At 53.9% G+C, this 45,221-nt stretch carries 47 protein-coding genes and 4 pseudogenes (1 of these 51 cut by a window edge); 23 read left to right on the forward strand and 28 right to left on the reverse strand.

Annotation, left to right across the window (positions count from 1 at the left end):
* The 5 genes and pseudogenes from ACR0AO_RS13845 to ACR0AO_RS13865 form a co-directional block, all read right to left on the reverse strand.
* Nucleotides 1-192, reverse strand: partial view of a hypothetical protein gene (locus ACR0AO_RS13845; protein WP_480604484.1) — the beginning only. Its footprint begins 729 nt before the window's first position; 192 of the gene's 921 nt are visible here — the first part of the coding sequence; its start codon is at nt 190-192; its stop codon lies beyond the left edge, outside the window.
* Nucleotides 193-354: 162 nt separating this feature from the next.
* Nucleotides 355-663 (reverse strand): hypothetical protein, encoded by a 309-nt coding sequence (locus ACR0AO_RS13850; RefSeq protein WP_480604486.1) that lies wholly within the window; start codon nt 661-663, stop codon nt 355-357.
* 80 nt (nt 664-743) lie between these two features.
* Nucleotides 744-2,762, reverse strand: a complete 2,019-nt coding sequence (locus tag ACR0AO_RS13855) for a hypothetical protein (protein WP_480604488.1) — start codon at nt 2,760-2,762, stop codon at nt 744-746.
* 172 nt (nt 2,763-2,934) lie between these two features.
* Nucleotides 2,935-3,237: pseudogene (locus ACR0AO_RS13860) on the reverse strand (IS6 family transposase); the annotation flags it as partial.
* A 405-nt stretch (nt 3,238-3,642) separates the two neighbouring features.
* A complete protein-coding gene (locus ACR0AO_RS13865) occupies nt 3,643-4,020 on the reverse strand; it encodes a winged helix-turn-helix transcriptional regulator (RefSeq protein ID WP_480604490.1) in 378 nt (125 codons plus the stop codon).
* A 181-nt stretch (nt 4,021-4,201) separates the two neighbouring features.
* Between ACR0AO_RS13865 and ACR0AO_RS13870 the strand changes: the two genes are divergently transcribed.
* Complete coding sequence (locus ACR0AO_RS13870) at nt 4,202-4,966, forward strand: nuclear transport factor 2 family protein (protein ID WP_480604492.1); 765 nt, start codon at nt 4,202-4,204, stop codon at nt 4,964-4,966.
* 278 nt (nt 4,967-5,244) lie between these two features.
* Here the strand turns inward: ACR0AO_RS13870 and ACR0AO_RS13875 are convergent, their stop codons facing one another.
* A complete protein-coding gene (locus tag ACR0AO_RS13875) occupies nt 5,245-6,201 on the reverse strand; it encodes an agmatinase (protein WP_480604495.1) in 957 nt (318 codons plus the stop codon).
* Between the two features lie 380 nt (nt 6,202-6,581).
* Between ACR0AO_RS13875 and ACR0AO_RS13880 the strand changes: the two genes are divergently transcribed.
* Nucleotides 6,582-6,806, forward strand: coding sequence for a hypothetical protein (locus ACR0AO_RS13880; protein WP_480604498.1), 225 nt, complete (start codon nt 6,582-6,584; stop codon nt 6,804-6,806).
* Nucleotides 6,807-6,928: 122 nt separating this feature from the next.
* Here ACR0AO_RS13880 and ACR0AO_RS13885 read toward each other — a convergent pair whose 3' ends face one another.
* Nucleotides 6,929-7,852: a LysR family transcriptional regulator gene (locus ACR0AO_RS13885; RefSeq protein WP_480604502.1), complete on the reverse strand. Its 924-nt coding sequence runs from the start codon at nt 7,850-7,852 to the stop codon at nt 6,929-6,931.
* A 112-nt stretch (nt 7,853-7,964) separates the two neighbouring features.
* Between ACR0AO_RS13885 and ACR0AO_RS13890 the strand changes: the two genes are divergently transcribed.
* From ACR0AO_RS13890 to ACR0AO_RS13900, 3 genes are read left to right on the forward strand one after another with little or no spacing between them, the layout of a single operon-like run.
* Nucleotides 7,965-8,915 (forward strand): glutathione S-transferase C-terminal domain-containing protein, encoded by a 951-nt coding sequence (locus ACR0AO_RS13890; RefSeq protein WP_480604504.1) that lies wholly within the window; start codon nt 7,965-7,967, stop codon nt 8,913-8,915.
* Nucleotides 8,915-9,907: a DMT family transporter gene (locus tag ACR0AO_RS13895; protein ID WP_480604506.1), complete on the forward strand. Its 993-nt coding sequence runs from the start codon at nt 8,915-8,917 to the stop codon at nt 9,905-9,907. The genes ACR0AO_RS13890 and ACR0AO_RS13895 overlap by 1 nt, the downstream gene beginning before the upstream one ends.
* A complete protein-coding gene (locus ACR0AO_RS13900; RefSeq protein ID WP_480604508.1) occupies nt 9,891-10,268 on the forward strand; it encodes a nuclear transport factor 2 family protein in 378 nt (125 codons plus the stop codon). Before ACR0AO_RS13895 ends, ACR0AO_RS13900 begins: the two co-directional genes overlap by 17 nt.
* A gap of 161 nt (nt 10,269-10,429) precedes the next feature.
* Here ACR0AO_RS13900 and ACR0AO_RS13905 read toward each other — a convergent pair whose 3' ends face one another.
* Nucleotides 10,430-11,317, reverse strand: coding sequence for a LysR family transcriptional regulator (locus tag ACR0AO_RS13905; RefSeq protein ID WP_480604510.1), 888 nt, complete (start codon nt 11,315-11,317; stop codon nt 10,430-10,432).
* 98 nt (nt 11,318-11,415) lie between these two features.
* Here ACR0AO_RS13905 and ACR0AO_RS13910 point away from each other — a divergent pair, with 98 nt between their 5' ends.
* Nucleotides 11,416-11,775 carry a VOC family protein gene (locus ACR0AO_RS13910; RefSeq protein WP_480604512.1) on the forward strand — a complete coding sequence of 120 codons (360 nt, stop codon included), beginning with the start codon at nt 11,416-11,418 and terminating at the stop codon, nt 11,773-11,775.
* Complete coding sequence (locus tag ACR0AO_RS13915) at nt 11,772-12,062, forward strand: NmrA family NAD(P)-binding protein (RefSeq protein WP_480604514.1); 291 nt, start codon at nt 11,772-11,774, stop codon at nt 12,060-12,062. Before ACR0AO_RS13910 ends, ACR0AO_RS13915 begins: the two co-directional genes overlap by 4 nt.
* Nucleotides 12,063-12,167: 105 nt before the next feature.
* Here ACR0AO_RS13915 and ACR0AO_RS13920 read toward each other — a convergent pair whose 3' ends face one another.
* From ACR0AO_RS13920 to ACR0AO_RS13930, 3 genes are all read right to left on the reverse strand, one after another.
* Nucleotides 12,168-12,923: an SDR family oxidoreductase gene (locus tag ACR0AO_RS13920; protein WP_480604515.1), complete on the reverse strand. Its 756-nt coding sequence runs from the start codon at nt 12,921-12,923 to the stop codon at nt 12,168-12,170.
* A 289-nt stretch (nt 12,924-13,212) separates the two neighbouring features.
* Nucleotides 13,213-13,401, reverse strand: a complete 189-nt coding sequence (locus ACR0AO_RS13925) for a methyltransferase domain-containing protein (RefSeq protein ID WP_480604586.1) — start codon at nt 13,399-13,401, stop codon at nt 13,213-13,215.
* Between the two features lie 38 nt (nt 13,402-13,439).
* On the reverse strand, nt 13,440-14,591 hold the full coding sequence (locus tag ACR0AO_RS13930; RefSeq protein ID WP_480604516.1) for a glutathione S-transferase N-terminal domain-containing protein: 1,152 nt from the start codon (nt 14,589-14,591) through the stop codon (nt 13,440-13,442).
* A gap of 301 nt (nt 14,592-14,892) precedes the next feature.
* Here ACR0AO_RS13930 and ACR0AO_RS13935 point away from each other — a divergent pair, with 301 nt between their 5' ends.
* Nucleotides 14,893-15,252, forward strand: coding sequence for a winged helix-turn-helix transcriptional regulator (locus ACR0AO_RS13935; RefSeq protein ID WP_480604518.1), 360 nt, complete (start codon nt 14,893-14,895; stop codon nt 15,250-15,252).
* 154 nt (nt 15,253-15,406) lie between these two features.
* On the opposite strand, the gene ACR0AO_RS13940 is transcribed toward ACR0AO_RS13935, so the two are convergent.
* On the reverse strand, nt 15,407-16,396 hold the full coding sequence (locus tag ACR0AO_RS13940; RefSeq protein WP_480604520.1) for an aldo/keto reductase: 990 nt from the start codon (nt 16,394-16,396) through the stop codon (nt 15,407-15,409).
* An 82-nt stretch (nt 16,397-16,478) separates the two neighbouring features.
* Between ACR0AO_RS13940 and ACR0AO_RS13945 the strand changes: the two genes are divergently transcribed.
* The 7 genes from ACR0AO_RS13945 (at nt 16,479) to ACR0AO_RS13975 (ending at nt 22,568) form a co-directional block, all read left to right on the forward strand.
* Nucleotides 16,479-17,306 carry a LysR family transcriptional regulator gene (locus tag ACR0AO_RS13945; RefSeq protein ID WP_480604522.1) on the forward strand — a complete coding sequence of 276 codons (828 nt, stop codon included), beginning with the start codon at nt 16,479-16,481 and terminating at the stop codon, nt 17,304-17,306.
* A gap of 160 nt (nt 17,307-17,466) precedes the next feature.
* A complete protein-coding gene (locus tag ACR0AO_RS13950) occupies nt 17,467-17,775 on the forward strand; it encodes a sigma-70 family RNA polymerase sigma factor (RefSeq protein ID WP_480604523.1) in 309 nt (102 codons plus the stop codon).
* A 379-nt stretch (nt 17,776-18,154) separates the two neighbouring features.
* On the forward strand, nt 18,155-19,123 hold the full coding sequence (locus ACR0AO_RS13955) for a zinc transporter ZntB (protein WP_480604525.1): 969 nt from the start codon (nt 18,155-18,157) through the stop codon (nt 19,121-19,123).
* A 51-nt stretch (nt 19,124-19,174) separates the two neighbouring features.
* Complete coding sequence (locus ACR0AO_RS13960; RefSeq protein ID WP_480604526.1) at nt 19,175-20,506, forward strand: MFS transporter; 1,332 nt, start codon at nt 19,175-19,177, stop codon at nt 20,504-20,506.
* Between the two features lie 231 nt (nt 20,507-20,737).
* Nucleotides 20,738-21,421, forward strand: a complete 684-nt coding sequence (locus ACR0AO_RS13965; RefSeq protein WP_480604589.1) for an IS6 family transposase — start codon at nt 20,738-20,740, stop codon at nt 21,419-21,421.
* A 422-nt stretch (nt 21,422-21,843) separates the two neighbouring features.
* Complete coding sequence (locus ACR0AO_RS13970; RefSeq protein ID WP_480604528.1) at nt 21,844-22,185, forward strand: EF-hand domain-containing protein; 342 nt, start codon at nt 21,844-21,846, stop codon at nt 22,183-22,185.
* Between the two features lie 17 nt (nt 22,186-22,202).
* Entirely contained in the window at nt 22,203-22,568 is a 366-nt protein-coding gene (locus ACR0AO_RS13975; protein ID WP_480604530.1) for an SPW repeat domain-containing protein, read from the forward strand.
* 45 nt (nt 22,569-22,613) lie between these two features.
* Here ACR0AO_RS13975 and ACR0AO_RS13980 read toward each other — a convergent pair whose 3' ends face one another.
* Genes ACR0AO_RS13980 through ACR0AO_RS13995 form a run of 4 tightly spaced genes read right to left on the reverse strand, consistent with a single transcriptional unit; the run spans nt 22,614 to nt 25,340 of the window.
* Nucleotides 22,614-23,648 (reverse strand): succinylglutamate desuccinylase/aspartoacylase family protein, encoded by a 1,035-nt coding sequence (locus tag ACR0AO_RS13980; protein ID WP_480604532.1) that lies wholly within the window; start codon nt 23,646-23,648, stop codon nt 22,614-22,616.
* Nucleotides 23,649-23,653: 5 nt separating this feature from the next.
* Nucleotides 23,654-24,559: a 30S ribosomal protein S6--L-glutamate ligase gene (gene rimK, locus ACR0AO_RS13985; protein WP_480604534.1), complete on the reverse strand. Its 906-nt coding sequence runs from the start codon at nt 24,557-24,559 to the stop codon at nt 23,654-23,656.
* Complete coding sequence (locus ACR0AO_RS13990; RefSeq protein WP_480604537.1) at nt 24,556-25,056, reverse strand: ATP-dependent zinc protease family protein; 501 nt, start codon at nt 25,054-25,056, stop codon at nt 24,556-24,558. The genes rimK and ACR0AO_RS13990 overlap by 4 nt, the downstream gene beginning before the upstream one ends.
* A gap of 5 nt (nt 25,057-25,061) precedes the next feature.
* Nucleotides 25,062-25,340, reverse strand: a complete 279-nt coding sequence (locus tag ACR0AO_RS13995) for a hypothetical protein (RefSeq protein WP_480604539.1) — start codon at nt 25,338-25,340, stop codon at nt 25,062-25,064.
* Nucleotides 25,341-25,434: 94 nt separating this feature from the next.
* On the opposite strand from ACR0AO_RS13995, the gene mgtE reads away from it, so the two are divergent.
* On the forward strand, nt 25,435-26,799 hold the full coding sequence (mgtE, locus tag ACR0AO_RS14000; protein WP_480604542.1) for a magnesium transporter: 1,365 nt from the start codon (nt 25,435-25,437) through the stop codon (nt 26,797-26,799).
* A 40-nt stretch (nt 26,800-26,839) separates the two neighbouring features.
* Here the strand turns inward: mgtE and ACR0AO_RS14005 are convergent, their stop codons facing one another.
* From ACR0AO_RS14005 to ACR0AO_RS14025, 5 genes and pseudogenes are all read right to left on the reverse strand, one after another.
* On the reverse strand, nt 26,840-27,391 hold the full coding sequence (locus tag ACR0AO_RS14005; RefSeq protein ID WP_480604544.1) for a 2OG-Fe(II) oxygenase: 552 nt from the start codon (nt 27,389-27,391) through the stop codon (nt 26,840-26,842).
* 252 nt (nt 27,392-27,643) lie between these two features.
* On the reverse strand, nt 27,644-27,913 hold the full coding sequence (locus ACR0AO_RS14010; protein WP_480604546.1) for a hypothetical protein: 270 nt from the start codon (nt 27,911-27,913) through the stop codon (nt 27,644-27,646).
* A gap of 421 nt (nt 27,914-28,334) precedes the next feature.
* On the reverse strand, nt 28,335-29,198 hold the full coding sequence (locus ACR0AO_RS14015) for a LysR family transcriptional regulator (protein ID WP_480604548.1): 864 nt from the start codon (nt 29,196-29,198) through the stop codon (nt 28,335-28,337).
* 824 nt (nt 29,199-30,022) lie between these two features.
* A pseudogene (locus ACR0AO_RS14020) lies at nt 30,023-30,496 on the reverse strand (transposase); the annotation flags it as partial.
* A 411-nt stretch (nt 30,497-30,907) separates the two neighbouring features.
* Nucleotides 30,908-31,553 (reverse strand): annotated as a pseudogene (locus ACR0AO_RS14025) (IS6 family transposase).
* Between ACR0AO_RS14025 and ACR0AO_RS14030 the strand changes: the two are divergent.
* Nucleotides 31,476-31,751: a hypothetical protein gene (locus tag ACR0AO_RS14030; RefSeq protein ID WP_480604597.1), complete on the forward strand. Its 276-nt coding sequence runs from the start codon at nt 31,476-31,478 to the stop codon at nt 31,749-31,751. The pseudogene ACR0AO_RS14025 and the gene ACR0AO_RS14030 overlap by 78 nt on opposite strands.
* Nucleotides 31,752-31,910: 159 nt before the next feature.
* Here ACR0AO_RS14030 and ACR0AO_RS14035 read toward each other — a convergent pair whose 3' ends face one another.
* The 5 genes from ACR0AO_RS14035 to ACR0AO_RS14055 all read right to left on the reverse strand — a co-directional run bounded on the left by ACR0AO_RS14035 (nt 31,911) and on the right by ACR0AO_RS14055 (nt 35,997).
* Complete coding sequence (locus ACR0AO_RS14035; RefSeq protein WP_480604550.1) at nt 31,911-32,909, reverse strand: transporter; 999 nt, start codon at nt 32,907-32,909, stop codon at nt 31,911-31,913.
* Between the two features lie 5 nt (nt 32,910-32,914).
* A complete protein-coding gene (locus tag ACR0AO_RS14040) occupies nt 32,915-33,439 on the reverse strand; it encodes a C39 family peptidase (protein ID WP_480604552.1) in 525 nt (174 codons plus the stop codon).
* Nucleotides 33,440-33,526: 87 nt separating this feature from the next.
* Nucleotides 33,527-33,787 carry a hypothetical protein gene (locus ACR0AO_RS14045; RefSeq protein WP_480604554.1) on the reverse strand — a complete coding sequence of 87 codons (261 nt, stop codon included), beginning with the start codon at nt 33,785-33,787 and terminating at the stop codon, nt 33,527-33,529.
* 46 nt (nt 33,788-33,833) lie between these two features.
* Nucleotides 33,834-34,643, reverse strand: coding sequence for a cysteine hydrolase family protein (locus tag ACR0AO_RS14050; RefSeq protein ID WP_480604556.1), 810 nt, complete (start codon nt 34,641-34,643; stop codon nt 33,834-33,836).
* 367 nt (nt 34,644-35,010) lie between these two features.
* A complete protein-coding gene (locus tag ACR0AO_RS14055; RefSeq protein WP_480604558.1) occupies nt 35,011-35,997 on the reverse strand; it encodes a helix-turn-helix domain-containing protein in 987 nt (328 codons plus the stop codon).
* Between the two features lie 185 nt (nt 35,998-36,182).
* On the opposite strand from ACR0AO_RS14055, the gene ACR0AO_RS14060 reads away from it, so the two are divergent.
* A complete protein-coding gene (locus ACR0AO_RS14060) occupies nt 36,183-36,761 on the forward strand; it encodes an OsmC family protein (RefSeq protein WP_480604560.1) in 579 nt (192 codons plus the stop codon).
* A gap of 179 nt (nt 36,762-36,940) precedes the next feature.
* Here ACR0AO_RS14060 and ACR0AO_RS14065 read toward each other — a convergent pair whose 3' ends face one another.
* Together ACR0AO_RS14065 and ACR0AO_RS14070 are read right to left on the reverse strand one after the other, a co-directional pair.
* On the reverse strand, nt 36,941-37,573 hold the full coding sequence (locus ACR0AO_RS14065) for a tyrosine-type recombinase/integrase (RefSeq protein WP_480604592.1): 633 nt from the start codon (nt 37,571-37,573) through the stop codon (nt 36,941-36,943).
* Between the two features lie 377 nt (nt 37,574-37,950).
* Nucleotides 37,951-38,376, reverse strand: coding sequence for a hypothetical protein (locus ACR0AO_RS14070; protein WP_480604562.1), 426 nt, complete (start codon nt 38,374-38,376; stop codon nt 37,951-37,953).
* Between the two features lie 181 nt (nt 38,377-38,557).
* Here ACR0AO_RS14070 and ACR0AO_RS14075 point away from each other — a divergent pair, with 181 nt between their 5' ends.
* From ACR0AO_RS14075 to ACR0AO_RS14095, 5 genes and pseudogenes are all read left to right on the forward strand, one after another.
* Nucleotides 38,558-40,249, forward strand: coding sequence for a winged helix-turn-helix domain-containing tetratricopeptide repeat protein (locus ACR0AO_RS14075; RefSeq protein ID WP_480604565.1), 1,692 nt, complete (start codon nt 38,558-38,560; stop codon nt 40,247-40,249).
* A gap of 304 nt (nt 40,250-40,553) precedes the next feature.
* Nucleotides 40,554-41,381 (forward strand): CE1 family esterase, encoded by an 828-nt coding sequence (locus ACR0AO_RS14080; RefSeq protein WP_480604567.1) that lies wholly within the window; start codon nt 40,554-40,556, stop codon nt 41,379-41,381.
* A 498-nt stretch (nt 41,382-41,879) separates the two neighbouring features.
* Nucleotides 41,880-42,677: a citryl-CoA lyase gene (locus ACR0AO_RS14085; protein ID WP_480604569.1), complete on the forward strand. Its 798-nt coding sequence runs from the start codon at nt 41,880-41,882 to the stop codon at nt 42,675-42,677.
* 68 nt (nt 42,678-42,745) lie between these two features.
* Entirely contained in the window at nt 42,746-44,626 is a 1,881-nt protein-coding gene (locus ACR0AO_RS14090; protein WP_480604572.1) for a tetratricopeptide repeat protein, read from the forward strand.
* A gap of 304 nt (nt 44,627-44,930) precedes the next feature.
* Nucleotides 44,931-45,056, forward strand: a pseudogene (locus tag ACR0AO_RS14095) (ATP-binding protein); the annotation flags it as partial.
* Nucleotides 45,057-45,221 lie beyond the last annotated feature (165 nt).

Raw genomic sequence — 45,221 nt, forward strand, 5'->3', positions numbered from 1 at the left:
CTCGTGCGTTACGACGATAAGAACTCGGGCCAGAATCCGTGCGTTAAGTGCGGTGTCAAACTTCAAAAACGCTGGATTGTGAAGGATGACAAAATCCGCGTTGATATGAGCTGCATTCCAGATCAGGGGAATTCGCAATCGGTCGATTACTTCACGCAGCGCAGGCACGATGGATCGGGTTTCACCGAACATCCGCGAAGTCCTTGCGTGAATGACGACATTTCCCAGCTTCTTGGCGACAGATAATTCTGCTGCCACTGCGGCGGACGTCCCACCTGGAAAACGCGGATCTACGACATAGGCAAGATCCGGAAAGTATTTTCGGGTTGGAAATCGATTTATCGTCATAGAAAATTAATACAGCATGGAAACGCCCCGAACGCTGCTTACAGAACGTTGAACTGCTGGCGGTTCAAAATCGAAACGCGAAGGCCCGACAGCCACGCTGTTGTGAAATTTTCTCAGTTCGCGCGCCAGTTCGTCCTCGCCTTCAAGCAATATAGGGTTTTCTTCAAGATAGGCCCACAATCCCTTGGTATCCTGTGCAGTCAAAAACCGATCAATGATGAGCAACTGCTCAAAAGTCGCATCAGCATGCGCGCCAGGCGATGCAGTGAGAAAAAGTAGGACCGTCACTATCGCGGCAAGTCGTTTCTCAGGCATTGTCGATCAATCCGGTATACATTTGTAAATCCGCAATGGCAGAATTGCCGCCATCTACAAGGAAAAAGGAACTTCAAAACCTAGTTCGTCATTCTCCTAAGGTTACTGATTACCTTATTTCTAAGCTCCAATCCAATGTTTCTCCTAGGTGCGCTGGCTCCACGCTTTTTCGGCTTGGCTTTGGGCGCGACGCCGCTTTTACCCTCAAGCCAAAGCTCGATCATCCCAGGAGGAGTTTTTGAGTTGGCGCCGGTGAAATCCCGAAGCAGGGCATCGGCGGCTTTTGCCAACTCCGCTGCCTTGGCGGCATCTTCCGAGTGGTAAAAACGAACGTTGGTGCGGTTGACATTAAATGTGACCCGCGAGGTTCCGTTGCGTTGATGCCCCGAAGCCATCAGCCATTCCTCGACCGCGTCGATGTCATCTTCAGACAGGCCAGCGGGCGCGAAAAGTTGAAAAAAGGCTCCCGATCCTTCACCGACTATCATATCGGCATCGTTATGGGCTGTTTCCAGGTCAGTCGCCAGTGCGGGCATGGGTTGCAACCGGGCAAATCGTTTGGGCGGGCCAAGCGACGGAGTCTGGGTAACGTTATCAATATTATCACCGTCAAATGCGGTGATCGGCTTTCGTTTCCAAGGATCACCAACCGAAACGGCCACCTCCCGCCCTATCAAATCTTCAAGATTGTAACGAGCTGGTAAGGACCGGCGTAGAGTTTCTTCTGCGCGGGCCGGATAGATGGCTGGTTCGATCCCAAGATTGGTGCTTGATTGCAAGAATTGGTTGCCGACAGTCAAAGCCGTTGTGGCAACCTTATAGGTTACCTCTGGCTTGGCTAATGGCGCTTTGACGGTTTCAGCGACAGGTGAGGTGTTCTCGTATACCTTTTCGATATCTACGCGTGACTGGATGTTGCCGGCCAAAGTTCTGAACCGGATCGGATCAGAAGAATCGGTTGGTCTGTCGGGCGCGTTGACTTTGGACCACTTGATGTCAAATGAAGTGTCGGCTGTGACCAGCGCAGGGACAAAGGTATGAACTTGTGCCGGTGCTTTTATCGGATTTACCCGCCTGACCGAACTGACCCGAGCGTCAACCGGCCCGAGGTCTGTCATCAGCAGGGTCAGTGTGTCTGTTTCGTCTCGTGCGATTGCAGCGCTTTGCAGAACAGGGCTTTGTCGCGACGCGTTGGGTGACCAAAGGGCGTCAAAGGGCTGTGAAATACCACTTTCCATTGAGTTGCTATTCGGCATCCTAAGTTGAACGACACCGTCTTTTACCTTTGGCCGGGCCACCATCTGCACGCTTGGTTCCGGCGCGGACATAGCACGCGGTCCCGACCGCTTGATCCATTCGGTCGCAGTGATCGCAACCGTCGAGATCAGGGCGCCAGCAGCCAAACCCAGTGCGGCGGGACGCAGGTTCCTTCGCCACCTATTAGTGCGCTCCCGGGACGACAAAGAGGGCTGGCGCAGGCCAGCTATCTCTTCGCTTGCCCCTTTGCTTTTCAAACTCTCATTGGTTAAGTCCGTGGACAGACTTACCTCGGTGTTGGTTTGGGTCGGTCGAATGCCATCCAAAGATCGGGGCGACGCCTGACCCTCAAGGGTGACAGACTTAATAACCTGTTTATCGGGCCGAATATCTTTCGGGCGTTCCGGTGTTTTCTCGTCGTTACCCCCCCGCGCTGTCATACCGCGAACGGAAAGGACCTTTTGTTTAAATTCTGGCTGCAAGCGCGAAGACTCTTCAGCCAATGATGCATCTTCATCATCGACAGAAGAGTTTTCATGTTCTTGAGAGAGAATTTTCTTTCTTTGTTGGCGCGCCCATTCCAATTGCTCAAGCCAGTTCTTCGACTCGAACGAAGGTTCCTTTCGCGGCAACACATTACCACTATGACCGCCTGAGGTAGCGGTTCCTTGCGTTTTTCCTAATGTTGTTCTTTCGGCTAGAACTTTCTGCCGCGCGGCGCGCGCCCGTTCGAGCTTTTCTTGAAACTCACAGGACTGAAAATAACCAAAACTTTCTGGCGCGTCTTTGCGGTCAAGGCGTTCGACCTCGCGCCGCGCATCCGCGCTCCTCGCCTTAGTCATACCCGTCTCCCCGTCGCCGCCTAGTCTTGCAAATTATCAAAACCCAACGGCGACTTTAGCGAGGTCTAAAAATTCGTATGCCTTAAATATAGAAAAATGGCGCCTCCAAAACAAGCATGGCGACGGTCGCAAGGAGAATGGCGGCGTCAGATCGATGAGAATGAAATTCTACAACCGCCCGCCTCATGTAATGGACCTCTCCGTTGATCTTCACGAACATCTCGTCCAGATGCCATCGCCAACTGGAATAGGCGTGCATGTGTTGGATGCGTTTCCTCCGGATCTCGGCCGCAAATTTCGGCCCAAACCGCTGCCACCAGAACCGCACGGGTTCATAGCTCACATCAATGCCGCGCTCAGGAAGAAGATCCTCCACATTCCGAAGCGAAAGCGGAAACCGGATGTACATCACTACCGCCAAGCGAATGATCTCTGGGCTGGTGCGGAAATAGCGGAAAGGGTTTGGGGCCGTCATGACCAGACGCTACGAAACCACCCTGCCCGCCTCAAGTGCAGTCCCTCTGACAAGACCGGCAACCGACCTCAAACCAAACCCTGCGGGATCGTTTCCCCGACTCTCAGAGGACAGTCACAGCTTTCCCCGTTCCGACGCGCGGCTGGGCCGCCCTGCGCCGGGTGCAGCCGATCTTGCGGCGTCAGGGCGTGAACGCCGCCTTCAACCGCGAGGGAAAAGCGGGGATGAGGGTGATCGAACTGTCTGACCGGTGAAGCCTCACAAAGCGATTTGTGCTAGAGCGCTCGACTCATAGGGTCAGGCGTTTTTGTTTGCTCTTACTGCTGCGTTTACCGGGTTTGGCCTTCGTCTGCTATGCGGACAAAGCCGCCATTCGAGGTTCTTAGTCTTAGGTCCGCTTTGAGGTCAGCTCGCCTGCTCCCGATCGAATTGCATGCGAAATTGTCTGACCTCATCCATCTGTTCATGCGACCAGAAGACGAGGGGCTTCAACATCTCGAGTAGGCTTCGGCCCAAAGGCGTCAACTCATAGGATACAGCTACCGGGGGCCCGGGATCGACAGTTCGGGTCAAGTATCCGTCGCGCTGTAATCCACGCAGGTTATCGGTCAGCACACTTTGCGTTACGTCTCCGATGCAGCGCTTGAGGTCGCCAAAGCGTTTTGGCTCATCCTCCAGTGCGAGGATAATGATCATCCGCCATTTGCCGGTCACATTAGATAGCACGGAGCGGATAGAGCAGTTGGAAGCTTCTGCTTTGTTGGCAACGCCAATAGGTAGCATATCAGTCTCTGGTATTGTTTCGAAACTTAGGGGCACCATAGCCCTGCATCGGCTTTTGCACAACACCCTGATCTATATGGCAGTAGCGTTGAGCATACCAAGTCAGTTTAAAGTACGTAATTGCAATGTAGTATGTTTTTGCTACCACGAATCGGAAGGATACGAATCAGAGGATAAAGCCATGTCTCCTAAAGAACTTGTAATCGCACTCTTCACCGCTGCCTTTGCCGATCACGACCCGGAAGCTGCGCGGCAACTCGTTACCCCGGACTACATTCAACACAACCCACAGATCCCGACCGGGGCTGAGGGTTTGGTTGGCTTGATACCATTGGTCGAGCAATCCGGAATGACCGCAACCACGCATAGGGTTATAACCGAAGGCGATATGGTCGTACTACACAGCACTTTTGAAAATGCTGATGCGTTTGGCGCACCCACCCTTGCCGCATTCGACATATTCCGGGTGGAAGACGGCAAAGTTGCCGAGCATTGGGACAACTTGCAGCCGGTTCCTGAAACGACGGTGTCTGGCCGCGGAATGACCGATGGAGCGACGGAGATCACTGATCTCGACAAAACCGAAGAAAACAAGACGTTGGTTCTTGGGTTTGTCCGTGATGTCCTGGGCGGAGCTGCACCAGAGAAAGCTCCCATGTACTCTGAGGTCTACATGCAGCACAATCCAATGCTTGCCGATGGAATTGATGGACTGATGGAGGGCACGAAGGCCTGGGCCGAACAGGGCAACGTCATAACCAAATTCGAGCCTCAGATTGTTGTGGCAGAAGGCAACTTTGTCTTTGTCGCCTCAGATGCGACAGTCAGCGAAAAACCCTGGGCATTCTTTGACCTTTGGCGCGTCGAAGATGGAAAGATTGTTGAACATTGGGACGTTGTTTCGCCCACCCCTGCTGAAATGGCGCACGGGAACGGCAAGTTCTAATAACCGGAGAGGAATGGCGGGCCGCAATTTGCGGGCCCGCCAACCAAAAAACGGACCTTCGATTAGGCGGTCGCAGCAAGCACTCTGGGCTCATTTCGGACCTTGGAGATATTTCAGCATCGCCCTTACCCCATATCACAATGCCTCCAAGGACGGCCAAAGGCTGCTGTTGAACCCACATCCCAGGTGCTGCGGTGGGACCCGTCAGATCGGGCTTTCGCTGCATGCGCACGAACTGATTGCTTGTTAATTCGCGGGATGCGGGACACTGCCGTCGTTCAACGATGATCAAAATATCCCTGGCGCACAGCCTCCCCCATTAGATTGATTATCAATCGAGAGGCTGTCACAGATGAGATTTCATTTAGATCGCGACTTGGTGTGATTTCTACAATATCCATTCCGACGACATTGCCTTTCTTTACCAACCCCCGGATAATCTTGCACGCCTGTTGGTAGGTTACACCGCCGGGTGCTGGTCCAGCCACAGCTGGCATTACAGAAGGATCCAGACCGTCTGCATCAACAGTGATGTAGTAGTTTTCTGAATCAGGGATTTCCGAGAGCACCTTGTCAGCGCCATGATCGTGCAAATACTCGGCTGTCACCAAGTTGGAACCATAAGCCATTGCAGCTTCAAACTCGACCGTCGTCGCGCTGCCTTGATTGCGCAATCCGATCTGATGCATACCCGAAACGTGAGCCATCTCAGAGGCTCGCCGCATCGGACTGGAATAGCCTTCGCTGACACCATTTCGTTGATCAATCCAGTCCAAATGGGCATCAATCTGAATGACATAGATCGGTCCGTCGTCGCCAAGGCCACGTAAGACCGGGATCGGCACACCATGATCGCCACCTATTATGATGGGTAATGCCTTCGCCTTGCGGATCAACCGCACCGCGTCCTCGACCCGCTGCGAATTCCCTCTAATATCCCGCGGATCGCCGATAACATCGCCGCAATCGACAGCGCGAATGGGTTTATTATCGAAAACCGGTCCACCAAGATCAAAGTCCCAGCGTTCCAAATCACTGCTTGCCTTGACGCTGGCTTGCCTCACAGCAGTGGGTGCCTGGGCCTGGTCGTTGTTGATCTGTTCCATTGAGTAAGGGTCGGCATGCGGGACCCCTAAGATTGCGATATCCGCATCCAGACTGGCGAGATCAAGATCGACTTCGAACCGAAGAAAGCTAGGTAGGTTTTGTTTTGGTCTCTCTGTAATCTTGGTCATTGGACATAGCTCCGTGCGTGACTTCCATCACAACGTAGGCCAGCGGAAATTCCAAGCCAAATCGCGCATGATTGCTGTACCGTAAAACCGCATTTGAGCTCTCATAGGTCCGGGCATCTGAATTGTCGGGAGCCGACAGCACCATCACTTCGGCCCATATCAGACATCTACCAATTTCCCAGCGCTGTGGTGCGTCTTCTGCAGACCGGGCATTCGCTGCGCGTGCAAATCCCGGGGTCGCTCGTACTCACGGTGTGCGCAACAAACCAGGCATTCGGCAATCAATGGCCCTTTACTCAATCCGGCACGCCGAGATCGGTTTGGCGCCGCAGTAATTTTCCCGTCTTGAAGCCCCAGTGTGACAAAGCAACGCGAGCGAAATGAGCGATCTAGGTTTCACCTTCCGCCGTGCGAAGGATGGCGACGTGGTTGTCGATCATCACGGTAGACGCGCGACCACTCTGCGGAGCGACAAGGCGGAATGGTTACTGCAGGACATGATCGACCTGGATTTCGAAGACCAACAGCAGGAAATGGCCCGGGTCACCGGCAACTACAAGCGGGGAAATGAACGCAAGGCGCACAACCATCCTCGCAACCGTTAGGCCTGGGAGAAAGATATTGCCCCGCTGCAGTGCCACTGCGTTTGGTGCCCTTCAGATGATCGCATCAGGCGCTGATCACGTGCAGCCCTCGAAGCGTGATCAGAATTTTTGGTGACGGTGAATTAGATATCCAGCCCCGCCTCGACATCCCAAAACGGTCTGTCCTTCCCTATCCGCGCTGCAAGGAAATCGACAAAGGCCCGCACTTTCATTGGCAAATGTCGGCGCTCGGGGAATACGGCGTAAAGCGCCTGTTCCGGCAATGCGTATTCCGGCAAGACCCGGATCAGACGGCCGGCGGCCAGATGGGAACCTGCCACGAATGTTGGCAATCGCCCGATCCCAAGCCCGTCAAGTAATGCGGTGCAAAGCGTCTCGCTATTATTGATACGCAGAGTACCTTTTGTGTGCACCCTCAATTCACCATTTGAGCTGTGGAACACCCATTCCATCGGATCCCGTGAATAGGCATAGTGCAGGCAGTTATGCGCCAGCAGATCTTCTGGCTGTTGTGGATAACCCTTCCGCGACAGGTACTCCGGTGCGGCAACAAGGACACTGCGGATCGGAGCCAGCCGACGCGCGATCAGGGCTGAATCAGGCAAGGTACCGGCCCGGATGGCCATATCCAGCCCCGCATCGACCAGATCAACGACCCGGTCATCCATTGTCAGATCCATTGTGATGTCGGGATAGGTCGCCAGAAACTCAGCGAGCAACGGCGCAATATGCAGCCGCCCGAAGGACATGGGCGCACTTATCCTCAGATGCCCGACTGGGTGTCCCTGTACGGCCGCAACCGCATCCTCTGCTTCCTGTGCTGATCCCAATGCCTGTATTGCGTGCGTCAGGTAGATTTCCCCGGCTTCGGTCAACGAAATGCTACGTGTCGAGCGATGAAACAGCTGGGTACCAAGATGTGCTTCCAGTGTGGCGATCCGTTTGCTGACGGCTGATTTCGTGATCCCCAACCGCCGCGCCGCCGCGGCAAAGCCACCGTTTTCGGCCACAGCGACAAATATTGGGATAGCGCCGATTTCGATCATATTACCCTCGCTTGGTCAACTTTTCCTCACCCTTGAGTAAACCAGTTAGCCAATTATCCCTCCTTTAGAAACACGCTAGGTCGTCCTCAACACGTATTGGAAGGAGGTGGCCATGCCCAAAAAGCTCATCAACGGAATTTTGCGCGACAAGCCAAAGCAACCTGATGGGCGTTTTAACCGGTTGCCCAGCTCGTTTCATGGTTGGATCAGTTCGGAGGCACGGGCGGATTTTCCGGCGGTTCCTGGGCGTTACCACCTCTATATGTCTAAGGCTTGCCCGTGGTGTCACGCCGTCGACCTGGTGTTGTCGCTTAAGGGGTTGCGCAAGACGATCAGCATCACCTGGATGGACCCGGCAATGTCCGAGGACGGCTGGGTCATCGACCAATCCAACTTTGACGAGAGGGCCGGCGTACCGCGTGATCGATATCTCTATCAGGTCTATCAGCGCGCCGCGCCAGCCCATACCGGCGCGATTACTGTCCCGCTGCTGTTGGACAAACTCAGCGATCAGATCGTCGGCACCGACTCCGCAGATATCATGCGGATGCTCAACACCGCTTTCGTGGACGTGACCGCTCCGGACCTCTATCCGGCCGAGGACGCCACTGAGATCGACCGGCTTGCAAAGATTATCCACGCCTCAATTCGCAACGGTGTCTATCGGGCGGGCTTTGCCACCACTCAGGTCGCCTATGACGATGCGATCCATCAGCTTTACGCGGGGCTGGACATTGTCGAAACTGTGCTGAAATCGCGCTGCTTTCTGGCCGACGCGACGCTGACTGAGGTTGACCTGATGCTCTTTCCGACGTTCCTGCGGTTCGATCCCGTCGATGTGACGCATCTCGGGATCGATCGGAAACGGATCACGGACTACCCTGCCCTTTCGCGCTACCTGGCTGATTTCGCACAACTTCCCGACCTGGTTGAAACGATCGATATGCAGCATATCCGCGCGCACTATTTTCTCAGCCATAGACAAATCAATCCGAGTGGGATCATCCCGATCGGGCCAGATCCGAACTACGCAACAACGGCACTGACAAAGGGAGTCGCGTGATGCCCCTCTTTGTCGCAAATCTTCCGCCCACGGCACTGATCATCGCCATTGGCGCGTTGGTTGGGGTTAGTTTTACCTTGACCAAGATTGTGGCAATTGCGGGCATCGCGCCACTACTGGCCTTGTTCTGGCAGCTCTTGATCGCAAGTCTGGTTCTGTTCGTCATTGGGGTGATTTCCGGCAAGCATGCCCTGCTGCATCGCAGGTTTCTATTCTACTATCTGGGGGCAGGCGTCCTCGGCATCAGCGGCCCTGCCCTGATTGGCTATACAGTGTTGGGTCACGTTTCCACCGGCTTCTACTCCGCGCTGGTCACGCTCTCACCGCTCTTCACATTTGCGATCACGGCTTTGGTCGAGAAGCGAATGTTGCCCGCATACCGTCTGATCGGGATTCTGATCGGGCTGGCTGGCATCAGTTTTGCTACTCATAGCGGCTTCGACCTGTCGGGTGTCGCGCCGCGTTGGATTGCTGTTGCGATGGCCGGCCCGCTTCTGTTGGCCATGGGCAATGTCTTTCGCAGCCGGGCCTACCCGCATAATGGTGATCCCATGGTGCTGGCCACCGGAACACTTGGTTTGCAATTGCTGGCGATCGGTCTCCTAGTCATTGCTAGCGGTCAGCTATCGCCCGGTTCGATGCAGGGTGCTAGCCCGATTGCCGCGATCATCGGCATCGGATTGATCACCGCACTCAGCTACGTGCTGACATTTGAGGTGCAGCGGCGCAAGGATGGCGTCGGATTTGCCCAGATCGGATACTTCGCCACCCTTTTCGGCATTGTCTTCGGAGCCCTGGTGTTTGGGGAACCGATCCGCATCACCTTGGTGTTGGCACTTGCGGCGCTGTTTCTTGGCGTGGCCATCACCAACGGGCACCTCCGCCTCGCCCACCTCTGGCGTCTTTCGCCCAAAACGCAGGCTGGAATGCCGCTGAACGTCACAACACACAAAACACCTGTCAAGGAGAACAACGATGCAGATCGCCAATGAACACAACTCGCCGCAGGCCGCACTGGTTGCCGAACTCTATGCAGCTGTAGATGCAATGAACGCAGACGACGTTGTCGGACTTGTAACCGAAGACGTCACATTTCGGCTCGGGAATTTCGATCCGATCATCGGGCGCGAACCTGTCCATCGGGCCAATGAAGTGTTCTTTCAGACCGTCGCTGCAATGCGCCATACCATCACCGGTATCTGGTCGGTCGGCGATACGGTGTTCTGCGACGGAACGGTCCATTATACACGCAAAGACAAAAGCAAGCATGAAGTCCCGTTTGCGACGCGCCTTGGCCTGCAAGGCAGTAAGGTGGCTGACTACGCTGTCTACGTAGATATCTCTGCACTATAGCGATTCAGGCAAACTCGTTTTGGCGGCATCGGGAAGAAATGTGTGGTCTGCAGGCGGTGCCGAGGACACTGTTTTGCCCATTGAGGTTGCCCGTAGGGGAAGGCAGCGCCTTCCCCCAGATGGTCAGAGGCGTTTGGCATGCCCATATCTCAATGATCCAATCATCCCTTCATTCTCAAAATCACGAAGTCCAAAAACAGACGCGACAGTTTTGACAACGATGTGTTGCCTGCATGAACGGCGTAGAGTCTGATTTCGGGCAGGTGCCAGTCCGGCAAAACTTCGATGAGCTCTCCGGTCCGCAATGCCTCACCACACAGCGGCTCGGGCAACTCGCCAATACCTTGCCCAGCAAGAACCGCTGCCTTGACCGCCGCATAGTCATTGATGGTCAAATCAGGTTCAAAGCGGATATTTTCTATCTGCTTCTGTTTCGACAGCGACCAGTTCACCGAGCGGGACGTGAGGAACCCGAAGCCGATGGTCCTGTGACTTTCCAGATCCGATATCTCTTGCGGTGTCGTATTGACCGCCATGTAGCCGGGGGCGGCGATCAATCTGTGCAGGTACTTCAGTAATGTCCTGACCACGAGATCAGGGTGTTCCGGCGGAGCAACCGGAAATGAAACATCAACGCCATCATCAACAAAATCCAGCATGCGTTCCGACACCAGAACCCGCAGGCGGGCATTGGGATACTGCAACTGAAAACTCTCGATGCCGTCGAGAAACAGGACCTCCAACAGATTTGGCGGAACCGTGATGGTTACTGTGCCCGAGGTGTCACTGTGCCGATCACTTATAAGCCGGTTGGCGTAGGCCAGCGTGTCGATCCCTCGGCGGCACAGTTCGAAATAGGCCATGCCCGCCGTCGTCAATCTGATCTGGCGCTTGCTTCGATCGATAAGCCGGGTGTTCAGATCAGCTTCCAGTTCGGAGACCTTTCGGCTGACCGAAGAAAGCGGCATGCGTAAAATCTTTGCGGCATCCGTGAAACTCTTGGATTGAGCAACCTGGGCGAAGATCGCAATGGCGTCGAAGCTCGGCATTTATCTTCCAAATATGAAACTTATCTTTCGGATTTCGGTATTTATCCAAAATAGGGAAGTGTTAGAATCCTGCAAACAGTTCCAAAGAGGTTTGTCCCATGGCGCCTATTGCCAACACGATCAACTACATCGAATTTCCGCTGATTGACCCGTCCGCAACCAAACGGTTTTACGGTTCAGTCTTTGGCTGGGAGTTTCAGGAATGGGGCCCCAATTATCTGAGCTTTAGCGGTGCAGGTATCGACGGAGGTTTCAATGGCGAGGACAAAACGCCCGTACAGAAACCAGGTGTTCTGGTCATCCTCTTCTCTGATGATCTGGAAGCTTCGCTGGCGGCGGTAAAAGATGCCGGTGCACCGATCCTTCGCGACATCTATTCCTTTCCGGGCGGGCGGCGGTTTCACTTCGCTGATCCAAATGGCAACGAGTTGGCAATCTGGGCCGCGATGGCGAAATGAGCATATTCGTCACAGGAGCCACGGGCACGATCGGCACAAACGTCCTGCGCCTTTTTGATCAGAAAGATCAGACAGGAGTAAAGGCCCTCATTCGCAGCGCTGAAAAGGCGACTACGATTTTTTCCGACCACGGCGCAGAACCTGTGATGGAAGTATTTGAAGACCGGCAGTCCCTCGACGCTGCGCTTCACGAGGTCGTAACAGTGGTGCTGTTAACCCCGGCCAGCCTGCGGGCGGAAGCCGGCGCGTGGCGCGCAGACTTTATCCGGACATTCAGTCTGCGGTGACGCCGCCCGTCGAAGACGACGTTCACCGCGAATTTCGATGGTGGGTGAAATCACGTTGTATGGACGATAACGGCCATTGGTTTTGAAGCAACCAACGGCAGATATTCACAGCAGGCGGGTCGCCATGCCACCGTCAACGGCGACCGGAGAACCTGTCACAAAACTGGCCCGGTCAGACAGCAGAAACAACGCAGATTGGGCAATCTCCCTTGGCTCCGCCATGCGTTTCAGGGGGTGCAGGCTGGCAATAAAATCGTGCGCCGCAGGATCATCGCCAGCCATGTCGGTCTTTGTGCCACCGGGCAAAATAGTATTGATACGGACGCCCCTAGCCGCATGGTCAGATGCCAAAGATTGCACGAGCCCTATCAGACCTGCCTTTGATGCGGCATAGGCCCCCATTCCTGGCATACCCCCATTGCTGAAACCGACAAAAGTCCCGGTGTAGACAATAGATCCGCCGCCACGTTCCTCCATTGCCGGAATCTGCGCTTTAGCCGCAAAAAACGCACTCGTGAGGTTTGTGGCAAGAACCGACTGCCAGTTGTCTGAATCCATTTCGGCAATTGGCCCCATCTCACCCATAATACCCGCATTGTTGAATGCGCCATCAAGCCCGCCAAACTGCCGTTTTGCCAGATCGACAAGATCCCTGGAATATGTTTCGTCCGTCACGTCGCCCGCAAGGTAAACCGCGTGCCCGTTGCTCTGTGTAATCTGTCCAACAAGTGTGTTCAGCTTAGCTTCACGGCGGGCACCTAACACGACATTTGCCCCTTCCGAAGCAAAGAGAAGCGCTGCTGCAGCTCCGATCCCGCTGCTCGCACCTGTAATGATAATTGTCTTGTTTTTGAGTTCCATGGTCATACCTTTCTGAAGTTGCATGCCAATCAACTAGGAAATAATGCGAGTGAGGCGCGACCCGGTTCTTGCGCGTGTTGAGCAGCTTGATCCGAATGCGCAAAAAACGGATCAATTGGTCAGTCTAAAACGGGTGCCGTCATTCGTTTTTTGCAACCCATTCTCGGGCTTAATGCCACCGCTGATGCCAGCAAAGAACCTACCGATTAAGCCGACGTGAAAGGCCCATTCCTACCGCGTCAAAACCTCCTTTGGAGAAGTTAACATAGTGCAACTCCGGTTCGGTTTATCAGACGCGTGCCAATTGCAGTGCGCCGGCATCCAAATCAAAGTCGATCACCTGAGCGTTCGATCCAACACGGTCGGTAGCCATGAATGTCACCGCGCCGGACCCGCAACCGATATCCGGCTCGCGCATTCCGTAACCGATGCCCACCCCGTCGAGAGGCAGGATAGTCATCCGGTCAACGGCGTTCACTAACAATCAGGCTATTCCATTGCCCGTGCCTTCGAAGTTCAAACCGGTGGGCGGTGCGGCCTACCCGTCCCGGTGTCGAGATAGGCCTTGAGGCTGTCGACAAAGAACCTGTCCCATCCTTCTTCGCAAACCTCGTAGCAATGCAGGCTTGGGGAAAGCCCCACATGTTCGAAACGAATACGCGCTCCGTTTTCTTCGGGCGAGATGGTCCAGATCGTCCGCGTGCCGAGCCATTCTGTCTCGATCTCCCTGGGCATACCGTCATGCACGTGCAGCGCTTCGACGCATTCCAGCTCGACCCGTTTGCCGTGAACAAGCTTTTTTGCCTCGAAAATCCAATACGACCGGCCCGGCGGGAAAGTGAACCTGGCTCGGTCCCCCTCATTACGGATCGGCTGATCAGGTGCGGTCCACCAGTGTTCGAACCCCTTCGTCAATGCCTCGAAGGCCTGCTCTGGCTTAGCGTCAACAATGAGGGTTTTTTTATAGTTTCGCATGGACTGTACTTTCTCCTGTTCTTTCCAGTGCGGTGGCAACGTGTCCTCAATACCGGGAAGCTCGCTCATCCGTGCCTTCCAGTCGGACACCCGAGGATAAAGCTCGGGCGGATAGCCAAAACCAAGCCGATCCATCACTTCGTGGTGGTTCTCGACCGTCCGCTGGATGAGGCGGATTTCCGGAAACACGACCACATCGGCAGCGCTCGGTGCACCACCCACCAAATAGGGACCGTCTGCCAGCAGGCTCTCAAGCCAGCGGCATTCCGCATGCAACTTCCTACTGGATTCGATCAGCGCTTTTTCTTCTTTGCTGCCGGGTACCGGGTCGAGGCGCCGCAGCAAGACCGGCACTAGCACGGCGCGATTGGCCTCGCGCATGTAATCGCAGGCTTCCATGGTGATCTGCCAGATTCTCGCGGCTTCATCCGGTGTCGCTCCAAAGAGTGGAGGCTCGGGATACCGCCGGTCCAACCAAGCAAGAGTGGCAATTGAATCGCGGATTACAATGCCGTCTGCTTCCACAACCGGTACCGTTCCGCGCGGATTGAGCGACAGGAAGGGTTCGGATTTGTGTTCTCCGTCGGAGGCATTCAGCACGTGCTGATCCCAAGGGATTCCTTTTAGCGCAAGTGCCACAAGCACCCGCCAAGGTCTCGGCGCGCCGCTGATTGTGTGGACGGTCAATGTCATGGTTCAGGTCCTTTTTCTCAAGGGCAAAAACACTGCGAGTTCGGCATGGATAGCCGTCTTTCCTTCCAGAAGCATGGTTCTCCCATCCCTGTTCCTGTTTTCCTGACATTAATATGGGGCAAGGTAACCAATTGAAAAGTAGGCAGTTTTTCTGTACTTGGTCAGGTTTCTACTACTAATGGCACCAAATTCTCGAACGCGCCTCAGGGCAACCCAACGAATTTTCCTTCAAAAAGGTTTGATTTTTAAAGATACCCGCAAAACAATGGTTAGTAGCAAATTTGTACTGTTGGGGCCCGTCATGAATGACATGAAAAACGTCACGAACAATTCCGAGCCGTCGAACGAAGCTTTTGCCGAACGCTGCCCCATGCCCGACATCGCTCGCCTGATCGGCGGAAAATGGAAACTGATCATTCTTCAGGTGCTGATCTTTCAGGGTACGAAGCGTTTCGGCGAGCTCAAGCGGGACGTGGACGGGATCACGCAAACCATGCTGACCGGGCAGCTTCGGGCGCTGGAAGAAGACGGGCTGGTGACGCGGGAAGTGTTCCCGGAGGTTCCGCCACGGGTCGAATATACGGCCACCGAAAAGGCAATGGCCCTGACCAGAATGTTTCACGCAATGCACGATTGGTGGCTGCTGGAATGTAAGAAGTAAGGACGGCCCTTTCCTGCCATTGACTTCACCATTCGGATGCTGCGGTGCCTCCCGCCATACCGAACCTTGATCGAGCGCGCAGCATTTCAATGAGTAGGCAGATCGAATTCAGGGCAATGCCGCCGCGAGGATAATGACCAACAACCGGGATCGACTATCGGGCGCGATCGACTGCCTCGTCCGGGGTTCGGCTGATCACCGCCTCGATCTCGTCCATCAAGCGATCGGGCAGCGGGCCGAATGAAAGCGCCTGCGCGGCGCCCTCTGCCTGATCGACGGTCCGTAGCCCCGGGATCGGGATGTTGGTCGTACCCCTTGCCCAAAGCCAGCCGAGCGCCCCTTGCACCAGGCTGCGCCCTCCGGTTGTCAACAGGTCGCGCACCGCGTCGAGCTTGGCGAGGTATTTGGGATTTGCGCGGGCATCTCTGAAATAATCGGTCTTGGGGTTCGAGGTCGAACGGATGTCATTTGCCGGGATCGTCTGCTGTGCTCCGTACTTCCCCGACAGAAGCCCCATCGCCAGCGGCGAGCGGATCAGGGCGATGAGGCCCTGGCCATCGACAACTCCTTGCATACCAGGAGCATCGTAGAGAACATTCATGGCATGCTCGACGGCAACGAAACCGGGGCGCCCAGCCACGGATGACAGGCTTCCAGTGAAATCCGTACTCCAACCATACGCGCGGACTTTACCCGCCGCGCGCGCCCGATCCACCTCGTCGAACAGCGCCTCGGCTTCAGGCACCGACAGGCTGTTCAGGTGGAGCAACAGCAGGTCGATCCGATCACGCCCGAGCCGTGAAAGGGATGCGTCGATAGCAGAGCCCAGATCCGCCGGATCCGTGTGGTTTCCCAAGAGCTCTTTGCGGTCTTCGTTGATGGCGACGCCGAACTTGGTGGAAATCAGTGCCTCGGGTTTGTTACGCAAGGCCTGGCCAAGCAGGCGTTCGGCATGCCCGGCCCCATAGGCGGGCGCGGTATCGAAAAGTGTGATACCCGCGGCATGGGCCGCATGGATGGTACGGACGGATTCCGCATCGTCGGCATGGGCATATCCCACTGTCTGCCCGCCGGCGAACATCGGTCCGCCAATGGGCCAGCACCCCATGCCCAGTGGTGCAATCTCCTGTTCGAGGAACTCCATGCTGATATCTCCCTGACGGATCGCATGGACCAGACACCAAATTGAGTTTGAAATAAATGGAATGTATTGCAATGATCGTTTCATGGTTGAAACGAACTTCGACTGGGACGATTTGCGCCTCTTTCTCGCCGTCGCGCGCGGAGGCGGACTTGCCGCGGCGGCGGCAGGCACCGGAAAAAGCGCCCCGACGCTGGGGCGACGTATGCTGGCACTCGAACGGCACCTCGGCCGCGAGCTTTTCTACCGAATGGCGAGAGGCTATGCGTTGACCGAAGACGGTGAAGACCTGCTGTCACAAGCCGTCGCTCTGGAAAACCGCATCGCACCGGTGATCAACACAGATCCGATGCAAGCCCTTCCGCTGGTCAAGCTCTCTGCCGGGGCTTGGGTGAGCTACGTGCTTTGCAACAGATCACTCGACATCATTGGTCAGGATCCTGTCCGGTTGCGGTTCATCGCGGCAGACGAAGTGCTGGATATCGGACATCGGGAAGCGATCATCGGAATACGTAACCACCGCCCGGACGATACCCGACTGGCAGGCCGCAAGATCGGTCGCGTGCAATTCGCGGTCTATGCGACCGATGCAAAGGTGGCGTCTTGGGCGCGCGTGCTCGGCACGACGCCTTCGGCGCGATGGGTCGGGGCCATTCCAAGAACGCCGGGCGACATCGAGGTTACGCATCCGCGCAGCGCGCTCGACCTCGCTCTCGCTGGCGCTTCCCGCGCCGTGCTTCCCACCTTCATCGGATCACGATTTGATACGTTAGAGCAGATCTCGCCCGAGATCCTTGAGCTTGAGCATGACCAATGGCTGGTGACACATCATGAAGATCGCTTCCAGCCGGAGGTTCGCAGAGTGATAAATCGGACCTACGGCATATTGCGCGACGTCTGTACCGCGACCTGAAGCATGGCACTACCAATCTGAACACCGAGCCCGGACACTCTCAATGCTGCAGCGGGCGGTGAGTTGGGGCTCAGAGCAGAAACCAGAGGCATTGCGTCACAATCTGCTCCGCGCAGTTGTCTAACAGAATATGACCCCCAAACGAGGGAAAGCTGGAAACATGGACCGTATTCGTAGAACCGCCATCACGTTGGCGAAACAGGGCGATGCCAAGGCATTGGAAGAGCTGGTGCGGAACGTTCAGGACCGCGTTCACAAATTGGCCGTGCGAATGCTGGCTGATCCGGAAGCGGCGCAGGATGCGACACAGGAAATTCTCATACGCATTGCCACCAAATTGTCGACATTCCGCGAAGAGAGCCGTTTTGAGACTTGGGTCTATCGTGTAGCGACAAATTACCTGCTGACCGCTCGTAAGATCATTGCACGTGACCCGGGGCTTTCGTTTCAGATGCTCACGGATGGCTGATGGCGCTTACGCTCAATCTTATGGCCAAGCATGCAATCAGAAATCTTGTTGTCACCCAACGTGATGACCCAGACACTGTTGTAAGCCGCAAAGAAATTCTCGGTCTGTTCATGAGAAAGACAAACTCGAGCTGGCGGTGCTGCGAGACACGGCACGTGGCTCACCCGACCGGCCAACGGTCTGACGCCGTCATGCGGTGGGTGTTGCAAACTGAAAAATCAGCCTGTTATCGCGGCAGATCAAATTGTTGCATGACTATCAACCCGCAACAGAAATCTGTGCCCGGTCACTTCCATGTGCTGCTCTGACTTGTCGTTCAGTTCGCACATAAACCTTTCATATGTATTGACTTATTCATCGTAGCTAAAAATGATTGCCCATGGGCACTCAAACAATCACTCCGCTCTGCGCGTTCGATTTTACAGACGGTCGTGCGGTTCCGGTGGTTTCCGACTGGCCGGACCCTGTGTCGAGCGAACAAGGCGGGTACAGATGGCTTCATTTCGACCTTGCAGATAGTGGGCTTGACGATTGGGTCCGCCAGCATTTGCCCGACATTGCCGCGCAAGCCCTGGTGCAATTGGAAACCCGTCCGAGATGTGATCCCCACGAAGACGGAATCATTCTGAATCTGCGCGGCGTCAATCTGAACCCCAACGCATCTCCTGAGGACATGGTGTCTTTGCGGCTTTGGGCGACGGACAGGACCATCGTTTCTGCGCGCGTTCGAAAAGTTTGGGCCGCGGATGCACTGAAAGCGGCAGCGGAGAAGGGTTCCGGACCTGAAAGTGTCGGAGCATTTCTGGCGGAGCTAACAATGGTGCTGACGAAACGGGCGGAAGCCGTTTCGCTGGAGCTCGAAGATGACACCGATGCCCTTGAAGAAGCAGGTCTCTCAGGAGACGGGTTGGCGCCAGAGCAGATCGCGCGATTGAGACAAACCTTTATCAAGCTCAGGCGCTACATCAGTCCTCAAAGAGACGCCTTGGATGCGCTCTCCACTGCAAAAGGCAACATCATCGACGAACAGACATCGGTCTATGTAAATGAAGCCGCCAACCGAACACGCAGAACCCTTGAGGAATTGGATGCCTGTCGGGATCGCCTGACAGCGCTTCAGGATCAGTTGAATGCAGAACATGCAAACGCTCTTGCACGAAACAGCTATCTTCTGTCTGTCGTGGCGGCAATCTTTCTTCCGCTTGGGTTCCTGACCGGTCTTTTTGGTGTGAACGTGGCAGGCATGCCCGGCCTGGGCACGCCTTTTGCTTTTTGGGCTCTGGCCATCGCATCAGCTGCGATTGGCATCGCGCTCTACGTCATTTTCAAACTCTCAAAGTGGCTATGACGGAACGCAATACTTCTTCTCATTTTCGCGTTATGCCATAAACAGTGAATCATGATCCGACACCTTCTCCCCATTTCCGCATTGCTATTTGGATCGGGGCTACTTCTATTCGCCGGTGGCGTTCACAGCCTGATCCTCCCGGTACGGGGATCGATCGAAGGGTTTTCTGCAAATGCGCTTGGTCTTCTGGGGACAGGTTGGGCCATCGGTTACGTTGCAGGATGTCTTATTGCTCCAAGACTTGTTGGAGCCGTCGGGCATATTCGCACTTTTGGCGTGATGTGTGCTCTGGCGGCTGTGACAATTCTCTTTCAAGCCATCGTCATAGACAGCTGGGCTTGGATATTTTCGCGTGCGGTATCCGGGTTTTGCTTTGCTGGAGCAGCCATGATCGTCGAGTCATGGCTCAACGACAAGGTCGAGCCCAACACCCGCGGGACCGTGTTCGGCGTCTATACAATGGTGAACTTGGGTGCCGTTACGGCCGGGCAAATGGCAATCTCGCTGGGCGACGCTGGCGGCTTCATCTTCTTTGCCGTTGGCGCGATGGTGTATTGCTTGGCTCTTATTCCGACGGCTCTGTCAACTTCCGCCTCTCCGGCGCCACTGACCTCTGTAAAGCTAGACATACCAGCGCTGTGGAGAAACTCCCCTGTCGCGGTCGCGGCGGTTTTCCTTGTTGGTATCTCTAATGCGGCATTTGGCACTCTGGCCGCCGTCTATGCGGACCGTGTGGGTCTTTCCCTGACGGCGATTGCGTTGTTTGCAAGTATTCCCGTTCTGGCCGGTGCCGTCGCGCAAGTCCCCATCGGGTTCGCCAGTGACCGCATGGATCGCCGCAAGGTTTTGCTGTTCACGGCGGCGGTGGCCCTTGTTTCTGATCTGACCTTTGTCTTACTGATGCCGGAATCCCGCATAATGAATCTTGCTTTGGTTGGACTGTTCGGCGCTGCAATCTTTGCGATGTATCCAGTCATAGTCGCCCATGCGAATGACCATGCACGGCCGGGCACGTCCATCCAGGTCTCGGGTGGGCTTTTGATGGTCTATGGGCTGGGCTCTATCGTGGGTCCTCTGGTCGCCGGTATGGCGATGGCCACACTTGGGCCACAAGGCCTGTTCGTCACAACCGTGACCGCCCATTGTCTCATGATCGCATTCACGATTTGGCGCATATTGTCCAATTCGGCCGTCCCCGAAGGCGAGAAAACAGCGTTTCGCATCAGTGCCCCTGCCCGTGTGGTTACACCCGAGACCGCCGCTCTCGCCGCCGGTGAGGGTGAAGACGTGCCTTTGGCCGAGACTGAAAACGATCATGTCGAAAACCCAAAATCAAACGCTGACTTGGAGAACTCGCCCAACAGAGACGATGAGCCCCATTGAACATTGGAAAGAAAATTCGAGAACCAAGTTCTCGCCTGGGCGCAACTCGTCACCTTCCAGGTTTATTGAATCGCTGCCTATCAGATACGGAACAACATGCTCCGCCTTTGGCTCAAATAATTTAATGCAGCCTCCGGGCTGGTGGGGCAGGATCTGTCGCAATTTTTTTACCATCGACCTTAGTGGCGTTGGCGCCTGTGTGGCGAGCGACAAACTCCGGTTGAAGGTCGGATCATGATTTTTTTCAAAGGCGCACAATATCCGAAGGCCGTGATCCTGTTTGCAGTCTTTTTCTACGTTCGATACGGCGTTTCTTACCGAGATCTGGAAGAGATCATGAGCGAACGAGATGTTTCGGTAGACCACACCACGCTGAACCGTTGGGTGACACGGTATTCTGGCGCAATCGCTGAAGTGGCACGGCGCCGTAAAGGACCGTGTGACCGCTCCTGGAAAATGGATGAGACCTACATTAAATTGAAGGGCACTTGGATCTACCTTTATCGAGCCGTCGACAAATATGACAAAACGCTCGACTTCATGCTTTCACAGCGCCGCAACAAACAGGCCGCCACCAAATTCTTCGCCCGGATGTCAAAGAACAATGACCTTCCACGAGAAATCGTCATCGACAAAAGTGGCGCCAACACCGCTGGCATCAAGGCCATCAACAAGATGCTCAAAGGTTTAGGCTGCCCGATCCCGATCGCAATGGTGAGGCGGAAATGCTTGAACAACATCGTCGAACAGGATCATCGTTTCATCAAGAAGCGGACGAGACCGATGCCGGGGTTCAAAACGTTTGCTTCAGCGGCGGCAACGCTCGATGGAATCGATGCCGCGAACATGATCCGCAAAGGCCAGCTCATGCCCGGAATCCGTCCTTTCAAACAGTTCGCAGAGCTGACCGCCTAAATCAGACCCGCCACCGAAACGACATGTTGCGTTCAAAACTCTCAACAGATCCAACGAATGTGCCATCGAACTGGCCGCTCAAACCGACGTAAATCGGCAGCTTTTTAGGCGCTGTAAACAACGTGACATTGCCCTCATGATCGTCTCACCAAATCGTCCAAAGAATTGCTTACAGTTTGTCGTGGTCCACTCGCATTTATTGGACCGCAGATAGACCTAGTCCACCGTTTCGAAGATACCTCAGGCGAGCGTTGGTGTCCCAAAATTCTATTCGATTCTCCAATATCACCCACGACAAAAATTCGATATTCAGCAAGAAGTGATTGTGCCATATTCCCCGCGTAGCGCGAAAGTGCCCCCACCAGATCGGAACGCCAATCAACATTTCTCGTTTGTAGTGGAGAACTCGATCTGAGGAACCGTTGCAACCTGAAACCAGTCGAAATGCCACCGACACCGGAGCGCTACACCAACCCCTCAATGGGCCGAACGCCCATTATCTGATGGAGAACAAAATGAGTCGAGTTTCTGTTGTTGCTCTGCTCTCATCGCTCTTTGCTATACCGGCATTCGCCATGCCTGCTGACCTTGATCTGGACGGTGATGGCCTGGCTTCGCTGGCAGAGCTTCAGACGAAGTATCCTGAAGTCTCGGATGCGGATTTTTCCGAGATCGATGCAGACGCCGACGGCTTCATCAATGATGATGAACTGATTGCAGCAGTCGAAGCCCGGTTGTTACCTGATCAAGAAGGAAATGACTAGGCAACAGATCTTCGATCATGAGAAAACCTGCTCTGCCATTTAAGTGGCTGCTTGCCGCTACAGGCGTCTGGTTGGCCCTTTCTCCTTTTGTCCTGTTCAGCCCGGAAACCCTTCAAAGGGGCATGGTTGATCAAGAGGTACTCGCCTTCGTGGTCATCGGCATTTTGGCCCTGATCATGTCCGGCGCTGACGGCCGGAGTCACCTTCTCGCACGGGTGACTCCGGTAACGGCAATCGGGGTATTTCTGATCGCAGTCCCTGTGCTGCTGAGCGACGCAATTCATATTGTGACAGCGGCAAACGCATGGCTAACGGGATCGGTGCTGATCGTGCTCGCTATTTGGGAGGTACTGGCGAGCCGCAGATTGCGTGCGATCTCGTAAACTGGCGCGGGACGGGACGCTGCCCCGCGTTTTTTTTCAGGCCACTTAAATAATCTCGTCTTCGTCAAACATCGGATCACCGTCAAGCTGGTTGGCGATCACGTCGACCCGCATTTCAACATCCGGGCTTGTGGTTTCCGCGATGTGGAACAACGCATCGCCCTCGTTTACGACCGGCAAGTTGGTGCGGCCCACGATAATGCCGTCCGTTTCACAAAGTACATCCGTTCTGATTTCACCGAACGGGTCCGAAATCCGGCCAAGCAGGTCGCCGGCCTCGACATATTCTCCGGCCGCCTTGAACGTTCTCAGTAAACCACCGGCCGGCGCGCGCACCCAGGAACTCGCTCGCGTGTGAACTGGCGCTTCGCGTGCGGCAGCGATGCCGCGCTTAGCGACCATACCCATCGCATGCATCACCCGAAGAATGCCTGCAACGCCCGCTCGTGCGGGCAGCTCGTCGAAACGCAATCCTTCGCCACCTTCAAACAACAAGACGTCTACACCACACTCTTGTGCCGCTTTGCGCAGCGACCCGTCCCGCAGCTTTGAAACCATCACAACCGGAGCGCCGAACGCATTCGCGTATTTGATCGTCACGTCCGAAGCCGGAGAAACCCGAATTTGCGGGAGGTTGGTTCGGTGAATCGCGGCAGAATGAAGATCGATACCGAGATCGGATCGCTCGACAATCTGGGTCATAAAGATATGCGCCAGGCGACCCGCCAAAGATCCGCCCTCACTGCCGGGAAACGACCGGTTCAGGTCACGCCTGTCAGGCAAGTATCGGGACTGAGTCATGAACCCAAACGCGTTCACGATGGGCACAACCAGCAAAGTGCCTGCGACCTTGTCCAACTGCGGTGCCCGTAGCAGCCGCCGTGCGATTTCGACACCAATCACCTCATCGCCATGAATTGCCGCGCTGACAAACAGGACTGGTCCTGGGCGGCGGCCATGAACGACATGCACTGACATGCTCACCGGTGTGTGGTCGGACATCACGCTCACCGGCAGGTCCAGCGTAGCCCGCGTGCCCGCCGGGACTCTGAAGCCGCCAATTTCAAAGGGATCGCGCATCGCCCTTACCCACGCCCGCGAGTCTTGGTGCTTCCCTTGGCAGCATTTTTTTCCAGAAACTCGATGATCTTGCCCGCAACATCGATACCGGTCGCCTTCTCCACCCCTTCAAGGCCGGGTGAGGAATTCACCTCCATGACCACGGCGCCATGATTGGCGCGCAGCATATCGACACCGCAAACGTTGAGCCCCATCGTCTTGGCCGCACGCACCGCCGTGGAGCGTTCCTCGGGAGAGATCTTGATGGGCTGGGCGCTCCCGCCCCGGTGCAGGTTGGATCGGAACTCTCCCTCGGCTCCCTTCCGTTGCATCGCTGCTATCACGCGACCGCCAACCACGAGCGCGCGGATATCGGCACCACCTGCTTCCTTGATGAACTCCTGCACCATGATATTTACCTTCGCGCCGCGGAACGCCTCGACCACGGATTTTGCCGAACGGTTGGAATCGGCAAGAACCACCCCGATACCCTGCGTGCCCTCCAGCAGCTTGACCACCAACGGTGCATCGCCCGCGAGCTTGAGGACTTCGCCGGTTTGCTTCGGATCATGAGCGAATGTCGTTACAGGCAGACCAATGCCGTCCCGCGCCATGAGCTGCATGGAGCGCAGCTTGTCGCGCGATCTGCCAATCGCCACCGACTCGTTGAGAGGAAAGACCCCCATTATCTCGAACTGCCGCAGCACCGCCAAACCATAGAAGGTAACCGATGCTCCGATCCGAGGGATCACCGCGTCATAGCGCCCGAGCTTTTTACCATCGTAATAGACCTCGGGTCGGCGTGAAGCGATGTTCATGTAGCAGCGCAACGTGTTCACGATGTCAAGCTCGTGGCCGCGCTGCTCGGCGGCTTCTTTCAGACGGAGATGCGAATAAAGGTTCGGGCTCCGGGCCAGCATGACAATTTTCATGGGCGTTGTCCCTTCCGGCCCTTGCTTCTTGCTTGTCTCCTGATCCCTGTTGGCGCTTTTCTAGAACCCAGCAGATAGGAGTGACCCGGATCGACAAGAATTCCCCGCCTGCGAATCGCGGTGCGACCAAGGATCAGATCAAATTCCATCTTCGCACGGTTGGCCAGAGAGACATCGATCTGCCAGCGATGCTGACCGAGCAGAAGCAGCGTTGTCACAATCAATCGACGTTCGGGAACACCACCGGTATTCTTGATCTCGCGCTCGTCAACCACCCGCGTGCGTATCCGATTTGGTGACCGGCGGTTTTGTATCGGTATCATGAACTCTACCCATTGCTCACCGTCGACCTCGAACACGGTCTGGTCCACGGCATGGAGCGCTGCCGTTCTCGCACCAGTGTCTATCTTGGCCGGGATATTCTCTATTCCAAAGTCGGGCAAACTGATGCGTTCGCGCCAACCTATGATTTCCAGGTTTGCTGCACGTTTTGCCATGGCGTCTAAGTCACGCAATCTTCATTGGCGCGCCGGTAGTTCACAAATGAACTCGCGCTCATGACGACATAAAATGTATCCATATCGATTAACACGTACCCAAGCTCAAAAAGCGCAACCGACACCGCGCGGATGTCTGTTTCGTATAAGCGCCTGCGCCTTGCGATCCTGCGCACGAGCTTTTGCGGAATTCGATAACGTCCATTTGCCTTACCGCCAAAGTCCTGATCATAAAGTTCGGCCAGGCGTTTGGCTGTAATAGATGCCCAGTCATTTTCATGCATAACTTTATCTACTTTGGCAATTTTTGTTTGTCTATAGGCAAAAAATTTCTGCTATAAGGCCCGCACTGGCAGAACTTCCACCGATGACACGAAAATGAGCGACACAGATACTATCCCAAGGGAACTGGAAATGCAGGTGCAGCAGGCTTTGTCTGAGCGCGACGGGGTTGAACTCGCAAAACTGCTTGATCCGCTATCGTTGAGCGATGCACTGCGCGAGTTGCTCAATCTGCCGGTCGAACAGCGGAGTGTCGCGCTGTCGTTGCTACCGCCGGAACTGGTGGCAGAACTTGTCGAGGAGGCACCAAATGCGCTTGCGGTCGATCTAGTCGAGCGCATGGAAACGGAGCAGGCCGCAGAGGTTATCGAAGAGCTGGATTCGGATGTTCAGGCCGATGTCATTGGAGAGCTTGAGGACGCGGATGCGGAAGCCATCCTTACCCGGATGGATCCCGAAGACGCCGCAGATGTTCGTCGGCTGGTGCAGTATGAGGACGATGTCGCGGGCGGTCTTATGGTTGCTGAAGCGTTCACGTTTTTCGAAACCGACACAGTCGGCAAAGTATTGCGGCGGTTCGCCAACGAAGAATACGACCTCGAACGCTATCGAGGTCAGCATCCCTACGTTCTGAATGCAGAAGGCGTCCCAGTTGGCGTGGTTTCACTACGCAGCCTCGTGTCCACACGCCGAGGCGCGCGCCTGACCGAAATCATGGTGCCACCAATTACAGCCCCGGACACGATGCCGCTGGAGAAGCTGGAAGACCTGTTCGACGAATACCCGTTTCTTGGACTGCCTGTCGTCGAGGCCGATGGGCGACTGGTGGGTGTCGTTTCCCGGTCTGCCGTCGATGAAGCCCTCCTGGAACGCGCGGAATCCACCAGTCTGAAACGTCAGGGTGTCTTTGGTGATGAACTTCGGTCGATGCCGCTTCCACTTCGGGCGCGGCGGCGGCTTCAGTGGCTCTCGGCCAACATCGTTCTCAACGTGATCGCAGCAAGTGTGATCGCCGCCTATGAACAAACACTCGCCGCCGTAATCGCGCTCGCTGTATTCCTGCCGATGGTGTCCGACATGAGCGGCTGCTCAGGCAATCAGGCCGTCGCCGTCAGCATGCGGGAGTTGTCCCTCGGCCTTGCCCGGCCCATAGATGCCATGCGGGTCTGGATCAAGGAAGTGTCGGTCGGGGTTATCAACGGGTTCGTTCTGGGGCTTTTGATCGGCATCGTTGCCTGGATGTGGAAAGGCAACCCGTTTCTGGGGCTGGTAATCGGCGGTGCGCTTGGGCTCAACACTATTGTCGCTGTGTCCATCGGTGGTGTCCTGCCGTTACTTTTGAAGCGCATCGGTCAGGACCCCGCGGTCGCCAGCGGCCCATTGCTGACGACAATCACCGACATGGCGGGGTTCTTCCTGGTCCTAAGTCTTGCGACGGCAATGATGCCACTTTTGATCTAATGTATTATTTTGGATTTGAGCCAGTTAATGCCTGATATCATTACCGAAACGCCGGGCCATGTGCCCAGACCGTCAACGAGTGCCGGTCACCACTTTCAACTGGTGTCACCTGATGCAACAAGAAGCTGGGAAAGATGGTCGCGCTCCCCTGATGCCGACTGGCCGTTACGGCATAAGCGCCCGGCATAATCTCCAGATCACCGCCGTCGTACATCCCGGGTTTGCTGAGTTGAACGACCAGCGACAGCTTTCTTTTTCGAGCGGCTGGTCCGTCGCCAATGTCGGAATGCCACGCAAAGTGACCACCATCTGATGCTTTGTAGCAGGCAATCTGCGGACTTTCGGCGAACTCGCGCAGATCAAAGCCAAACCTGTCTGTGTTGGAGCGACGGACCAAATTGATCAGGCGTGCCATCACCCAACCGGTGCCCAGGACGTCGTCTAGCCAGGTCACATCAGCCCTACGCAGATTGTGATCCTTGTTCTGCCCGACAAGCAGAGCCTCGCTCGCCGGGACTTTTTGTGATGCGGCAACAATTTGCTCACATTCCCGCGCGGAAAATGCACCGGGAATCGAATGAACTTCCAGCATTCTGTACACCATCCTTGATTGATACTGAGTTTTACCAAAACACACAGACGGCGCTGCGCTGTTCTCGACCTAAGAGGTCGAAAGCGACGTAAGTTTTTGTGCAATCTCAAAGGTTTTCGGCCGGGCGGCCCGAAGCGAGAATTCATGCTCGACGTTCACGGGGCCCAAGCTGTCTGCAGTATGGGAACAGGGAGTTCGAGTATCGTGTCGCTTTTGACTGAATTATCCTATGTTCAGATTTTAAGGTTCCGGTCATCCTCCTCTAAATCGTCGGCATTGTCCGCGCCAAAGAAGTTCAGCAGTTGCTTCCCATTCGTAGTCGCTTGGGCGCAAACGTCGTTCCCGGTTTTCTTTTTCCAGGTCGAATTCGGACAGATCCCATATTTCGGCGGTATCATCCCAGTCTGGTCGGCTTTGCAGCTCCAGCTTTTTTGCGGCCGAGTGCTTAATAATCCCGAACCGCTCTGACGCAACAAAGCGCTGTATGTGTTTGGTAACGCGATAAATCCAACGCCTACCCATTGATACCTCCTCCCTCCACGTCCATGATTTTTGCCGTCCTCATTGCTATTTTAGGAGATCAAAACTGCTTTTCGGAGTGCCAAACCTTATGATTTTATCTCAACCGTATTATCGAAGATTAAAATAGGTGTTTATTTTCAGTATGTTATACCTTTGAGGCTAAATTGCGGCGATTTGGCAGGCCATTATCCCTCCTAATACTGTTCTGGCCTTGGTTGACGGCCGTGGAGAGAAAATGCGTTTGAGAAGGTCTTTTGGTTGGAGGTACTGGGCCATCATGGACAACGTTTCGATGGTCGGTATTACCGCAGGTCTTGTTTTCGAGTCAGGACACAAGCAGCCCGCAGCGACCGAAGCCTTGGATGCTTCCGAAAACTAATAATTCGCCTGCTACATGGTAAACCGCGAGCAATCCGCCGTTTCAGCCCGTGACTGGAAACTGTTTTTTTGCAAAGGCACTTAAAAGTTGGGCGGCTTTGCAGGGGAGGCTTTCAGAATTATCATCTGCAAAAACGGCGTAGGCCGCGTAGGCAAACCGAGGAGCATCCTCAATCACCCTCAACCGACCGGTTTCGACTTCCTGCGAAACAACCCGCCAGGGGAAAAATCCGGCGCTAGGCTGGGCTCTCAGGTATTCCAGTCCAAGTGTGCCAATACCAAGCTGCAACATAGGCGTCGGAATTTCCGGAAAGTTCAGCAGGTGATCTGCACGGAATTCTGGACCCCAGTCGATCAGAACATAGTTTTCTTCAAATGGGCTTCGCGACGTATCGAAATCGCTGCTCACGAGTACGAAATCATCTTCAAACAACTGCATTGCGGTCAGCCCGACAGTGTTCCGCGGATCATACATCACAGCCAAATCCAGCGCGCCCGCTGTGGTTTGGCTTAGCAGTGTTTCGGTTGAAACCGTTGACCCGTGAACCGCCACATTCGGGAAGGCATTCATCAACTCTGGAATCGCGTCGATCAGGAATCCATCCCACAGGCTGGGCACGGCACCGATTTCCAAAGCAGCTTCAACAGTTTCCGGCAGTGCAGCGTCAATCCGCGCCTGCGTCCAACACCTCACAAGTGCTTGTGCATGTTTGTGAAAACGGTGCCCGGCCGGAGTAAGAGTAGCGCCGGTTTTTCCGCGCTCAAATACCGGTCGTCCAAGTTGCTGCTCAAGCGACCGAATTCTCATACTTACCGTTGATTGTGTGACATAGACCTTGTCGGCAGCCTCCAGAAAGCTGCCCGTTTCTACAATCGCCAGAAATGTTCGTGCGAGTTCAATATCCATAGGCTATCTATTCGTTCTTCAAATATTATGTAAGAAGTAATTTCGCTATTCAACTAAAACAGTATATGGCAGATTTGGCGCGTAGCATGAAACTGCTGCCGTTGTTCGGTTGCGATCCCAGGGTCGCAGAGTTCCCAATCTCGTAGTGAGTGTCGAAGAATGGTTCCCGGCAGCGCGAAGCATCTTTCATGCTACACGACCTGCCTTGCCTGATCGGAACGCGTTGGCATGCTTTCGCGACCCATTGCAGGAAAAAGGACATGCAACGGCGACTCGGGATCGGTTGTTGACGTTCCGATTTCCGCATAGGTGGTGCAGATGCAAAGCTCCTCTATCGGCTACGAGCGTCACCGTAAAAGCTCCTAAACTTGACGTCAGAAACTATAGCTTCCAACGCAGGTATCGACCTTTCCGAAGTGTCAGAAGACAACCTTCAACTAATATCCTTCAAGAATCGGTAGACAGTTTCGTTTTTTTAGTCTCCTGGTGCCCCAAGTGCTAGGCAGATCTACTTCCGGCCAATCCGTCACAAAACGCTCCAGAACATGCAGAATCTTATTCGCACCAAGATTAGGCCAATCCGCTTGATCACCTCGGTGAAGGCTTCCCGAGATTTGTTCAAATGCGAAGATGTCGTTTGGTCCACTAGTGAGCTTGGTCCAATACAGTTCAGGTATCGCGTCGATGAAATAAAAATGACGCAATAGCCAGAAACGACGTCTCTATTCGAACTCTTTGTCGCCAGTGTCATATGGCAGGAATCCAGCGAATTCCGCGCACCTTATTTCGATGACTTCGCAGAGCTCTTCTCTACTACAATGTTGGGCACTCAAGTCGAAAAGCGTACTCAACGTCTGGCTATCGCATATCGCGTGCAGCTTGGTGTTCATGCTGCCCTTGGTTCGACCGATCAGCCGGCCACGCCCCCTTTTTTCGCGGCCATGCTGGTCGCGATGCGGTGTGCCTTGAGATAGGTCGCGTCCGCTACCCGGCAGTGCATTGCGTAGCAATGTCCCGAGAGGGGATCATTACCGTCTTTTTCTCGCCGTGCTCAGCGGCCAACCCGGCCATGATCTGAGCGAAGATACCTTTCTCGCTCGAACGCTTCCACCGGCCATAGAGCGTCTTGTGCGGCCCATATTCAGAAGGTGCGTCGCGCCAGCGTAAACCATTGCGATTGATGAAGATAATCCCACTCAACACCCGTTTGTCATCGACCCGAGGCTTGCAGTGGACTTCGGAAGATAAGGGGCAAGCTTAGCCATCTGCTCGTCGGTCAGCCAATATAGGTCGTTCATGTCGCTGCTCCGTTTTTCGAACCGTGAATCACGCAGCGTAGCGAAAATCAATGCATCCTGACCCTAGTGTCCAAGAAATGTAGTCCAAGCTTATGTCCGAATCTAAGATTGCCGTTCGCAGAAAGGGTAGGCAATTTGCTGCGACGCCGAAAGCTGTTGTTGTCCGGTTAGAGCGTTGTTTCGCATGATAATCCGTCGGTACTAAACTCGTTCCAATAGTCTGGCTTGGGCCGGATTTGCGTCTAAACGAAGGTAGCCTGAATCAAAAACATCGTAAAAACGGGGGCTGGATTGGGGGATTCGAAACCCAAACCCCTCCTAAATAGCTGATTTATTTAGAAAATTTTTATATTGTGGCGGTGCTGCCAGACCAATTCGAACCAGTCTCAGATTGCTTCGGAAACCGTGAACCTATCCGGAACAAAGTTGACGCCACTCAGCAAGAGCGGCGGTGCGCGTCAGCTTGAAGGTGTCTCGGCTGGCGAGCGATCTTTTCTGGTTGAAGTGGTTGTAGACTGAGGAGTGGACGGAGGCGAATTTCTGCAAACTTCGTATACGCCTGAAACGCTGCATGGCGCTTTCTCTTCGTCGGAACTGCAGGTGCGAATTCTCAACGCGGTTGTTGAGCCACCTGCCCGTCCTTTTGTTTTTCGAGTGCAGCCAATTGTCTGAGCGCAGCCTTATAGGATGCAAAACGGTCGGTCACGATCTCATCGGCACAACTATGGCGCTTCACTAACTTCTTGAGGAATTTCAGTGCTGCAGCTTTGTTTCGGCGTTTGGTGACAACGGCTTCCAGCACCTCGCCTTCGTGATTAACAGCGCGCCAAAGATAATACCGCTTGCCATTCACCTTCACGAAAACCTCGTCCACGTGCCACTTCCATTTGGAGAACGCGCGCAGCTGCTGAACACGCTTCCGTCTGATCTCAGCAGCAAACATCGGGCCAAACCTGTTCCACCAATATCGGACAGTTTCGTGGCTTACGTCGATGCCTCGCTCGTGCAGCAGATCCTCGACATTCCGAAGCGAGAGCGGGAAACGGATGTACAGCATCACCGCAAGGCGGATGATCTCGGGACTGGTTTTAAACTATTTGAAAGAGGCAGGTCTGGTCATGGGCAAAAGCTACGCAACCGCCCTGCCCCGCTCAAGTCAAGTTATCCTGACAAGACCCACCGGGCATCGATGCCTGATGACAAATCTCGCGCTTCTCTTCATCAGACCAAAACCGCTTCTTCCGTTTACTTATAGCGCGCCCCATGGTGTACACTATCAATGGTGGACACTTAGCCGCCATTCGTTCTTGGCGCAGCGAAGTTTTGGACCGCAATTTAAGGGTCGCGGACAAACTTGCCGTCTTCTTTGTGCTCTCTGAATACTGAGTATTTGACCTCGACGCCGGTTCATGCTTCAAAATCTGAATGGTGCAGAAATGGACAATACTGTGTCGGGAGCATCGTCTGTAACTCCAAAAGCAGCATTCAGGTTCAAGAACAGATCCCGTTTCAAGACTACGCCGAGGCCGAAGTCCAATATGCCTGTTGTCATTGACGTGCCCGGTACAGAAACTCCATCGGATTTCAGATCGTCCTCAAAAAAGTAACGAAGCGATACTGAGGAAGACACGTTTGGAGTAATCGCCAAAGACCCGCCAAATCCAAGTCCGTATTCGGGGGCGCGTTCCACTTTCACGCCGTTAAAGTGGTCTGAAAATCTGTAGCGGTAAGAAATGTCCCCAAACAGAGCGACCGGTGCAATCGTCTTTACCACGCTCAATCTGCCAGCCAGTTCATGGAAACCGGAACCTAGCGGAACCGGGTCTTGGCTAAAATCATCACCCGTTGGTGCAGAATAGCTTAAGCTGGCGACAAAAGAAGGGTCTGACCCGCCACGTCCGATTTCTTTCCAAACAGTTAGTTCAGTGTCACCCAATCCGCTATTGGACCCGATGCCAGAAATGTCCCTGTTCCACAGTGATGAGCGGGCACCGATCATCCAACCATTTTGCAGTCCCATACGGGCATCCAGCCCGCCAATTATGCTTTCATCAGTTGAATTGACTGCATTTCGCCCTGAATATGCCCATGTGAACGATGGTGTAATTTCAATCACACCTGGCGCGAGTACCGCATTGCCCCTTCTGACCAACGCCCGCTCTAAGGCGCGATCATCAGTAGAGTTGATCTGTGAATCCTCGGGTAGTGCAACTGTTGTAGCAATTGGTGTAATTTGACCTCTGGTCCCGCTTTTCGTATTTGCCAGTTGTTTTTCGAGGCTTTGAATTCGTTGTTTGAGAAGCGCGTTAGTCTGCTTTTGTGCTTCTAGTTCAGCCTGAAGTTCTGCAACAGTTTGTGCCGAAAGCGGTAAAGCTAAAACGATAAGAAAAACAAGTGTAAACAGGTGCTTCACGAAGGCTACTCCCTGATGGCAAATACCATGCCATCGTTCCAGACAGCTTCGAACCGGGCTCGGCTCATTGATCGATTTCCAAATGCTGGATCAGCGAGCAACACATTGCCATCGGCATCGACACCCTTAATAACAACGTAGTGACTGTAGCCTTTGATCGTTACTGGCACGATGGGTGATTGAAAATACCGGACATCGTCAAACGACATGCCAGCCAGCCCTACAGCCTTATATCCACGGTCTTCTACATAGCGTTTCATGTCCAGCATCGAGAATCCGCCCCGATGCCGAACACGAAGTGGTTGGGTATAATTCAACATTCCACTGGCGACAGCGCGCTCGGAAACAGGATCGGAAAACGCATAGGTAAAAACCGTTGCCAAGGCTGCGGCCGCGCAACTGGCGTCCCACTGCTGGATGATCACGCCATCTTCGCGGATTTCCTTTAAGGAGCGGGTACCAGTGTCTGCCGCAGCGTCAAGTGGGCAAAGCGCAGATATCACCAGAGCTAAAACGAGTCTCCTGGTCAATAAATCCTCGCGAAACGACATGAGCGGACTAGTGGGTCAGTCTCTACCTAGTCCGAAGCTGGTTGAACATACTCCGTCAGAACTAAGTCACGGTCTTCTTGGGACTATGACACCCAGGTGACCGGCCTTATCGATCACACCTTGATCCGCTGCACCGTTATGAGTCGGTACAAACCCAGCGTCAGACAATGGTGGCCAAGGTTGAAGTGCAATGTTGTCTCGTCCAGTACCTGCTACAATGTTGTCCAGTTCAGCATCGTTCAGAACTTTGGGCGCAGATTTTTCATCTGCTAAAGCGACGCCGCCAATTGCACTCACTGCGATTGATATCATTAGAAGTTTTTTCATGGTCAAGTTCTCCTGAAAGTTAATAGTATCCACTATATCCGGTATTTCAGCTCAGCATTCCCGTGACCTCTTCTGTGGTCCACAGCGCATTAGCCATGTAGCGGAAATTGGTAAGTGCAGCGAGGTATCCATCGCCTTCGGGCAGCATCGCAGCGGCGGTCCCGTCTTTGACAACACCAACTTCAAAGCCTTGCTCAAGCAATTCGCGCAGATGGCTTTCTGTGCAAAGGTTTGCCGACATTCCCGCCAGAATGATCTGATCCACGCCATTCTTGCGCAATTGCAATGCAAGATCGTTGTACTCGGGGCCATATAGTTTGTGTGGCGAGGAAACGATGGTTTTGCCATCATTGATATACGGCTTGTATTGCTCAAGGAAATCCGCACCCGATCCTTCGAATCCCTCCAGACTGAGCGGATCCTTGCGGTCAAACATGCCGATTTTGTGCATCAGCTTTTCAAGCGCACCTTCAAATTTCCACCCCTTGTCCGTCGGGTAATAGTAATGAGGAGAAACCGCCACGGTGATATCCGCCGCCTTGGCCGCCTTGAACAGGCTTTCGATGTTGGCGACGGTATTGTTGCGCTCAACTGAAGCGCCAACCACGCCCCAGGTTACGCCGTCTGGGCTTAGAAAATCATTTTGTGGGTCGGTGACTACAAGCGCAACCCGAGATTTGTCGATGACCATGTCACTGGGCGGCAATGCTGGCTGTGCAGGTTCGGCATAAGGATCATCTTGTGCCTGTGCCGCAGTACCGGCCATACTAGCGGCAGTTGCTACGCCGATAGCGGCTGTTCCGGCCAGCGCTTGGCGGCGGGTGAGTTTCGGGTCGTCGTCGTGGCAACTACACATGAAATTTCTCCGCCATTAAGGATTCACAGCAGTTACATAACAACATTTCTGATGTGCCTTATCGTCCGGAACTGGTGACTGATTTGAATTTGCAGGTTTGCGGAAAAACTGGCGATGCCAGTTCAGGGTTCCCCGCATTTGCTTGGATTGGTTTTAATAAAGCCTATTGTTTCGGGATGCGTCGACGTGCCGAGCCAGTACAGTCAGGTGGCTTTCAATTTTTCTTCTTACAGAGGCGAAAAATTTACTCGAGTACAAGATCCATCGTCCCATCGCGCACGCAATGGCAATGTGTTTTGCTCAAACTGCAAAACCGTCACTTATGGAATTATGTTGCTGCGCCAGAGAAATTGCGTCTTATGCAAGTTTAGTTCTCACGATTTGATGCCAGTCTTCTGATAAATTGAAAAAACCCTCTTCGTTGGAGGTCCGGATTTAACAGATATACAATGTGATTAGCACGAAACCCTGCAGGGTCGATCCCAAAAAAACCCTTGAACGAACGGGAAAAATAGCTCCGACTCTCGAACCCGACTCGATAAGCGATCCTCTTGACGGGAAGATTTGTGGTCGTGAGCAATTGCGCGGCACGTCGCAGTCGGATTTCCTTCAAAAAATCAATCGCGGTTCGATTGAAGGCCTTCTTGAAACGCTCGGAAAACACGGTGCGGCTAAGGCCTACATGATCTCCAAGGCTTTCCAAAGTATGGTTTTTCTGCGGATGATCCAACATCAATGAAAGCGCGCGACCGAGCGATTCATCACCAAGTGCCGCAAGCCAAGGCGCGAAGCACTCACCAGTCCTTTCAAACTGATTTCGCAACAGCGCAATTAAACATTGTTTCATCAACATCTCTGCCAATACATTTGTGCCCGGTTTTGGGTCAGACAACTCATCAAGAAAATTACGAAAGGAACTCCTAAAGGCTTTCTCGTGTGCAACGCTTTCGATGATTGGTTCTCTCAAGAATTCAAACAAATTAACCATTTGGAAATAGGTGGCGTTTACGTGACCGCAGGCCAGAGTCAAACCCGGTGCGCAGTCGCCAACTGTCATGTGGTCCCAGTTGTTTGCAAGGGATTTGCATCTAGGTTCGGCGAAGTTGGCGAGATTGGCAATATCAGCCGTTATCGAAAGTTGCGAACCAGGCGGCACGATCATGACAGAGTGGGGTAAAAGATTATGCTTTTCACCGGTCACTGACAAAGCGTAGCCTTCACCTGTCAGCACATAGTGAATAGAGCATTTGTCTTCTTCTTTGATCGAAAAGGCCGCATCACGCCTGATTTCACATAGACCAAACGGAAGTATTTCAACTTCCAGCCCCGTGCAAAGTTGTTCAAAGATTAACATTTATGCGCCCCGAGTAGACTTTGCGTGATGCGCAACCCCCACCATTGGATAGCGAATTCCCCCGTCAGGCTACCAATGCGATAGAAAATATCCTACAATTGGGGAGAATGTTCTGCAAGTGATCGAGATGCTTGAAGATCTATGATCAACATGATCATTTTGATCCCGTTTGACAGGAGCAGTTAGTGACAACACGCCACAATATCGATGTCGAAACCCTTGAAAAGTTCAGAGAATCACTGGCCCAAGACCCGAATGTCGGCAAGCTTCATATGGAGGCAAACGCGATCTATCAAGGCCAGGCAGGTCGAAGCATGGTACATGTTGGCCCCTTTGCCCTGGACGATACCCCAATCGACAGACCAGCGCGACAATACACCTTTCCTTTCGGCAATCAGCGTGAGGTTGAGGATCTGATCGGAATGGATGGCTCCACTGATCGAATTGAACCTGTTGAAATGGTTCTCGCCTCCATAGCGGCGTGTCTTGTGAATTCGATTTCGGTGAACGCTGCCAGGCTGGGTATCGACACGTCCGGCATCAAAATCAATGTCCGCACTACTTTGGACCCACGATGTCTGTTGGGTCTCGCGCCAGCCGGCGACTTTGACGAGAGCATTGGCGAAATTGAATATGACGTGAAAGTCGACGGTGATATAAGTGATGATGACTTGGAAATGGTTCGTAAACTGTGTCTCTATTCACCTGTTTACGGCATGGTATCCAAATCAATAAAAGTCCGCGGAGAAGTTTCGCGGGTATAACGTGAAGATACTCCGCCAGAAAGCTCTTGAATTACAGCCCTTTGAAATTCGTTTCACTTAGCGGACATTCAAATTATGTGCAGCATAAGGTAAAAAGGGCTCGCTCAGATCCACTGCTGTGGCGCGAACGCAGGTCCGGTCCGGATTGGCGAACGGCACATGCCGTCCGCCAACGTGGTTCAAATGTCGATCTGCTCGGCGATGCTCAGCGCATCTTCAAGTTCGACACCAAGGTATCTGACAGTGCTGTCTACCTTTGTGTGTCCGAGCAGCAGTTGGACCGCTCTGAGATTTCCGGTTTTTCGGTAAATCTCCGCTGCTTTGGTCCGGCGCAGCGAATGTGTGCCGTATCCACTGGGTTCCAGCCCTATTGCGGTCACCCAATCCCGTACAAGTCGGCCATATTGGCGAGTTGAGATATGTGGGCGGTCATGAAAACGGCTGGGAAACATGAAACGACATCCGAACATTTCCGGCGACGTGATCCACGCGGCAATCGTACCTCGCGTGTTTTCAGAAAGTTCAAACTGAACGGGCCGCTTGGTTTTGCTCTGAATCACGGACACCCTTTCGCGAACGCGATCACCCCTCACCAAGTCGGTGACGGCCAGTTTCACCAAATCACATCCTCGAAGCTTGCTATCAATTGCAACGTTGAACAGCGCAAGGTCGCGCAAGTTGCCCGCCAGTTCGAGCCGCGCGCGGATTGCCCAGACCTGTTTCGGAAACAGCGGTCGCTTCTGGCCGATGATCCGGCCCTTGTTCCAGGCTCTTCGTTTCGGAGTAACTGCGGGAAGTTGAACTCTTGGCATAGTCTGCCCTCCAATCCTCACGCCAAGCCCAGACATCAGCACAGCGCTGACACCTGAACTATATTGTTGGTCTGAATGGCCGTTGTCCGATTGCTTGTTCTTTGTGAGACGCCGCAGATTCATTGGGCAGCTCTGGACCCAAACTACCTAGTGCTGCGACTGGCATCGATGCGCGCAATTTTGCATAATGCGGGCTTTGCGACAACTAACCAACTTGTCGGGGAACCATCGCAACTGAGCGCCAAAAAATTTGGAACTACGATCCCATAGATGTCATTGAGCTTTGGATGTTAGACGGCGAATTTTAACGGATGAGTATTGCTCATCCAAATCACCCGCACAACTTTCGGATCGCTGTGCGGGCGACAGGATGCAGATTAGATAACGTTACCGCTGACTTCCTCGATAATCCGCCCGCGCAGGCTTCCGTCGAGTTCGAATTTGTGCATCACACCGTCAATCAGAACGACATGCACACACCGCAGGCGCATCGGTTCGTTGCCATAGGCACCAACGCACACGTGGTCAGCAAGGTCAAAGGCGTAAAAACCCTCTAGCATAGTTCCGTCTTCCAGCTTCAGCTTGGTGTTATTGCCCCCATCATAATACACCAGCGCCTTGGCGCCGGTATTTGCGTTCTCAAACGTAACGGTCTTGTCGGCCAGACGAATGCTCACCTCTTCGGCGGTCAGACGATAGGCCCCGTTCGCGAGCGCATTTTCCAGCTGAGTTCCTGCAAGTGCCGGGGCAGAAAGTGCTGTCAGGGCAAGTAGCGCGGCAAAGGAATTGATACGTATTTTCATTTGATGTGCCTCCATATTGTGCTGAATGACTGCCGCTGCTTGTTGCGCGACGGCGCATCAGGCGCGGAAATCCGGGCTTGCAAGTCAGAGTCTGCGCGACGGCGCAGGCTTGTGCTTAAGGGACACATGAGGAATTCTAAGGATGATCTGAGTTGTCATAAGGCAATACAGGAGAGTGTTTATGCGGTATCGGTTCGACCGTTTCACGTTTGACCCCTCACATGGGCTCTTTCGGGACGGTGAAGCCATCCCTCTTGAACCCCGCGCGCTGGATCTGCTGCACTATTTTCTGAATGAGAAAGAAAGGATCATCTCACGCGAGGAATTGTGCGATGCCCTTTGGGATGGAAAGATCGTATCGGATGCAGCCATCAGCACGCAGATTCGATCCATACGCAAAGCATTGCGCGATGACAGGGAACAGCAGCGATTCATCAAGACTTTCCCGCGCAGGGGTTTCAGTTTTGTCGCCCCCGTCAAGACCGATGAGGCGCCGCAAGCCCCAGAGGACCATAATGCAACCTCTCACGCTGAACTTCCTGCGTCAGGCGACAGCCGAATGGGTGGAACTGCGATCCCAGCAGGGCTTGCGCGATATACCGCGCTAGCGGCGGCACTCGCACTCGCGTTTGTTGCCTATTTCTTTTGGCAAGACACTTCCCCCGAATCTGTTGGCGTCGCAAAACCACACGGCCCGTCAATCGCTGTCCTGCCCTTCGACAATCTTTCAGGCGATGAAAGTAAGACATATCTTGCCGATGCATTCACCGAAGACCTTATCACTGATCTGTCTAGAATTCGGGACGCGTTCGTCATCTCGCGTAGCACATCCTTTACTTATCGTGACAAAAACGTAGGCGCGTCTCAGGTGGCGGCAGACCTCGGGGTTCGCTATGTGCTGGAGGGCAGTGTCCGGCTTGAGGGGGACCGTGTCAGGGTCAATGCCCAGTTGATTGATGGCGAAAGTGACAGCCATCTCTGGTCAGAGCGATATGACCGGCCTGTCGCCGATCTGTTCGAACTACAAGGCAACGTAACCGGTCAGATCGCGTCTGTGTTGCGGGCTGAGCTTCGGAAGGCCGATCTGGATCGTCAGGGACCGGAGTTGATGGACAATGCCTGGGATTATGCGCTGCGTGGAAACGTATTGCTCTACAACCATCAAAGTGTCGCCGACTATCAAGAGGCTTACGCGCTGTTGACCAAAGCGACTGAACTTGATCCCGGAATTGCGTCAGCATGGGGCGGTCTTGCTTTTGTTCATCTTGTCGGAAGTCTTGCGGCCGTGCCTGGCGTCAGCCGTCCAGAGTCCGCCCAGTTGTCATTGGACTCGGCGCTGAGGGCAACGCAGGTAGATCCATTGAATGCCGAACCCTATTGGCTTGTTGGCGCGGGCTATGCGCGCCTGGGTCAACCCGAGTTGGGAATGCCGGCCTGTCGCACGGCAATGGACCTGAATCCGAACATGGATTGCGGTTACGTTTGTGCAGGCCTGGTGCATATGGCGAGCGACGAGCCGGAAAAAGCCATTCCGTATTTTGAGTATGCGCTGGAACTAAACCCGAGGTTTCGCCCGTTCACCAAAGAGAAATACCTTGGTCTGGCACACATCCAGAGCAATCAGAACGATCAGGCAATCGCGGCTCTGGAACGCGCACTTGCAACGGCTCCACAAGATTCATTTGCCAATCTAGCGATGGCTTCTGCACTCGCGCTGGACGGCAGGGTTGAAGCCGCCAGCGAATTGTTGGGTCGATATTTCAGCGAAACAGGCACCTCAAGGCCCTCAATCGAGTCACTGCGCTCAAGTCTAGGTTGGATGGGCGAAGGAACCGAGGAAATGCTGCGCGGACTTAGTGAGGCGGGTCTTTAATTGTCAACTTTGTCGCTTCTAGCAATGTATCCCAGTCTCGCAAAAAAAACTGCGAATGAACGGTTTTGGTGCGCAACTTGTTTAAAGCCAAACGGCCGCACCGCTGTATTTTAGGGATTAAGTTACAGCGGTGCCGGTGCCCGTCCATCTCGTTAGAAGAACATCACTCTTTGAACGCTCGGGGTTGTGTTTAGGTCGTCATACATTGTGCAAAAAGCCACCCATGCTGAGCGCTTGGTTGACCAATCTCCGTAATTTCAGCGCTGGGGGTACGTTGTGCTAGAATCGGCTTCTGGGGGAAACCATGCTCAACAAGACAATACTCGTTTTAGCCGTACTCCTGACTTCGGGGCCAGCGGCTGCATTCGATTGCGGTGATCAAGCTAACTCGTGCAAGATTGAAACCGGAGATTACCATATTGCCCTTCCCGAAAATTGGCAGGGCGGACCTGCTGTGATGCATCTTCACGGCTATGGCGGAACCGGTGCAAAGGTTATCGGGAATACGGCGTTCGTCGAAGAGTTCACCGCGCGCGGATACGCCTTTATTGCACCGAACGCCCTGCCTTGGTTGGAAAACAAGCCTGCCGATTGGTCTGTTCGCGATGGTTGGAACACCTATCCTCGCTCCGATGTCAGGTTTCTACGTGAGGTGCTGGCTGATGCTGCTCTTCGTGCTAACGTGAACGTCGACCGTGTGCTACTGACAGGGTTTTCCAGAGGTGGATCGATGGTATGGGAAGTTGCCTGCCTTGCGCCAGATTTAGCTCTTGGCTACGCGCCTGCTTCCGGGGGGTTCTGGCTCCCGGCGACCGAAGAATGCCTCAGGCCGGTAAACTTGCTCCATACTCACGGATTTGCCGACAAGGTTGTCCCACTCGAAGGTCGTGCAATACACAGTGAAGAGTATGACATTACCATCACCCAAGCCGACATCTGGCAAGGTCTGGCGGTGTGGCGACGTGAAAACGCTTGCCCGCCCAATGCAGCAGATCACAAAATGACCGATGACGTCTGGCGTAAACGCTGGAACTGCGAAGACGGCAATCTCGAGATCATCCTGCACAAGGGAGGACACGGTTATCCGAAGGGTTGGAGTTCAATGGCGCTTGACTGGTTTGAAGGCCTTTAGACCTGACGGATCACCAGTTTCGGAACTCCAAGATATGTCTCATAGTGCCACTCCGAAAGTCCGATGGATTATCACCGGTTTTGCGCTTTTTGAGAAGTACCAAACCTTGCTTCTAATGTCCGCTACTAACCGATTGTTTTCACTGGGGCTCGACGGACGAACGGCGGGTTTGTCCGCATATTGCTCATTACCTGACGAAATCTCGCTGCGCTCGACACGAACTGCCGCTCTCTAACCGGATCGGGGTCCCAGCGGGCGCGGTCCTGTCCGTTCCAGAAGTGCTACAGATGCCGCAGGTCGCGGGTTTCTTCATAAGTTCGAAAATGCACCAGGAGTCGGACGCGACATTCAAGTCGCGACCACTGGTGTAAAACTCAATGGAAAAGCACCGACTGTTGACACGCCGCCGCTACTTCTTGGGGAACACAATGAACTTGTTTGGGGGGAACTTGGTCTCTCTGAAAACGAAATTGATGAGCTGAAAAAGGAAGGTGCATAATGAGCGATGTAGCCTCCCGCTCCGACGTGTCTGATTGGTGGACGACTGAAATCATTGATATGGCACCCGGTCAGATCAGGTTTCGGGGTACTCCAATAAAAGAATTGATCGGGAATGTAACCTTCCCGCAAATGATCTGGCTTATGACGCGGGGAGCGCTTCCCACAAAGGCTCAGGCGGATCTATTGGAATGTGCGCTGGTCGCTGCGGTGGATCATGGGCCACAGGCTCCTTCAATTGCCACAGCTCGAATGGCGGTGACGTGTGGTCGTGGATTGAACGGCGCGATGGCATCCGCCGTCAATATGCTGGATGACGTCCATGGCGCCGCCGGTGAGCAGGCAGTGGAACTATATTCATGGATTGATAACGCCATTTCTGCCGCACAAGCACCAATGGAAGCTACTGGACAGGTGATAGACCGCTGGCAAGCAGAACGGACGAAGTTCGTACCGGGATTCGGTCATCGATTTCACAAACCGGAGGCCCCCCGTGCACCGCGGTTGCTAAGTTTGGTGGATCAGGCTGCTCTGGCGGGAACAGTTGACGATCGTTTTGCCCTGAACGGGCGATCCATTCAAAAGACTCTCAATTCCCGCAAGGGTAACCCAGTTCCTATGAATATCGATGGTGCCACGGCCGTAATTTATGCCGAATTGGGATTTGCGGGACCCTTGGCAAGAGGCCTGTTCTGTCTGTCCAGGTCGGTTGGTATGATAGCCCACGCATGGGAGCAAATGAACCAGGGTGGTCGCAACAAGGGACCAACCGCGCCGCAAATATGCTATTTGGTATAGGGCGAAATGCAGAACTATGGATTCCATGGATCAGGATGGATAGTCTTCCGTGCAGGGGGGGAACGGAAGTGGGACGCCGCCTTACCACCATCTTGAGTATTGACGTCGTGGGCTACTCGCGACTGATGGAACGCGATGAGTCAGCGACCTTGGCAGCACTAAAGTCGCATCGGTCTGAACTCATTGACCCCTTTGCGGCGAGTTATGGTGGCAAGACGATCAAGTTGATGGGTGATGGTGCTCTACTGGAGTTCGAAAGCACCGTACAGGCGATGAAATTTGCCGTTTCTGTTCAAAACGAAATGCTTTCTCGAAACTCGGACGTTCCAGAATGCGAAAGAATTGTCTTTCGGATTGGCATTAACATCGGAGATGTGATTGCCGAGGATGGAGACATTTATGGTGATGGCGTCAATGTCGCCGCTCGACTTGAAGGCTTGGCTGAGCCCGGAGGTATTTGCATTCACCGAAGCGTAAAGGACCAGGTGCAGGACAAGCTGAATCTGAATTTTGACGATCTGGGTGAGACCGAAGTCAAGAACATAGAGAGACCAGTCCGAGCATTCGAAGTCGTTCTGGATGACAAGGCTAAGGCTTTGTCTAAATCAGAGCCAGTTGCGCATACGAAATCACAGATATCCAAGTGGGCGCCAACTCTGGTCGGTGCAGTATGCATCTGTTTGGTGCTGGTTGCGGCCATATGGTGGCGATCAAGAGATGTGGTGCCCCCGACCGAACAAGAGGAGTTGGCGCTTGCCACCCCGGACGAACCTTCCATCGTCGTTTTGCCCTTTGAGAACCGCTCAACAGTTGAAGAGGTCGGCTATCTGGCGGAAGGTTTTGGAACAGCAATAACGACGCAGCTTTCGAAGTTTCCGCAGCTATTTGTGATTGCTGGTTCGACTTCGATGACCTTTGCGGACAGCTTGGTTAAACCGCGAGATATAGGTCGAGAGCTCGGTGTGCGATATGTTCTTTCAGGTAGCGTTCAGAGCGTTGGCGAGAATATTTCAATTAACTCAACACTTATAGAGACAGAGTCGGGGCACGCACTTTGGTCGGAACAATATGACATTGGGATCGAAGAATTGTTTGCCGCTCAGGCCGACCTTATTCGGGAAATCGCATCCACCCTGAAAATAGTAGTTGAGGAAGAAGAAATCGCGTCGCTTAGGAAACGGCCGACCGATGATCTAGAAGCTTATGAACTTTTTCTGAGGGCTGTCGCCAAAAGCAAGCTGCTGAATACTGCAAGTCGGCAAGAGGCAATTGAACTTCTGGAACGAGCAATAGTGCTCGATCCAGACTACTTTTCTGCACATATTGAACTGAGCGGTCGCTATCTTAGCCTCTGGCGCTTTGGAGGTTCAGACGATCCAGAAACTGCTCTAAACAGAGCTCGTCAGCACGCAGAACGCGCGTTAGCACTGGATCAATCGGACTATCGCGTTCAACACCGCTTGGGACAGCTACACTTGTTTGCTGACCATGATCATCAACTCGCATACCAGGCATTTCAGCGAGCAATACGCGAGAACCCCAATGATCCTGAGGTCCTATATGGTATGGGCTTTCTACGGTCGCTTATGGGTGAGCCAGCCGAAGCGATTGAGTGGAACAACAAGGCAAAAAAGGTCAACCCGCGTTATCCCGGCTGGTACAATTTTAACGCGGCCCTTTCTCATTTCCTACTCAGAGACTACGAACAGGCAATTCTACTGGCAAAAACCGGTATCTCAACTTATCCAAAGTCGCTTCCTCCGCGCCGCATCTTGGTCGCAACCCTTGCAGAAATGGGACGTCTGGAAGATGCACAGGTTGAAGCAAAGAAATTACTCGAAATCAGGCCGGACTTCCGTGTTTCTACACACAGAAACACACCCTTTTTGCGTTCAGAGGACCAGGACCGGTATTTTGATGCGATGATTGCTGGCGGGTTGCCTGAATAGCGACGTTTTCAATTCCCTGAATACTGGCTGTATGTGCTGTTTCCACTTTTGGTAGCATATAGTCAGGCTAGACGATGCCCAAGAGGCTGTTAAAGACGCGCTTGAGATCACCCCGAGGCTATCAATCTCAGCGAAGCGCAGGCAATTCGCAGGATCAAAAAACCACTCCGAGAACCGACGGATCTGGCTGGTAAGTTTGCAAACGGCGGGCGTGCCCGAATGAGAATCGGTGCCAGACTTGGCGCCACCCTACGCCTTACCGCGCCTCGTCGGTCAGCCTGCACTATCCTGAAGCGGGGCGAACCTTCTCGACCGGCTCACACACAGATGCCACATCCTAGAAACCGGCAACGACAGCTACCGCTTCAAAGCCAGCTCCGAAGCCGCAAAGAAAACAAGAAAGGAGACACCAACATTGACCACCAAATAAGCGCTGATACATAGACTAGGGTGGGTCAAATCTCGGTGAAAATACCGGGTCACTTCTCAGCGGAAATCAACACAGCTCTATTCGAGTGCGGCTGCGCTTCGTGCACGGTTCGGAGAAAGAAGCAAAGTAGCGCGATACGCGTCAGCCGCCTCATCTTTTCGATCC

The sequence above is a fragment of the Ruegeria sp. AF8 genome, from assembly GCF_056541825.1.

Excerpts from the sequence above, each read along its gene's own strand:
- ACR0AO_RS13850 (WP_480604486.1), bottom strand. The coding sequence starts at position 663 with ATGCCTGAGAAACGACTTGCCGCGATAGTGACGGTCCTACTTTTTCTC.
- ACR0AO_RS13855 (WP_480604488.1), bottom strand. The coding sequence starts at position 2,762 with ATGACTAAGGCGAGGAGCGCGGATGCGCGGCGCGAGGTCGAACGCCTT.
- ACR0AO_RS13865 (WP_480604490.1), bottom strand. The coding sequence starts at position 4,020 with ATGCTACCTATTGGCGTTGCCAACAAAGCAGAAGCTTCCAACTGCTCT.
- ACR0AO_RS13870 (WP_480604492.1), top strand. The coding sequence starts at position 4,202 with ATGTCTCCTAAAGAACTTGTAATCGCACTCTTCACCGCTGCCTTTGCC.
- ACR0AO_RS13875 (WP_480604495.1), bottom strand. The coding sequence starts at position 6,201 with ATGACCAAGATTACAGAGAGACCAAAACAAAACCTACCTAGCTTTCTT.
- ACR0AO_RS13880 (WP_480604498.1), top strand. The coding sequence starts at position 6,582 with ATGAGCGATCTAGGTTTCACCTTCCGCCGTGCGAAGGATGGCGACGTG.
- ACR0AO_RS13885 (WP_480604502.1), bottom strand. The coding sequence starts at position 7,852 with ATGATCGAAATCGGCGCTATCCCAATATTTGTCGCTGTGGCCGAAAAC.
- ACR0AO_RS13890 (WP_480604504.1), top strand. The coding sequence starts at position 7,965 with ATGCCCAAAAAGCTCATCAACGGAATTTTGCGCGACAAGCCAAAGCAA.
- ACR0AO_RS13895 (WP_480604506.1), top strand. The coding sequence starts at position 8,915 with ATGCCCCTCTTTGTCGCAAATCTTCCGCCCACGGCACTGATCATCGCC.
- ACR0AO_RS13900 (WP_480604508.1), top strand. The coding sequence starts at position 9,891 with ATGCAGATCGCCAATGAACACAACTCGCCGCAGGCCGCACTGGTTGCC.
- ACR0AO_RS13905 (WP_480604510.1), bottom strand. The coding sequence starts at position 11,317 with ATGCCGAGCTTCGACGCCATTGCGATCTTCGCCCAGGTTGCTCAATCC.
- ACR0AO_RS13910 (WP_480604512.1), top strand. The coding sequence starts at position 11,416 with ATGGCGCCTATTGCCAACACGATCAACTACATCGAATTTCCGCTGATT.
- ACR0AO_RS13915 (WP_480604514.1), top strand. The coding sequence starts at position 11,772 with ATGAGCATATTCGTCACAGGAGCCACGGGCACGATCGGCACAAACGTC.
- ACR0AO_RS13920 (WP_480604515.1), bottom strand. The coding sequence starts at position 12,923 with ATGGAACTCAAAAACAAGACAATTATCATTACAGGTGCGAGCAGCGGG.
- ACR0AO_RS13930 (WP_480604516.1), bottom strand. The coding sequence starts at position 14,591 with ATGACATTGACCGTCCACACAATCAGCGGCGCGCCGAGACCTTGGCGG.
- ACR0AO_RS13935 (WP_480604518.1), top strand. The coding sequence starts at position 14,893 with ATGAATGACATGAAAAACGTCACGAACAATTCCGAGCCGTCGAACGAA.
- ACR0AO_RS13940 (WP_480604520.1), bottom strand. The coding sequence starts at position 16,396 with ATGGAGTTCCTCGAACAGGAGATTGCACCACTGGGCATGGGGTGCTGG.
- ACR0AO_RS13945 (WP_480604522.1), top strand. The coding sequence starts at position 16,479 with ATGGTTGAAACGAACTTCGACTGGGACGATTTGCGCCTCTTTCTCGCC.
- ACR0AO_RS13950 (WP_480604523.1), top strand. The coding sequence starts at position 17,467 with ATGGACCGTATTCGTAGAACCGCCATCACGTTGGCGAAACAGGGCGAT.
- ACR0AO_RS13955 (WP_480604525.1), top strand. The coding sequence starts at position 18,155 with ATGGGCACTCAAACAATCACTCCGCTCTGCGCGTTCGATTTTACAGAC.
- ACR0AO_RS13960 (WP_480604526.1), top strand. The coding sequence starts at position 19,175 with ATGATCCGACACCTTCTCCCCATTTCCGCATTGCTATTTGGATCGGGG.
- ACR0AO_RS13975 (WP_480604530.1), top strand. The coding sequence starts at position 22,203 with ATGAGAAAACCTGCTCTGCCATTTAAGTGGCTGCTTGCCGCTACAGGC.
- ACR0AO_RS13980 (WP_480604532.1), bottom strand. The coding sequence starts at position 23,648 with ATGCGCGATCCCTTTGAAATTGGCGGCTTCAGAGTCCCGGCGGGCACG.
- rimK (WP_480604534.1), bottom strand. The coding sequence starts at position 24,559 with ATGAAAATTGTCATGCTGGCCCGGAGCCCGAACCTTTATTCGCATCTC.
- ACR0AO_RS13990 (WP_480604537.1), bottom strand. The coding sequence starts at position 25,056 with ATGGCAAAACGTGCAGCAAACCTGGAAATCATAGGTTGGCGCGAACGC.
- ACR0AO_RS13995 (WP_480604539.1), bottom strand. The coding sequence starts at position 25,340 with ATGCATGAAAATGACTGGGCATCTATTACAGCCAAACGCCTGGCCGAA.
- mgtE (WP_480604542.1), top strand. The coding sequence starts at position 25,435 with ATGAGCGACACAGATACTATCCCAAGGGAACTGGAAATGCAGGTGCAG.
- ACR0AO_RS14005 (WP_480604544.1), bottom strand. The coding sequence starts at position 27,391 with ATGCTGGAAGTTCATTCGATTCCCGGTGCATTTTCCGCGCGGGAATGT.
- ACR0AO_RS14010 (WP_480604546.1), bottom strand. The coding sequence starts at position 27,913 with ATGGGTAGGCGTTGGATTTATCGCGTTACCAAACACATACAGCGCTTT.
- ACR0AO_RS14015 (WP_480604548.1), bottom strand. The coding sequence starts at position 29,198 with ATGGATATTGAACTCGCACGAACATTTCTGGCGATTGTAGAAACGGGC.
- ACR0AO_RS14045 (WP_480604554.1), bottom strand. The coding sequence starts at position 33,787 with ATGAAAAAACTTCTAATGATATCAATCGCAGTGAGTGCAATTGGCGGC.
- ACR0AO_RS14050 (WP_480604556.1), bottom strand. The coding sequence starts at position 34,643 with ATGTGTAGTTGCCACGACGACGACCCGAAACTCACCCGCCGCCAAGCG.
- ACR0AO_RS14055 (WP_480604558.1), bottom strand. The coding sequence starts at position 35,997 with ATGTTAATCTTTGAACAACTTTGCACGGGGCTGGAAGTTGAAATACTT.
- ACR0AO_RS14065 (WP_480604592.1), bottom strand. The coding sequence starts at position 37,573 with ATGCCAAGAGTTCAACTTCCCGCAGTTACTCCGAAACGAAGAGCCTGG.
- ACR0AO_RS14070 (WP_480604562.1), bottom strand. The coding sequence starts at position 38,376 with ATGAAAATACGTATCAATTCCTTTGCCGCGCTACTTGCCCTGACAGCA.
- ACR0AO_RS14075 (WP_480604565.1), top strand. The coding sequence starts at position 38,558 with ATGCGGTATCGGTTCGACCGTTTCACGTTTGACCCCTCACATGGGCTC.
- ACR0AO_RS14080 (WP_480604567.1), top strand. The coding sequence starts at position 40,554 with ATGCTCAACAAGACAATACTCGTTTTAGCCGTACTCCTGACTTCGGGG.
- ACR0AO_RS14085 (WP_480604569.1), top strand. The coding sequence starts at position 41,880 with ATGAGCGATGTAGCCTCCCGCTCCGACGTGTCTGATTGGTGGACGACT.